Here is a 57,671-nt window from a genome sequence, read left to right on the forward strand (position 1 = left end):
ACATCCCGATCAGGGCACTGATATGCCAGATAAAGTTGATTTCTTTCTGTCCGACTTTCAGGAACATGCGCACCATTAAACGGCGATCGCCTTCCATTTGACTGACCACCATGTCGCGCATATCGACCAGTGACTCGACGTTCATGGTCAGTTCAGTCACTAATTCTTTTAATACCTGTGGCAGCTGTTTATGAGCTTGGGCATAAATACGGCGCTTGATTGAATAAGGCAAGTTTTCCCACAGCACCGCATTACGGTCCATCATGACTTCATCAATCAGATGTTCCAGTTCAAAACCGACCTGTTCCCCGATAATACGTGCCATATCATCCGGGTCCATTGCCTGCAAGAACTCTTGGATAGAACCCAATTTAGACAAGGTATTATCCGTGATAATTCCTGAGATTCTTCCAGCTTTACGCGGCACAATACCTTGCCAGCCAACAGGAACAGGCCCGACATGAAAACCCCAAAAATTAATTGGATAAAACACCATTTTTAGCGCCATCCACACGTGAGCCCATGTTACGAATGCGGTCACCGGGATAATGCTGAGCACTGCCCAAAAATCTGGGCGATTCAAGAAGGCTTGCCACAATTCATTGACGTACTCAAGCATGCATAAATTCCATATTTAATTTTTTGTTCACAGAATACAGGTATTAATAAAGTTGAATATTTTGTCTATAAACCGATACTTAAAGTATAGGAGAATTGTAGTCTGGGTTCAGTTTCGGCTACAACGCGACCATTACTGTCCTGTAATTTCTCCCCCGCCCCAATACCGATACTAAAACTGCTGATCCGTTCTGAACTAAGCAAAACATACGCCAGATCAATGCCCCCACCTAAACGGCTTTCGTATTTGCCATCAACCTGTTTGCTATCGATATGACCGGCATAAGCCCCTACATAATAACCATTTTTGTCCTTGCCGGTGAGGTGTGCAGGATAACGAAAGCCAACTTGTGCTCCAACTGTACGATCATCGTTGAGAAAAGCACCACCTTTCACATAAGCAATCCCATAAGGATTCACCCATTCAGTGTTTAGATGGATAAGTTTCTGGGTAAAACCGACCCCAACATTAAATGCTTTAGGCTCACGATCCTCAGTTCTGTTTGTCGTATTATTCACTTGATCATGTGCATATACCCCATTTGCAAAGAATGCAAATGCCAACAAAGGGTAAACTTTGTTCATTCCTTCACCATCTTCCTTAATTATAGTTTTTGGTAGAGTCCTATTTTTATTTAATTTTGACTTTATCAGAATTATTAAAACTCTTGTACACAGCACTTTACAATTTTCATGTCTGCAAAGTCAAAGTTTAAACACAGGAATTGCTATAGCCAGTTTTCCATTATCAAATCCCGTACAGTTGCGCTAGAATACTCCACTTTGATTCCTTTCCCTCTGGTCTTAAGTCGATCGCGTATGAAGCAGCACTTTCCTTTAAAAAATGCACAACAAGAAAAGCGCATCTATAGCAGTCGGGTCTGGATCTCTGTCGGTATTGTGGTTTTCTTTATGCTGCTGCTGGTCAGCCGCTATGCCTATTTGCAAATTTTTAATTTTGAAACCTTCTCTACGGCTTCTGACCAGAACCGTATTCGTCTGCAGCCTTTAGCGCCAGCACGCGGTTATATTTACGATCGTAACGGTATTTTACTTGCCGATAATTATCCTGTTTTCACAGCTACCTTAAGCCGCGCCGATGTGCAGGATATTGATGATACGCTGAAACGTCTTACACCTATTCTGGAATTAACCGAAGAAGATATTGAACGTTTTCAGGCACGAATCAAGACGGCGCGTAAAACTGAGCGTGTGTCAATCAAGCTGAATCTGAATGAAAATGATATTGCCCGTTTTAGTGAGGTGAAATATCTATTTCCGGGCGTCAATATTGAAACGCAGATGACCCGTTATTATCCGCATGGTGAACTCTTCGCGCATGTGATTGGTTATGTTGGCCGTATTAATGACAAAGAACTCAAAGAAATTGATAAGGATCTCTATGCCGGATCTAACCTGATTGGGAAAATCGGGGTAGAAAAATACTATGAAGATTTATTACATGGTGTGCCGGGTAATGAATCTGTTGAGGCTGATGCTTTCGGTAATGTTCTGCGTCACTTAGGCCGTAAAGAGCCGGTACGCGGTAATGATCTGTATTTATCACTGGATTATGGTCTACAAACCATTGCCACTGAACAACTGGCCGGTCGTCGTGGTGCTATTGTCGCGATTGACCCACGTACAGGTGAAATTCTGGCGCTGGTTTCCAGTCCAAGTTTTAACCCTAATTTATTTGTCACCGGGATTAGTAGCAAAGACTATTCAGGCCTTCGTGACAGTTTGGATCAGCCACTTTATAACCGTGCGGTTCAAGGGGCTTATCCTCCAGGTTCAACGATCAAACCGATGTTTGGTATGGGTGGTCTGCATTATGGACTGGTCGACTGGAGTACAGCGATTTCTGACCCGGGCTACTTTACCTTACCGGGCGATAGTCACCGCTTCCGTGACCATAAAAAAACAGGTCATGGTGCTGTGAACCTGCATAAGGCGCAAGTGGTATCCTGCGATACTTATTTCTATGTCATGTCCTACCGCATGGGCATTGAAAAAATGAATAGCTGGATGCGCCAGTTCGGCTTTGGCGAAAAAACCGGTGTGGATTTACCAAGTGAAAGCTCAGGGCTTTATCCAAGTCCTGAATGGAAAATGCGTACCCGTAAATCCAAATGGTCACGTGGTGAAACTATTTCGGTGAGTATTGGTCAGGGTGCCTTTACCGCCACACCATTACAGCTCGCCATGGCAACTGCTATTACAGCAAATCAAGGCTCACATGTTACGCCTCACGTACTGCGTGAAAGTAAAGGTGCCAAACCTTTTACAGTACATAATGCCCCTAATGGTAAAATCGACTTTAATGGTCAACCAGATGACTGGATCAAAATGCGTGATGCGATGATCGATGTGGTTCAGTCAGGCACAGGTCGCGGAATCCGCACGCCGATGTATCAAATCGCAGGTAAAACCGGTACAGCACAGGTGAAAAGTATTGCCCAGGGTAAGCGCTATAATGAAGCCCTGCTGACTGAACGCCAGCTGGATCATGGTCTGTTTGTTGGTTTTGCACCTGCTGAAGCCCCTGAAATTGCAGTAGTCGTTGTCTGGGAAAATGGCCGACATGGTGGTTCTGCTGCACAACTGGCTAAACCGTTATTTGACTACTGGTTACTGTCTCGCGATAAAAATCCGATCCATCCTGCCGGCCATCAAATTAGTGGTGGTCTCATGACAGCAGGTATTAAACCGGGCGAATTGCCAAGTGGACCGAATCTGTTAAGTGCTGATCCGAATGCGACCCCAACACAAGAAGGCGGTCAGGCGACCCACGCACAGCCAAACAATCCGCAACCTGCAACTTCTCGCTCTACCCCTTCAGCCAATGACGATCAGGAATAATTCATGAAAAATCAACTTAGAATTATTGGTGGTGACTGGAAACGCCGTCAATTGGCTTTTGCCAGTGTCGAAGGATTACGCCCCACACCTGATCGTGTGCGTGAAACTTTATTTAACTGGCTGATGTGGGATGTCCAGAATGCCTGTGTCTTGGATCTGTGTACCGGTTCAGGTGCTTTATCTTTTGAAGCATTATCACGTGGTGCAGCTTCAGTGGTGATGATTGAGCCGGATCGTACTCAGGCACAATTCCTCACCCAAAATCTGGAATTACTCAAAGTCACCAAAGCACGTGCGCAACTTAAAGTTGCGACAGCACAACAAGCATTAACCAGCCTGAAACAGCAGTTTGATCTGGTCTTTCTAGACCCGCCTTATAGTTTGGATCTATGGGAAACTCTGGCTACTCAGGCTGATCCACTGATTAAAGAAGATGGTTTTATTTATGTAGAAGCCGATCGTGAACTGAGTACATTGAAGTTACCAAGTTCATGGCGTTTAGTTAAAAATACCAAAGCCGGTACAGTACGCGCAGGGCTGTATCAAAAAAAAGCAGCTTAAGACCTACTTATATTAAATACTTAAATAAAAAAGGAATCCTTAAAGGAATCCTTTTTTATAAATGGAAGGTAACGGTTAACGATTACGACGCCAGTCCCGATCGCCTCTGTCACGTTTCCAGTCACGATGATCTTTATGTTTTTTCCAATCCTTATCACCACGATCCCGATCATAATGTCCATTACGATCATGATGACCGCGATAACCTTCATCCCAAGGATCAACCACACAGCCTGTTAGCGCTACTGCCAATACAGATGACAGTAATATCATTTTTTTCATGTTCATCACCTCTATACCGCACTCAATTAGTATCAAGTGATTTCATGAAGAGTACGCGGAGCCATTGTTGCACTCTTGTATGATTTTGTTCATTTTCCATACTTAATTAAAGGATTTGTCTCGGATTTAATAAAAATCATTTATGCATATTTAGACTTAGATCCGCATAAATACAGCTAAGGATCTGCTTGGTTTTTCTAGCCATATTTTGAATACTACAAACTTTTCCAATACCCTGATTTTTATGACCTGGCTACTCTTTATTCTTGGTGCAATTATCGCAGGATTTGTACAGGGACTTACCGGTTTTGCTTTTGCATTAATTGCCATGTCATTCTGGGTATGGGGATTAAGTCCTCAACTTGCTGCGCCCTTAGTAGTTTTTGCCTCGGTGTGGAGTCACCTCATTTCATTATCCAATGAACCTAGACTTCCTCATCTGCACCGAACCTTATATCTACCTTATTTAATTGCTGGTCTGATCGGTGTCCCACTCGGCACCTGGTTACTGAATATCGTTGAAGCGAGTACTTTTCGTATTTTGCTTGGTATATTTCTCGTGATCTGGTGTCCACTGATGTTGCTTAATCCACAGATTAAATTGATTCAACATTCAGGTAAAACTGCGGATGCAGGGATTGGTTTGGTTGGCGGCATCTTAGGAGGTTTAGGGGGATTCTGTGGTTCTTTACCCTCTGCCTGGTTAATGCTAAAGCAACTACCGAAAGAACAGCAGCGCTATATATTGCGTCATTTTAATTTTGCCATACAGGTGTTTACCTTGGCCGCCTATTTACTGCAAGGCACCTTAAATCAGACTCACCTCCCCTATATGGCGGTACTCATTCTGGCTGTAAGTATTCCCGCTATTTTAGGCGCACGTCTGTTTCATCAAATTTCAGAATTACGTTTTAAACAGATTGTCTTAGGCTTGCTCTTCAGCTCGGGCTGCTTTCTCCTGATCAAAGAAGGCATTGACTCATTTGCGCGATAGAGCAGCTCTAAAACCTTACATCACTTTGCTTTCAGCCCTATTGCTGTTATGTTAGCCCGGATGATTCTCTAGGCGGATATAAGCGATGCAAATTCGTGATCAAATTGTACTTGTGACTGGTGGTGCACGTGGATTGGGTCTAGCCATTACCCAGCTCCTGATACAGGAAGGTACACGTGTGGTAGTAAATTACCATAGCAGCAAAACCCAGGCTGAAGCTTTACAAAATCAGTATCCTGATCAGGTCTTTGCCTGTCAGGCAGATGTAACACAAGCTGATCAGGTACAAGCTTTATTCGCTGCCAGCAAGGCCCATTTCGGAGAGGCTATCCATTCCGTTGTTAATAATGCGCTGGTGCAGTTTGAGTTTAATGGTGATGAGCGACCTAAAGTTGAAGATCTGACCTGGGAAAGCATGGCCCGTCAGTTTAGTGGAGCAGTTCAAGCCTGTTTAAATACGACGCAAGCTGCATTAGAAGATATGAAACAGGCACATTTTGGTCGTATCGTAAATATTGGGACTAACCTGGTTCAAAACCCTGTCGTTCCTTATCATGATTATACGACTGCAAAAGCGGCGCTATTGGCCTTTACCCGAACTACTGCGCAAGACCTGGGTCAGTATGGGATTAATGTGAACATGCTTTCAGGTGGATTACTGCAAACCACGGATGCAAGTAAAGCAACACCTGACTTTGTCTTTGACCTGATTGCTCAATCCACTCCTCTGCGCCGCGTGATTACGCCTGAGGAATTTGCGTCTGCTATTTTAATGTTCCTGTCACCTTATTCACGTGCAGTGACAGGCCAAAACCTGATTGTCGATGGCGGACTGGTTAAAGGTTAAAGATCGCAAAGGAAGAATGAGATTCTAAATTTCATTCTTCTATTTTTTGACCAGTTGTTGAATAAAACTACTTTTGCATAGCACATTTACTTCTACAATAGTGCGCTCCCCATCAAAGTTCATCTATTTTCTATGAAATTCCTAACGGCATTGCTCAGTAGCATGTTACTGGCAGGTTGTATGTCCAATGATCTTAAAAAGTCAGAACAGCTTCTGCAAAACTTCAATTGTACCAAGATTGATACAGCGCAAATGCCACACAGTAGTATGACGGACTATTATCAACACATGCTATACAGCAGCAAAACCAAGGTCGAATCTTATATTGAGCAATATCATCAAGGTGAAGAGCTCTTTGACCTGCCTTTATATGAAGTGGTAGAACAGCAATACAATCTTTATAAAGATGCCTGCCAGAATCTGGGGGGAATTTTATCTGAAGAGAATCAAAATTAAATTCGGCATTTATTTACCTTACAGAAAAGCAGAGTTCATCCCTCTGCTTTTCTTTTTCCTGAAATTAAAAATAGCGTTGATCAATACTGAATTTTTCAGGAAATTTAGGTTCAATATTGGCATAGAACGCCATGATCTCAGCCATATCCTGTTCATAATTTCCTGTTGGATAAATGATTTTACCTACACCCGCTTCTTTTTTCGCATAATCCATATAAGCCAGCGCAATCGGCACACCCGCATTGATCGCCACGTGATAAAAACCGGTTTTCCATTGTTCCTGACGGGCGCGTGTGCCTTCCGGTGTAACCAGCATTACTAGTTTAGGATGCTGGTTAAATAGATCTGTCATGACCTGAACCATGCTTGGACGTGGCTCACCCGGTTGTTTAGGACGACGGTCAATACCAATTCCACCCATCGCACGTACAAAAGGCCCAAATGGAAATTTCATATAGCTGTCTTTAATGGTCAGACGCACATTTACTTTTAATGCCTTTAAGGCCAAACGTGCATATAGTGCATCCCAGTTACTGGTATGTGGCGCTGCAATCATCACACATTGATCAAGGTCTTCGGGCCATTGATCATCGGTTTTCCAGCCCATTAAATTTAAAGTTTTCTCAGCTAAATTTTCAAACACAGCTACATCACAATCATTGTCAAAATTTCGCCACAGTCTAACAATGTAACAGAATATAGATAGTGCATACTGATCAATAAAGCACCAATTAATATATATTTGTATTTTTAAATTTTAGGAAGAATTTTCAATTTATTGTTATTTGAATATTTCTTCTTTCACTTCTTATAACAAGTTCGTTCTTTTAAGCAAATAATGAGTTCAATTTATTTTACTGATTTATATATTTTTCCATCCTAATTTTAGGATATGTCGATTTTGGCTTTCTTTCTATACTTCGCTGACATAATAAATTTCAGGAAGATTTTCATCAAAAAGACTTTAATTTGTCTTGCCTTAGCGGGGTTACTTACAGCATGTGGCGGTTCAGATAATGATCGTACAGAGGGTTCATCACCTGTTCCACCTACAGCTCCGGTCGGGACCGAAACTGGTGTACTGACAGATGGAATTATCTCAGGGGTAACATATATCACCAGCAGTGGTGCTGAAGGGGTTACTAATGAAAAAGGCGAATTTAAATTTAATGACGGAGAAAAGGTTAAATTCCTGATTGGTGACGTACAACTAGGTCAAGAAATTGAAGCTAAAGAACGTGTTACTCCGTTAGATTTAGCACAAACAGAAAATGCACGTACCAACCTGATGGTGTTTTTACAGTCTTTAGATACAGATAGTAATAATGACAATGGGATTAGTATCAATACTGAAGCTGCTAATGCCCTTCTTAATAAAACTTTAGATTTTTCTAAGGCCCCTACAGCATTTGCTACAGATGTGGTATCAACAGGCGTAGTTACCACAGAAAAATTGATTACACCTGAAAAAGCTGCAGAAAACTTCCAGTCAACTTTCTATAAAGATATTGCCAGTACTTGGGAAATTGGCCGTAATGCAAACAGCGCTGTTCTAATCCATATTTTAGAAGATGGCCGTTATGCCTTAGGTCAAGCAGAAGCTGCTGATGGTGATGGAACGCCTGGCATTGAAACTGGAGAGTTAAACTGGAATGCAACTACCAGTGTAATTTCACCGCGTATTATTCAAGACAGTAATGGTGAATGGGGACTCTCACATCCTGCAGGAGGCAAACCTTATACGTTAAACTATGATGGAACGACCTTAATTCTGACAGAACCGGGGATCAATACCGAATACCGTTTAAGCCGCGTCAAACAGTCTGCTAATGGTCTGGTAGGTGCATGGAGATTTAGTGACACCCATTTATTTGCCTTCTTTGACACAAACTATTATTTCTTCCTGGACACTGAAGGCGGAGATGATTGTGGCTGGCCTGGTATTGAATATGGCAAATTTATCCTCTCAGGTAATACACTTACGACCACTGAAGTTTTATTCGATACCAATGAATGTGGCGGATTACAAGACAGTTCCGATGGCAGCAAGACCATTGCAAACATCAATGTATCGGCTGAAACTCTGATCTTGCATCCACAAGGTGAAGGTCCTGTAACATTACAGCGCGTTAGATAATGAGCACTGCCTACCTAAAGAATTATCTTTAGGTAGGTTTAATTAATATGTTCAAAATGAATCGTACATCCCATCAATAAGTGCATCAGCTCAATTTGTGAAGTGCAGTCAGTTTTTTCATAAATATTCTTAAAATAAGTGCGTACTGAACTTAAAGTGATCCCACATTTCACTGCAATTTCTTCTAATTTATAGCCATTGATTAAAAGTTCACACAAATCAAATTCACGTTTTGACAGTTGATATGCTTGCTGCAAATAAGCTCTAGATAATGAATAATGCCGGTTTTTGTCTGTCATAAATACAGCAATCTGATGCTGAGCTTCAGAAAATTGCTGCATTTTTCTCAACCTTTTAAAAGGCACAACAGTGAGCATCAATTGCTGTCCTTTAGAATCCTGCAAAGCCAAGACCCCGCCTATTTCACTCGACATCTTGGTATCTTCCAGCAAAGCACTCGATAGCAATCTTTCCAGACGTTCCTGATCACCTACCGGTGTTTTCAGCCGGTTATGCATATCCATTTCCAGACATGTTGAAGCTTCAATCATGCTTTGTGCTAGTGGATTTGAATAAGATAACTTGAGATCCTGATCCAGCAAAATAATACCGATTTTTAAACAGTCTAATACGGTATATAAGCTGATATTGTCTTGTTGTACCAAACTGATTTGCCGATGAATCTGTAAAGAGCGACGCAAATGTATGCCGATCCGTTTGAGAAAATTCAGTTCAGCTGCTTCAAAACCTTGAGTGTGTGGAGCACGATGTAGTCCCATGACTGCCCAGCGATAGTTTCCTCTGTCCAGCAATACTCCCGCCATATACCCTATCCCTGTAGGCTTAAGGCATTTTTCATAAAAAATATACTGTTCTGTTCCAGGTTGATCCGCATAATGACGGCAGTCTTGATTAAGTGCCTCCCCCATATCAATTTCATTCCATAGAGGCATGTGCAGCTTCATGTCAATGACCCGAATCCGTTCCTCCTGATAAGCAGCCAGACTTTCTTCCGGGATATTGTAAGTATAAACAAAGTCATAGGCGGGATTGAATTGATCAAGACCGGTAAAAATTGCACTATGACTCTGGGTATATTGCACAATATCCTGAATGACCTCTAGCCATAAAGCAGGCAATAAAGCAGCATCATATATTTTCGCGATGATATTATTTTCCTGTTCTGCTTTCATGACCGCTCTTATTAATAATTATTTCTATCAAATCATAACCTTAAGGTTTATAAAATAAAACTAAAGAAAACCTATCGCTTATTTTGTATTTTAATTATCTTAGTTTCTCATCTACATATATTTAATCCGTTTCACTTAACGAATCAATTTTTAACAAGATCTCTCTGTATATTGATAGCTCATACTTTTAATGTAAATCCTAATACAGAAGAACAAGAGGATGATCTTCAATGAAAAAAATATTATGGCCTGCTTTATTGGTAGTAACAGTTACTAGTTTAAGTGCATGTTCTAAACAGAATGACCGCGATATGGCCAGTGCAGATACTCAATCTAATACCACAAATGCTCCTGTTACTACAGAGACTACAAATAGTCAAAGCAATATGAGTACTGAGATGAGCAGTAATGCCACTGCCAACTCAAACTGGACAGGTGAATATGAAGGTGTTTTCCCGTGTGCTGACTGCGAAGGTATTAAAGTTGAACTAGATCTTAATCCTGACAAAACTTATGAATTGAGTGAGGAATATTTAGGTAAAACTGGAAATAATGAAACTGAAACCAAAGGTAGCTTCACTTTCGATCCTCAACAACCTTCTATTATCGTCCTAGATGGAAAAGCTGAAAACCGGAAGTTTTATGTAGGTGATAATTTCGTTGAAGCTCGTGATATAGAAACAGGTAAGGAAATACAGAGTAATCTGAATTATAAATTAGTTAAAAAATCACCTTAATCATTTTGTAACTTAATAAAAAATCCCCACAAAAGCGGGGATTTTTTATTTCAACTATGTTGAGGGTAAATTATTTACCGCCAAACACATATGAAACACCTACACGGCCACCAACTTCGTTACCGCCAGCGAAACCAAGAGCAGCACTTAGAGAAGTACGGCCATCAGCGAATACGCTTGCAACACCTAAAGCACCGGCAGTTTCACCTTCATAGTGACCTACACCACCGAATACTGCGAATTGACCAGCACCGATGTTAGGAATTTGTTGTTGAGCAGCTAAAGCAATTGCAACACCACGGTAAGCAGTTTGCTCTACGTCATCAATACGGCTGTTCAAACGAGCTGCTGTAGAATTGAATTGAGTTAAACGAGAATCAACTTCCACTAGAGCAGCATCAACTTTAGCATCAACAGCTTTAGAAGTTTCTTCTAAGTAGCCTTTCACAGAAGTTTTTGAACCAGTAGCAGCGTCAACAAAAGCGATGTCACCAGTGGTTTCAATACCAGCTGCAGTTACTGTAGTTTGCGCTGTAACTTTACCATCTGTAGTATTTGTAGCTTGTAAACCGTAAGTTTTATTACCTGCTTCATCTACTGCAATAATGCCAGTTTTTACATCCTTAGTTGATGTAGATACTGGAGCATTAGAAGTTACTGTATATTTATTACCACTTGTATCATTTGCAACTAATGGGTCTGTACTAGAAATTTTGATTTCACCAGCATTTGGGGCTTTAGAAACAGACTCACCATAGGTAACGTTTAGATTTGATACTAAACCAGTATTTACTGTAGTAGTACGATCGCCACCAGTTGTTTCATCAGCTGTACCTTTACCTACTTTAGTTAAGTTAGCATCACTAGTATCGCCAGTGTAAGCAGTCAAAGTATTATCAGTTGCTTTGAAATATTTACCATTAAATTCAACTACACGATTACCATCTTTATCATCGTAAGCATTTAGTACTGCTGTTGGTGCAGTTGTAGTAGTGCCTGTAACTGAAGTTGTAGTTACTGTACCTTTCTCAAGATCAACCACTCCACCTTTCGCCACATCCAAGACAGCTAAACCATTGCCTGTAACACCAGCTACAGCAGTATTGGCATCAGCTTCAGTTTTAATTGTTGCAAGAGTACCTTGAACATTTTTTCCAGCTAAAGTGAAATCGTATTTAGCTTTACCAGCTGTATCACGATCTTCTTCAGTAATGTTACCAATTTGAACATCTTTTTTAACTGAAACTACATCAGTTGCAGTAGTTGCTGGTGATGTTTCACCTGTAAAAGTGATTTTCTCATCAACTAGACCATTATTACCATGCCAGTCAGTATTTACTAACTGACCTTCAAGAGTATAAGTTCCGGCTGTTGTTGTTGTTGTGGTGGTGGTTGATCCACCAAAAGACCAATAATTATTTTGGTCTACATTACCATCAAAGCTTAAACCACCTGTTGTAGTACCACCTGTTGTAGATGGAGTTGATTCTGTAATTTGGACTTGACCAGCAGACACTACGATTGTGTAATCTTTTGTTTCACCTGTAAATGCTGTTAGCTTATCACCTTCAAGCTTATACCAACCATTTTGAACAACCCCATTGCTGTCATTAGCATCTTCTACTTTAACAAGAACATCACCTTCAGCATTTGCGTATTTTACTACATCTGCTTGGTTCACTGCTGCTAGCGCACCAAAACTTACTGCTGCTAATGCAGCTGCCAATAAGGTTTTTTGAAATTTCATATAAATTTCCTTCAATTTTTATAAAAAGACTGGCCTACCCTAGGATCATGTAAACCAGCAAAACTGTTACGAATGCGTGGTTAAAAGGGAATTACGCCATTCATACCCCACCGCCACCGCGGTCCTGAGGCAATAATATACAAAACATAACAAATTTATCAATCAAAATTTGATTTATTTTTTAAATATTAATTTATCTATTATGTTTAATATTAATTTATATGTATAACTTTATGTTTTTATTGCATATATAATTGGATTATAATCATCAACTAAAAGTTTATGTTGTTAGAATTATTTACTAATATTTGAATTAAGCTGAGCTAAATAAATTTGATTTAAGAAATAAAGAAAATTCATTACAAATAATTACAACAAGTTATCTTAAATAAAGTTGTTACAATTGAAATATTTTCGAAGTTTTCTTAAAATTAGGCTCTGAAACATTGTAGTATTTAAAATACTTTTTAAGGCTAGGCTTAAAAGTATAGGAATAGATAGAAGGAATTTATGAGCAGCCAAAAAGAAAAAAATCTATTTGCTGAACGGCTGAAAAGTGCTTTAACAAATGCAAGACATCCTATAAGTCCTACTTATTTATCAAAAGAATTTAATTATCGTTATGACGGTCCAGCTATTTCAGTACAGTCAGCAAATAACTGGTTGTTAGGAAAGGCAATTCCTAGCCAAGATAAATTGGCAATACTCGCAATTTGGCTTAATGTTTCCAACCAATGGTTAAGATTTGGAGACCATGATTTTAATCCTGCCCCTCAAGTTTCAGAACACGATACTGAAGATTTGGATTATTATTTAAAGTTTCGCTCTTTAAAAAATACCCAGAAAGATATTATTAAAAAGTTGATTGATGAATTTAATCAATTGTAATCTTTTGAGTGAAGTAAGCTAATAGCTTTCTATGTTCATATTCACTTTTCTTTAAACGATCTTCATACTCTCTTAATTTTCGGTATAAAGATTTTAATTCATCCTTACTAACCAGTACCAGTTCAGATTGATCATCTGAATTCTCACCCTCATTTATAACTGTATTGCTCATATTGCCATATATATCAATTATATTTTGATCAAATAATAAATCAAAACTTTACACAAACCAAGCCTAAAAACATTACAAAAGTAAACATTTTTCATTTATTTAAAAAAAATTGAATACTTCATCAATCATTTATGACTATAAGTCAACTTAAGTCTCAAATTTTACTATATTTTTCACGAAAATCTCACTTTTATTTTATTTAAAATTAAAAAAATCCCCACAAAAGCGGGGATTTTTTACATCATATGATCGAACGATGTATTACATCATGCCGCCCATACCACCCATGCCGCCCATGTCAGGCATTGCTGGTTTTTCTTCCGAGATTTCAGTGATCATGCACTCAGTTGTGAGCATTAAGCCCGCTACAGATGCAGCATGCTCAAGTGCAGAACGGGTTACTTTTGCAGGGTCAAGAATACCCATTTCCAGCATGTCGCCGTATTCACCAGTTGCCGCGTTATAACCGAAGTTACCTTCACCGTTTTTCACAGCATTGATCACAACAGATGGCTCATCACCAGCATTGGCTACGATTTGACGAAGTGGCGCTTCAATCGCACGACGAAGAATGTTGATACCTACGTTTTGGTCATCGTTAGCACCAGTCAGACCATCAAGTGCAGATGCAGCACGTACCAGTGCAACACCACCACCCGCAACAACACCTTCTTCAACCGCAGCACGAGTTGCGTGAAGCGCATCATCCACACGGTCTTTCTTCTCTTTCATTTCAACTTCAGTTGCAGCACCGATTTTAATCACTGCTACACCGCCTGCTAGTTTAGCAACGCGTTCTTGAAGTTTTTCTTTGTCATATTCAGAAGTAGATTCTTCGATTTGTGCACGGATTTGTTGTACACGTTCAGAAATCTGATTTGCATCACCAGCACCATCAACAATCACTGTATTTTCTTTAGATACAGTTACTTTGTGGGCAGTACCTAAGTGTTCTAGTGAAGTTTGATCTAACTGCATACCGATTTCTTCAGAAATTACAGTACCACCAGTCAGGATCGCGATATCTTGAAGCATTGCTTTACGACGGTCACCAAAACCAGGTGCTTTAACAGCACATACTTTGATAATGCCGCGCATGTTGTTTACTACAAGTGTAGCCAACGCTTCGCCTTCAACATCTTCAGCAATGATAAGAAGAGGCTTACCAGTTTTCGCAACAGCTTCTAGAACAGTGATCAATTCACGGATGTTGCTGATTTTCTTGTCAACCAACAAGATGTATGGGTTTTCAAGTTCAGCAGTCAACGTATCTTGTTTGTTTGCGAAGTATGGAGAGATATAACCACGGTCAAACTGCATACCTTCTACAACATCAAGCGAATCTTCGAAGCCTGAACCTTCTTCAACAGTGATTACGCCTTCTTTGCCCACTTTCTCCATTGCTTGTGCAATCAGAGAACCAACAGTGGTGTCAGAGTTTGCAGAAATCGAACCGACTTGCTCAATCGCTTTAGAATCAGAAGCTGGTTTTGCAGTTTGTTTAATATTTTCAACAACAGTTTTCACTGCAAGGTCGATACCGCGTTTCAGATCCATTGGGTTCATACCCGCAGTTACTGACTTGATCCCTTCGTTCAGGATTGCTTGAGCCAATACAGTTGCAGTTGTTGTACCGTCACCTGCGATATCATTGGTTTTTGAAGAAACTTCACGAACCAGTTGCGCACCCATGTTTTCGAATTTGTCTTTCAGGGTAATTTCTTTCGCAACAGATACACCATCTTTAGTAATGTGCGGTGCACCGAAAGAACGGTCGATTACAACGTTACGGCCTTTAGGACCTAAAGTCACTTTCACCGCATCTGCAAGGATGTTCACACCAGCGATCATTTTTGAACGAGCTGAATCACCAAATTTTACGTCTTTAGCTGACATATTTGACTCCGAATATTGTTATATCTTTACAAAATCTGAATTGGAATGAGTAAAACGATCTGGCGCAGATTAAGCTTCTAATACTGCCAGAATGTCAGACTCTTTCATGATTAAAAGTTCTTCGCCGTTTACTTTTACAGTTGTACCTGCATAAGTACCGAACAATACTTTGTCGCCAACTTTTACGTCTAACGCGCGTACGCCATTGTCAGTGATTTGACCATTACCAACTGCAATGATTTCACCTTGTGCAGGTTTTTCAGCAGCAGAACCTGGAAGTAAGATGCCCCCAGCTGTTTTTGTTTCTTCTTCAACACGACGAATAACAACGCGGTCATGTAATGGACGAATGTTGCTCATAAATAACTCCATCAGACTAAGTCTTTTTTAGATCACCGATGACGACTTATTTATTCCATTGGTCATCATCAAAATTTTTTGATGTCCTTTTTATGGAGATGGAATAAAACGCTTCAAGGGCAAAAATGAAAAAAAATTGGTTTTTTTTTAATTTTTTGGTGGATTGCGTATTTTTTGTCTATTTATTTACGGGATCAGGCTGTTGAACAAAGGTTTTTAACTGTTCATCAAAACAATATTGCGTAATTTTTCCTGTTTCATCAATTGCATTAAAGCTATTCGGCTGATTCTTATGGAGTCGATGCGACGCAGAAGTCCCAGCATGTACATCATAAACTGGATGATCTCCTCCCAATTCGAATATACGGTTCAAATCATAGACTGCGATACGATGCAAATGCCCATGCAATACAGCAAACAGACCATGTTGCGACCAAGACTCCAATGCAATTTTGGCCATCAGGGGAATATCCTTAAACCCCCGCCTATTCTGAAATGGCACATAAAAAGGTTGATGACTGACAATAATCTTAATTTTGGAAGCAGGTGCCTGCTGTAGTTTTAGGTCAATCCTTTGAATCTGCTCAAGGGATAAATGGCCTTTGGTATGATATCGACGTCTAATCGAATTTACCCCGATCAGATAAAAATGTTCAGTTTCTAAAACAGGCTCGAGTTCACCGAAAAATAATTGATAACGGGTAAATGGAGTAAATAGCCGATTCCATAAATGATAAAGCGGAATGTCATGATTCCCTGGTATCACCAGATAAGGCGTATTCAACTGATCCAGAAACCGTTTACAGGCAAAGAACTGCCCCAAACGTGCTCGCTGGGTGAGATCGCCGCTGACTACCACCGCTTCCAATGCATGATCCCGACAAAATTGTTGGATGGCTTCCAAACATTCAGGCCTTTCTGTACCAAAATGTAGATCAGAGAGATGCAGAATCATGAGGCACCATTACACTTAAACTATTTTTTAAAACTGAAATATTTAAAGGTGGTGTCATTTCTACCGTTTCTCCATCTATAGCTACCATTAATTTCTTACGTTTAGACTCAATTCGCACCTGATCTGCAGCAAAACTATAAACATTGGAGGCTTGATCAATCTTGCCCCGGATTAACTGATATACCAGCTTGAATAACGTCAGCTTGTCACTTTTGGAAACTACAACCCCAGCCACCTTCCCTTGCTCAGCTGCTTGGGCAATCCGCATTTTCATATCAGCCAATTGAAGTGGATTATTACCAAAGAAAATCAGTGGAGTTTTGACCGGATATTTCTTCTGACCTACCCAAATTTCCAGTTTTAATTCTTTACGGTCACGAATCAAAACATCGAGTGCTGAGGTATAGGCATGTAAAGGGAAACGGCCAAATATGCGATTATAGTCTTCACGTTTTTTAATAAATAAGGGATATAAGCCCAGACTAGCATTGTTCAGGTAGATTTCCTGATTGATGCGTGCCACATGGATACGTTTGGTTTGACCCGTTGCAATGACTTGTGCGGCTTCAACCAAATCTAAAGGAATATCCAGCAATCTTGCCGCATAGTTAAAAGTACCTAGAGGCAATATTCCTACTGGAATATCAGTTTCAAGCAGGTGTTTGGCGACTGAATTGAGCGTTCCATCTCCTCCAGCCGCCACGATCACACCATGATCTGGCGATTGTTGATGCCGTTGCAGCACTTCAGCAATGACTTTTTTGAACTGTTCTGGATCGTTGATTTCAAAGGCTTTAGTCTCAAAATCATGCGCTGCAAAAATATCTAGTAATTGCTCATATTTTTCTTGTTGGTCGAATAGACGGAAACCAGAATTATGATTATAAATAATGGATAAGGGTTTAGATTGATTAGACATTTTTTACACAGATTGATGCACACCTATTGGCATTTTGTCCAATTCATAAACAATTAATAGTTGCTTTATGTAAAATTCGAATGGCGACCATTTATTTAATCAATAACAAATATAACTGAACAATTTTAATTAAGTACTTGATTTAAATAAAAATAATTAAAATAAATACCGCACATAAAGTTAATAAATATATATTTAAGATTTTGAATTTATTTATATCTTATTGTTTTATATAAATTTAAACAGAAAATAGCATAATATTCCAAATAAAATCCAGCACTTCTTTAGTCTTATTTTTTTGATGATTTTATGCTTTAATACAGCCACTTTTTTTCATATTTCATCTGGCCAGTATTTTATTGACCAGATTGTACTTTGTACAAAATTTTGTACACATTTGAGATAGGCCTCACCATGACCCAAGTGAACGCACCAGAATTCGTTCGTCACCCTAAGCTTATTGCATGGGTGGAAGAAATTGCTAAATTAACAAAACCAGCAAAAATTGAATGGTGTGACGGTAGCGCAGAAGAATATCAACGTTATATCGACTTGATGATCGCTAACGGCACAATGCAAGCGCTTAACCAAGAGAAACATCCTGGTTCTTATCTTGCAAATTCTGATCCTTCTGACGTTGCTCGTGTTGAAGACCGTACTTTTATCTGTTCTGCAAATAAAGAAGACGCTGGCGCGACCAATAACTGGGAAGATCCAGCAGTTATGCGCGAAAAATTGAATGGTCTGTTTGACGGTTCAATGAAAGGTCGTACCCTGTATGTGGTTCCATTCTCTATGGGTCCTTTGGGTTCACACATTGCGCACATCGGTATCGAATTAACTGACTCTCCTTATGTGGCAGTCAGCATGTCTAAAATGGCTCGTATGGGTAAAGCTGTTTATGACGTTCTAGGTACAGATGGCGAATTTGTCCCTTGCGTACACACTGTGGGTGCACCACTTGAAGAAGGTCAAAAAGATGTTGCTTGGCCTTGCAACAAAGAAAAATACATCGTGCACTACCCAGAAACTCGTGAAATCTGGTCATTTGGTTCTGGTTACGGCGGTAACGCATTGTTAGGTAAAAAATGCCTGGCTTTACGTATTGCATCTTATATGGGTCGTCAACAAGGCTGGTTAGCTGAACACATGTTAATCCTTGGCGTGACTAGCCCTAAAGGCGAAAAACACTACATCGCAGCTGCATTCCCATCTGCTTGTGGTAAAACAAACTTCGCGATGCTGATTCCACCAGCAGGTTATGAAGGTTGGAAAATTGAAACTGTAGGTGACGATATTGCCTGGATCAAACCAGGTGAAGATGGTCGCTTATATGCAATTAACCCTGAAGCTGGTTTCTTCGGTGTAGCTCCTGGTACAAATACCAAAACGAATCCGAACTGTATGGCAACGCTTCATAAAGACGTGATCTATACAAACGTTGCTGTAACTGACAACGGTGAAGTTTGGTGGGAAGGTCTGACTAAAGAAGCACCTGCGAATCTGACTAACTGGAAAGGCCAACCACATACTGGCGAAGAAAAAGCGGCTCATCCGAATGCTCGTTTCACAGTTTCTGCTGGTCAATGCCCTTCTATCGATGCTGATTGGGAAAATCCAGCGGGTGTTCCAATTTCAGCGTTCATCTTCGGTGGTCGCCGTGCAGACACAGTGCCTCTAATTTCAGAAGCATTTGACTGGGTTGATGGTGTTTATAAAGCTGCAACCATGGGTTCTGAAACGACTGCTGCTGCTGTTGGTCAACAAGGTATCGTTCGTCGCGACCCATTTGCGATGCTTCCATTTGCTGGCTACAACATGGCTGACTACTTCACTCACTGGTTAGAAATGGGTGAGAAAGTTGGCGAAAAAGCTGCTGCTGCTGGTAACAAACTTCCTGGTATCTACAACGTGAACTGGTTCCGTCGTGATGCTGAAGGTAACTTCGTATGGCCTGGTTTCGGTCAAAACATGCGTGTTCTTGAGTGGATCATCGATCGTTGTGAAGGTCGTGCTGATGCTGTTGAAACTCCAATCGGCCGTGTACCTACTTACGAACAGCTAAACTGGACTGGTTCTGATTTCACTAAAGAACAATTTGACCTTGTAACTTCTCAAGACAAAGATCAATGGATCAAAGAACTTGAAAGCCACACTGAATTGTTCAACAAATTGGGTGATCGTCTGCCAGAAGCGTTGAAAAAACGCCAAGCTGAACTTCTTGAAGCGGTTAAATCTGCTTAATTGCTGATTTAATTTTAAAAAGGTCGCGTAAGCGGCCTTTTTTATTACCTTAAGATAAGGTTAAAGCCAATCGTTTAATCTGTTTTACATCTAAATAAAAACCACATTTACTGTTCATTAATCTCCTTAAAGAACAGCATTTAACCAGTTAATCCAATATAAAAATCAAGCAATTACTCTAAACAAATGGTAAATTTATGTTTTATAAAAATATTTGAAAACTACATTATTTATTAAGACTAAAGTCCTATAAAAAGAGAAAACTTGGAGGCGTATAAGTATATGAAATCTCCTCACTTTCTCTCTCACTAAAACATAACTTTTTAGATTTTATAGCAATGAAAATTTAAAAAAGATGTGTTTTACAGCATTCCTTTGGAGCAATGTTGTGAATCAGCCACTTCCTGAAGCTGCTACACCGCAGCTTGATCGTAAAACACGGGTTAAATCTATTCTCGGTGGTTCTGCAGGTAACCTGGTCGAATGGTACGACTGGTATGTTTATGCAGCCTTTACCTTATATTTCGCTTCACAGTTCTTCCCTGATGGCGACAATACCGTCAAACTTCTTCAGGCTGCTGCTGTATTCGCACTTGGTTTCTTGATGCGTCCGATTGGCGCATGGATTATGGGAATTTACGCTGACCGCAAAGGTCGTAAAGCAGGTTTGACCCTATCCGTTTCTCTAATGTGTGTAGGTTCCCTCATTATTGCCTGTGCACCCACCTATGATTCAGTGGGTATGCTGGCCCCTGCGCTGCTGTTATTTGCTCGCTTATTGCAAGGTCTGAGTGTGGGGGGTGAATACGGTTCAAGTGCCACTTACTTGACCGAAATGGCAGGTAAAAATCACCGTGGTTTCTACTCAAGCTTCCAGTATGTGACCCTGATTTCAGGTCAACTATTGGCACTCTGTGTCTTGATTTTCCTACAACGCACTTTGACAGAAGTACAACTCACTGAATGGGGCTGGCGTATTCCCTTCCTGATCGGTGCATTCCTGGCAATTGTAGTGTTCTGGATCCGTCGCGGTCTGGTAGAAACACAATCTTCAAAACAGGCTGTTGAACAGGCGAAAAAAGGTGGTCCTAAATCCGGTGCCTTAGCATTATTCACCAAATACCCTAAACAGGCATTTACCGTGATCATGCTAACTGCAGGTGGTACTTTAGCTTTCAATACTTTCACTACTTATTTGCAGAAATATCTGGTGAACACTTCAGGATTTGAAAAAACCACAGCGACTGAAATCACGACTCTTGCGATCTTTGTATTCATGTTATTGCAACCAGTTGTGGGTGCACTTTCTGACAAAATTGGCCGCAAGCCAATCATGATTGCTTTTGGTGTGCTTGGTGTACTATTTACCATTCCTATCTTTAATGGCTTAGGCTCAACTACCAACCCAACAACTGCATTCATGCTGTGTATGAGCGGTATGGTAATTGTAACTGGTTATACAGCGATTAATGCAGTGGTAAAAGCTGAGCTATTCCCTGCACACATTCGTGCCCTAGGTGTAGCTTTACCTTATGCAATTGCTAACACCCTGTTTGGCGGTACAGCAGAACTGGTAGCTTTAAGTTTTAAAAATGCCGGCCATGAAAACTACTTCTTCTATTACATTACTTTTATGATTGGCCTGTCACTGCTGACTTATGTCTTTATGAAAGACACTAAAAAGCACAGCATGATTACTGATGACTAAGTAACTGTATTGCTTTAGGAGCTTTCCGGATGGAAACATTCGGAAAGCTTTTTTATTGGAATTTTATGTTTACTGCCATTCCGCTATTTCATTGCTATGGCATACTTGTCTGATAAAAATACGGGAAATCATCATGATGAAAAAAACAGTTTTTTTACTCGGTTTAACTATCGGCACTTTAGGCCTGACAGCATGTCAGACGGCACCTCAACAATTTAACGGTCAGACCGGTTATGAAATTCTGGAACGTTCAGAAAATTCCGCAACCTTAAGCTATACATTAGCAGGACGACCAAGTCAGGATGAAAACAGGTTACAGGCTGCTTGCAGACAAGTTCTTGGAACCTCTAAAAGTTATAATATCCAGATTATTAATAGTCAGGAAATAGTTAACCCAACTCCTGAACAGGTTCAGTATGGCCGTCAACTCGGGGATAGCCGCACCCAAATCAGTTTGAGTAATACACCTGATTTATATAACAGTGAAAATCCGGGTGCCCGAGAGGCATTAGAAGCTCGCCCTACCACTGTACGTGTGATTCGCTATACCTGCTCATAAAACAGAGCATAAAAAAGGGCTTGATGCCCTTTTTTTCTTTTTCAATTCTTGGATGTTATTTAGTTCGATAGAAGCTGACATTACGGAATTCTGGTGATTCATCCAGATCTGGCCAGGTAGTCGCACTACGTTCATCCAGTTTGAGATATTGCGGATGACTAAAATTTTTCACCCGACTATCTGCGACCCAGACTTCTGGTGCAAATTTCAGGAATTCATCCAGGAAGAAACGGTTACACTGATCATAGAGCACATCTGCCGCTAGCAGTATATCCACCTGTTCTGCTTTATAGAGATCATCCAGATATTCCAGCTCAACATCATTTAACTCAGCATTGGCACGACAGGCATCCAGACTGACCTGATCGATATCACAACAGATCACACGTTTGGCTCCTGCCATTTTCGCTGCAATAGCAACAACACCTGATCCTGCACCAAAATCTAGTACCACTTTGTCTTTGACATGATGCGGTTCAGCCAGCAACCACTGTGCCATGGCCAATCCTGATGCCCAGCAGAAGATCCAGTACGGCGTATCATTCCAGATACGACGAATCACTTCATCATCTAGTTTGTCTGTCGGAAAGACTGGTGGAATCAGCCAGAGTGAAATCGGTGTTTCTGGTAGCTGCTGTGCCATCAGTTCACAATTAGGAATAACTTGGTGTAAGGCTTGAAGTAAATGCTCAGGGGCTTTAGGAAATTGGAAAGTACAGCTCATGATAGAAAGCCTTGATGCGAAAATATCTTTATTGGAATTTATACATTAATCGGATACATGACCACGTCATTCGCAGCTGTTCGAGGCAGACTGAAATCTAATTCGTCCTGTTTTTGCGACACATCAACCACGCAAAAGAAATATGACGAGTTCTGCGAATGACAAATGGTTTTGGTTACTTTTGCCGAAACAAAAGTAACGAATGAGCTTCTTACATCTATAGTCACAACGATACAACTCCGCCGTAACTAATTAAAATTTCAATTAACCCAAAGCCTTCTCAGCAGCTTCTACAGTTTGACGAATCAGCGTAGTGATTGTCATAGGACCTACACCACCCGGAACTGGGGTATAAGCAGAAGCGATTTCTTCGATACCGACTAATTGAATATCACCCACACCACCGCCATCACGTGGGTGGAAGCCAGCATCAACAACCACTGCACCTGGTTTAATCCAGTCTTTCTGGATCAGTTCAGCTTTACCCACCGCACCCACGATAATGTCAGCTTGTTTTACAAATTCTGGAAGGTTTTGAGTACGTGAATGGCAAATAGTCACTGTAGCATTCGCTTCAAGCAACATTGCTGCCATTGGTTTACCTAGAATCGCAGAACGACCAACCACTACCGCATGTTTACCTGCGATTTCAATATTGTTTTCTTTCAGGATGGTCATGATACCTGCAGGAGTAGCAGAACCGTAAGCTGCTTCACCCATCGCCATACGACCATAACCCAGGCAAGTCACACCATCTACATCTTTTTCAAGCGAGATTGCATCGAAACAAGCACGTTCATCAATTTGTGCAGGAACCGGATGTTGTAACAGAATACCGTGAACATCCGGATTTGCATTCAATTTTTCAATTTCAGCCAGCAATTCTTCAGTAGTCGTTTCTTTTGGAAGCTCAACTTTTAATGAATCCATACCAACACGGCGGCAAGCATTGCCTTTCATACGTACATAAGTTGCAGATGCGCCATCGTCACCCACCAAAATAGTCGCAAGAATTGGAGTACGACCTGACTTTGCTTTCAGCGCTTCTACGCGAGTTAACAAGTCAGCTTCAATTTGCTTCGCCAATGCACGACCGTCTAGAACTAATGCCACGGCACTTCTCCCAAGTGTTGATATGAATCAATTTTGCACATTCTACATGATAATTCTGAATATTTTCCGCCATATGCTGTTTTTATGCGCATACAAATGAATATCCTATTGTTTTTTTTTCAGAGCTTGATAATATACGCATCAACAAGACGCGGCGGGGTGGCAGAGTGGTCATGCAGCGGACTGCAACTCCGTGGACGCCGGTTCGATTCCGACCTCCGCCTCCAATCTTGTTAAAGCCCGAGTGGTGAAATCGGTAGACACAGGGGATTTAAAATCCCCCGCCCACAAAGCGTGCCAGTTCGAGTCTGGCCTCGGGCACCATTCTTCTACTACTGAAGATGGTGCAAATAAAGAACCCAGCGAAAGCTGGTTTTTTTATGCCTGTAATTTGCTAAATCTAATTCTCAATAGAATTCTATAAGCATTCGCCAACCTGCTCTGCTTTCAAAATATTATCCAGCAGAGCGTAAATAACCTTCCAGATCCTGTTCCAGTTTTTCCTGAAAATGAATCGGCTCAATGATCTTTACATGCGGTAGCCAGTAACGTACCAGTGGCAGCAACTGCATTTCATGACGAATCTGACAACTGATTAATAGTTCTCCAGACTCTGATTCCTGTTCGATCTGCTGTTCCGGAAATAAACGGCGCTCTTTAAAAAATACCGTGACTTCAGGTTGCACCTTCATCAAAACCTGCTGTTTTTGCTGACCAAACCAGATGCTGTCTTCATCTGCCAGCATTTTCAGAACTTCAAGATCATGCTCAAAGCTTTCATTTTCAAAAACCAGTTTGACTTCCTGCAACTGACTTAAACGATAAGTTTTGAGTTCAGCTTCAGTGACACCAGCCAGATACCAGATGCCATGATGATGAATCAACCGGTATGGCTGGATGATTCGTGCTTGATCGGAATATTGCAGCTCAACCTGCTGCCGTTTATAGATCGCCCCTGCAAGCAGCTTGAAATGCTCGGCAAACTGTTTGGCATCTTCAAAATAATAGCCTTTTGCCGAAAATACCTGATTTGCCCGCTCATCCAGCAATTCACGAATAAAAGACATATCCAGTGCCGGATACAGCTCACTGATTCCGGACAACTGTGCAAAATTCTGGATATCCTGCAACTTGAAACGCCCTAAATATGAAGGCTCAAGATAATAGCGTTTGGTATTTTGATCCTGTATGAGCGGTAAATACGCATTCAGACGAACAAAATCACGCTCAATGGTACGGGTGCTGACCTGAAATTCTCGTGCCAGCTCCTGTACACTTAACTGATGCCCTATATTAAGTTTGGTTAAAATATTTGCCAAACGGTCTGCGAGGCGCTCATGCGTTGACGCATTGCCCTTCATAAATACCCTCTTCGTGCCGCTTGTGCAGCACAATGAATCATTTGCTTAGAATTTTTAAATTATGGGAAAATTATACAGCCAAATAAAAACAAGATTAGAGTTATTCACTTCAACTTAAGGCTAATAGGCAAGATGTTTTTTAAGATTTTTTACGACGTTTGTAGTGAGGTTTTGGTGCTGAGTGGCTCAGCCGTTCCATATAGCGTTCCAGATGCAACATGGCTTGATACAGCTTGTGTAAATCGGAACGAAGTAACTGATTACGGATAATCGCTTTATGCAAACGCTTCAATGCACGAAAGCCATGTTCATGCGTATAAGGGGCCGACACTATCTTCATAATATACTTCCTTTTAATACGTGACATTTCATCAAATACCAAACAATTTAGTCAGATTATATTTAAGCGCTAATTTACTCCTCAGTTTTGACAGGTTGTGTCGAACAATCGACACTTTTTACCGTTTTTTAAAATTTATACTCCTATTTCAAGCAATTAATTTAAATTATTTATCGTTTTTTATGCAAAATAAAAGCCAACAAAAGTTGGCTTTTAGTATTTCTATCACAAGAATAATTAGATGATTTCCACCACAATCTTACCGATATGTTCACCTGTATCCATCGCTGCATGCGCATCCTGAATCTGGTCAAACTTGAAGGTTTTATAGATCATCGGTAAACATTCACCTGTTGCCCAGAATGGTGCCACATGCTCTTTCAGGCCCTGGGCAATTTCAGCTTTCTCAGCCGTATTGCGTGCACGCATGGTGGAACCGGTAATGGTCAAACGCTTCATCATGATTTGACCCAGTTTTACCTCCTTAGCCTTAGCACCGCCCAGGAAAGCGATATAGACCAGGCGGCCATCGCGACGCAGCAGATTCAGGTTTTTCTCCAGGTACGGCGCACCCACCATATCCAGAATCACATCTACACCGGCATTATCTGTAGCTTCATTGATAACCTGTTCAAAGTCCTGGGTCTTGTAATTGATTCCTGTGGTCAGATGTGAAATCGCCTGGATTTTTTCATCACTACCTGCTGTCGCAAAGGTTTTGATGCCTAGAGATTTACATAGCATTAAGGCCGTGGTCCCAATCCCACTGGTACCGCCATGAATCAGTACAGTCTCTCCTGCCTTAGCCTTACCTATCTGGAACACATTTGCCCAGACAGTGAAAAAAGTTTCAGGAATCGCTGCAGCCTGTACAAAACTCACACCTTCAGGAATGTTTAAAGTCTGGCTTTCAGGCACGACGCAATATTCTGCATAACCACCGCCATTGGTCAGACCACAGACTTTGTCACCTACTTTAAACTGGCTTACTTCACTCCCGACTGCAACCACTTCACCGGCAACTTCCAGACCCGGTACAGGAGTCACGCCCTTAGGCATTGGATACAAGCCCTGACGCTGCAAGATATCCGGACGGTTAATCCCGAAAGCATGTACCTTAACCAGCACTTCGTCTGCTTTAGGCTCAGGGATGGCAACCGTTTCATAAGCGAGTTTCTCTACACCACCCGGTTCTGTAATGATGACTTGTTGCATGCTTTGTTGCGTCATGGATTCTTTCCCTAATATTCACGTTTCATATTTTTCGAACTTATTTGAACATAGAAATGCTATGGATTGAAGCAGCATGGACTTATGTATAATCAGCTGCCTATTTAGTAAATTGATATAAGACCACTGATGACAATAATTACAAAAGCGAAAGTAGAGGATATCGACGCTATTCTTGAAATCTGGTTCCAGGCTTCTTTAAAGGCGCATGATTTTATTCCTGCTAGTTATTGGGAAAATCAGCTGCTTCCAATGCGAGATGTATATTTACCCTTAGCAGAAAACTATGTCCTTAAAGAAAATCATACAGTGCTTGGCTTTGTTTCGTTATTAAAATCGGAAAATGTATTAGCTGCACTTTTCATTGATCCTGAGCAGCAAGGTGCTGGCTATGGCCGCCGTTTAGTTAATTTCTTAAAACAGCAATGTAATCAGCTGCATTTAAATGTCTATGCTGCAAATACATCAGCAGTCAGCTTTTATCAGAAGCAAGGTTTTAAGATTATCAATCAAGGAATCGATGAGAATACCGGTCAGGCTGAACTCACTATGAGCTGGTTTAAATCTTAATTTTGAAATGATGAGAGCAAATTCATGTCAGCAGTCATCCCCTACAATGAAGATAATTACAGTGACTTCGAATGGTTTGAAGGCCTTGCTGTGATCCGGTTCTATGCTGACTGGTGCAAGCCCTGTGTACAGAATTTTCCGGTTTTTGAGGAACTGGCAGCACAATATGCTGGGCACAACCCAGAAATTAAGTTCGGTAAAATCAATGTCGATCAATCACCGATTCTGACCTTACGCTATAACGTCTATGGCTTGCCCTCTACCCTGATCTTTAAAAATGGGCAGATCATTCATCGTATTGCGGGTGTGAAAAGCTTGTCTGAAATGAAATCTATTTTGTCTCAAGTTCTGAATAAGTCATCCGATTCCGACTGATTCGAATAAGCAATTTCTTATTTAGCAGATTGATCTGACATCTGCACAAACTGCATCAGGAATTTGCGTACCAGCGGCAATACAAGCAGAATCAGTGGAAATGCCACCAGCCATGACAGCCCCCAAGCATGTAACCATAGCGAGATAAACGCATCGCTCCAACCTTTATTCAGCAGCATATTAAAGCAGGAAATCGCACCGCTCATAATGCCGGAAAGGATTAAGGGCATTAACCAGTTCAGATGTTTTGGGTGAAATTTTGGGAGATTCTTTTTCATAAATGACCTTTAGAATACTTACTGTTCTTCACTTTGGGCTTTCACTGTCTGTTTTAAGGATTTCATAAACTGGGCAAATTGCGGCATGAATTCCTTGAAGAGTGGCAACTCTTTATTTTCCAGCATGACTTCACTAAACAGTTTTAAGCCGATAACAAATGCTTTGGTACTTTCCTCATCTAGCAACTGACTGGCTTGAAGTTTTTCCAGTATTTTAAAGATGTCATCGTGATTACCCACCTGAAACTGTAGCTCCTCAGTATAGGTTGATGGATTACCTTGGGCATCAGCCAGATGTTGAACAGTCACTTCATAGAGATGTTGTTTCATGTCCTGCTCCTACAGTTGACGGATATTAATTGCAGCCTGTTCAATCTGGGCAGCAATATCACTGATCTGCTCTGGACGAAGTTCATTTTGCAGTTTGAATCGTAGTGAAGCTTTCAGGCTTTCCATTGAATTATGGATATCGATATAGCGCTCATCTTCTTGAATGCGGCGACGGGTTTCAAAACGGCTAAGAACTCTTTGTAGAGTTTCCTGATTATCTTTCAGATGCTCACGACCTTTATCAGTAATGTGATATTGCTTACGTTCATCCACACTCATGATCACTTGGGTATATTGCTGTTCTTCAAGATAGTTAATTGTTGGGCAGATCGTACCTGTACTCGGCTTATAGTTACCTCCAACCAGCGCAGCTACATCTTTAATAATGTCATAGCTAAACTTGGGCGCTTGAGCAATAAAATGCAGCACGAGCAGTTTCATTTCACCTGCTTCAAAGAGCCGTCTACGAGGTTTTGGAGAGTTTTTTCGCTCTTCTTTTAATGCAGAATCAGAAGTTCTAGACATACAAAAGATATATCTTAAATTTAATTAAGATATATCTTATCATAGATAATATTGAATTTATTTCAAGTGAAGCAATAAAAGTTAAATTTAAGAAGAAAAAATAGGCACGAAATACTTGTGAAAAAATCCTTCATTATAAAGCCATTTTCTCAGTTGAGATTACAACAATTAACTAGGAACTTTTTTTATAGTTACTGTCTTATCTAAATGTATAAAAATAGATGATTTATAATCTTAGTCCCTCAACTTAAATTTTAACTTTTATATTCTCGCACCATCCGATCACTGACATCTTCCGGATAGCAAAACGGTGCATAACCACCAGCACGGTTATAAGCACTACGCTTGCCGCAACGACTACCATTACGCGCTGTATTGTATGGACAAGGACAATTTCCCGGATAGCTTTCAATCGACTGTTGAATAATCTTCTGTTTAATTGCTTCCGTACTTTGGCTGCTCTGCTTGGCTTCAGCTCCAAAAGCTGCACATAGTCCAACTAGTAATAATAATTTTTTCATACATTCCCCCCATCTACGGAGCATTGTATAAAGCTACATATAAATTGAAAGATCACATTTTGAATAACCGAATGATTTTCAAACATTCAAAATTCAGGCAATAAAAAACCCGCCTTACAGCGGGTTTTTCTTAAAATCAGTCCAGTCTTATAGACGAACCAATTCCACAATTTTCTCAGCCAGTTCTTCAACTGCATCGGCTGTGTAAGTCACATCTGTACCTTCTGCAAGGTCAGTAATCACCACCACACCTGTTTCACGTACAAGTGCAACCTGTACATCAGTCAGACCCGCTTTCGCAATTGCAACTACACCTTGCTGAATCAACAGGCTTTCAAGTGCTTGAGCATTTTCCAGTGCTTTCGCAGTTACAGTGACCGCAGCAGGTTTTTGACCTAAACGTGCAGCACGTGCTTCGGCAGTCACAGGCTCGTTGTGTGCAGTCCATTCCACTGCAGCTTCAACCATACCCGCACCAACAGTCACGTTGCTTAGACGGTCGATGAAGATGAATGAACCTGTGTAACGGCTATCTTGATAACGGTCAAATACCACTGGCGCATCAAATTCGATGGTCACATCAGCAATTGCATTCAGATCCAGCTGCTCTACTTGTAGTTTTTCCAATGTATTGACATTGGTACGGTAGTTAATTTTCGCAACTTTCGCTGGAATAGTTTGAGTACCAAACTTCACATTATAAAGTTTGCCAACCACGAGCGGTTGATCGTTCATCCACACTACAGACGCACGTGCAGAACGTGAAATCAGTGGTTGTTCGCCAGCTTTTACCAACACGTTACCACGTGAAATATCGATCTCATCGTTCAGTGTTAACGTAACAGCTTGACCAGCTACAGCATGATCCAGATTGCCATCAAAAGTGACAATTTCTTTTACTGTTGATTTCTTGCCAGATGGCAGCGCAACAATTTCATCACCAACTTTCACTTCACCCAGTGCTATGGTACCGCAGAAACCACGGAAGTCGAGGTTAGGACGGTTGACATACTGAACTGGGAAACGGAATTCATCTTTGCTGGTATTACGTGTAATTTCAACGGTTTCCAAAGTTTCCATTAAGGTCTGACCTTGGTACCACGGCGTATTTGGTGATTTGTTTACAACGTTATCACCGTTCAACGCAGAAATTGGCGTGAACACAATATTTTCAGGTTTACGATCGCCCAACTGGTTCACGAACTCGTTGTATTCAGCCTGAATTTCATTGAAGCGTGCTTCAGAGAATTCAACCAGGTCCATTTTGTTCACTGCAACCACGATATTACGAATACCTAATAGGCTCGCAATAAATGAGTGACGACGTGTTTGAGTCTGAACACCGTAACGCGCATCGATCAGGATAATTGCAAGATCCGCAGTAGACGCACCAGTTGCCATGTTACGAGTGTACTGTTCGTGCCCTGGGGTGTCGGCAATGATGAACTTACGTTTTTCAGTAGAGAAATAACGGTAAGCTACGTCAATGGTAATACCTTGCTCACGTTCAGCTTGCAGACCATCGACAAGCAGCGCCAAGTCAGGTGCATCGCCTGTGGTACCTACTTTTTTAGAGTCACGGGTAACCGCTTGCAGCTGATCTTCATAAATCAGTTTTGAATCATAAAGCAGACGGCCGATCAGGGTTGATTTACCATCATCCACGTTACCGCAAGTCAGGAAACGCAATAAGTCTTTATTTTCGTGCTGTTTCAAATAAGCCAAAATATCTTGGCTAATAAGTTCTGATTGGTGAGACATCGCTCATAGCTCCACAAATACATTGAAATCGGTTTCTTTTAATCCCTCTAAATCTCCCTTTGTTAAGGGAGACTTTTTTCTCCCCTCTTTGAAAAAGAGGGGCCGGGGGAGATTTCTCTTAGAAGTAACCTTCCTGCTTTTTCTTTTCCATCGAACCTGCTTCGTCATGGTCGATCATACGGCCTTGACGTTCAGATGTGGTCGCTAAAAGCATTTCCTGGATAATTTCCGGTAAAGTTGTTGCAGTTGATTCAACCGCACCTGTTAATGGGTAACAACCTAAAGTACGGAAACGAACCGATTTCATTTGTGGCACTTCGCCTGGATTCAGGCGCATGCGCTCATCATCAACCATGATCAGTGTACCATTACGCTCAACGACTGGACGTTCAGCAGCTAAGTACAATGGAACAAGTTTGATATTTTCAAGGTAGATATATTGCCAGATGTCTAGCTCCGTCCAGTTAGACAATGGAAATACACGAATACTTTCGCCTTTGTTCACTTTACCGTTATAAAGATTCCAAAGTTCTGGACGCTGGTTTTTCGGATCCCAACGGTGTTTAGAGTCACGGAATGAATAAACACGTTCTTTGGCACGTGATTTTTCTTCGTCACGACGTGCACCACCGAAAGCAGCATCAAACTGATATTTATCCAGTGCCTGTTTCAGACCTTGGGTTTTCATAATGTCAGTATATTTAGAGCTACCATAGTCGAATGGGTTTACGCCCGCATCACGACCTTCTTTGTTCTGATGCACGATCAGATCAAAGCCATGTTCTTTGGCCATGTTATCACGGAACTTGATCATGTCTTTGAATTTCCAGCCGGTATCTACATGAAGTAGCGGGAATGGAAGTTTTGCAGGATAAAACGCTTTCAGTGCTAAATGCAGCATAACTGCTGAATCTTTACCGATTGAATAAAGCATAACCGGATTTTCAAACTCGGCAGCAACTTCGCGAATGATGTGAATACTCTCAGCTTCAAGCTGTTTAAGATGAGTAAGTCTTTCCTCATTTAATGACATGGACAACCTGCGTATTACACGTGTACTTATTACACTTTATAAAATTTATATTCATTATAGTGATTAACTTTTCATAACGATTGCTTGTTTTGTGATATTCATATATTAAAACGTCATATAAAAATTCACTAATATCAACTATCAGTTTTTATGAATCTGATAGCTTAGCTAAATAAAGACAATTGATTGTTTAGTCAAAGCACTCTGGAAGATTACTTTTAGCAATGAAATGATATATTAATCATCTAAACGGACAGTTCACATCGTGGTGAAAAAAAATTAGAGTAGGATTAGTTCTTCCAATTTATAAACTATGTATGCCTTATAACGAATTTGATTTAGATACTTTAAAATCCCGTCTGGAACAGGCAAAACTTGCCGGTTTTATTTACCAGCACCAGCAACATATTTTGGTTCTTCAGGAACCCTATACTGAAGATGGCAGTCCTTTAAACATTTATATCCAGCATGAATTGACCGCGGATCAGATTGGCATGCAGTTTGGCCTGCGTAAGCTGAACGGTCAATGGGAATACCTGCTCGGTATGACTTATAGCAACCAGCAGGCAGGTTACGAAATAGGTGCCGGCAATCTGAGAAGTGATCAAAAAGCTTTCAATCTGCTTTATGCTTTCTATAACTATCCTAAAGCCTTTTTCTTGGTGGCCCTTCCTTTGTCTGCAAATACTCAGGCATTGGAACAGGCTCTCGACGAACAACTATTTAATCAGCCTGAACTTAAATTTCTGGAGACTGCAGTAAAAACCAATCCAATGGGCGAACAGGTGCAATGGATGAAGAACTATATCCTGCAACAAGCCCTAGAAATGAAAGTCCGTATCCAGACCGCCATCCTTTAATTCTTTTATACATCTACCTAGGGACAGAAAAGCAAATGTACACAATTGCTTTTCTATTCTTGAGATAAAACCTCAGATTCGCCCACCTATAAAATAGTCGACATTTATTTGCAGCTAAGAAAAGCTCATCACATATTGTTAAATTTTGGATTTTATCAAGCTATCCCGATTGGGATTTTTGTTGTTTTTTGCTTACAATTTTATTAATAACTGTTATCTTTAACAGGGTCATAAAATTTCTATAAAACCATAATTAGAGACAGAAACTCATGTGGGAACTGTTCATTCATCCTTCCAACATTGTATTTAGTATCAGTTTAAGCCTGATGCTGATGTTTGCTGCCTTGGAATGTGTCTTGCTGATGCTGGGAGGTGGTTCCCAGAATATGTTCGAACAATTTCTGCCTGAAGAACCGCTTCATCCGGAAGTAGGTATTGATCAGCAGACCGGCCTGTTCAATAAAGTATTCGACTGGCTTTATCTGGGTCGCCTGCCTCTCTTTATCTGGCTCATTATTTTCCTGACCAGTTATGGTCTGAGCGGTTTATTGATCCAAGGCCTGTTCGAACGATTTACCAGTCAGCTTTTAAATGCATGGATTATTTCCCCTGCCTGTTTATTTTTATGCATGCCGATTGTACGTGGGCTGTCCGTGCTTGCTGCCAAAATTCTGCCTCAGGATGAAACCATCGCGATCTATAGCGATGAACTGATCGGACGAACCGCCACGATTATTCTGGGAGATGCCAAAGCTAACTCCCCTGCTCAGGCCAAAGTTCAGGATCAGCATGGTAAGACCCATTATGTGCTGGTCGAACCTGAACGCAATGAAATATTTAATCAAGGTCAGACAGTGGTTCTGACTCAAAAAACTAAAAATGGCTTTCAGGTTATTGAACTTTAATTAAACCAATTTCCTATAAAAATCAAGCTTGCCCAAAGAGACTTTATAACAATGCTAAATTTTGATTTATATAATGTTTTGATTATTGCAGGGATTATATTCGTTGGCCTAGTCACCTTCGGATTAATCATTGCACGTTTATACCGTCGCTCCAGTAAAGAAATTTCTTTTGTGCGTACCGGTTGGGGTGGTGAAAAAGTGATTCTAGGTGGCGGAGCTTTGGTGCTACCGGTGCTACATGAAATCATTCCCGTCAATATGAATACCCTACGGCTGGAAGTCCGTCGCGCCGATGATCAGGCGCTGATTACCCGTGATCGCATGCGTGTCGATGTCATGGCTGAATTCTATGTACGTGTGAAACCAACGGCTGATTCGATTGCTACGGCAGCACAAACTCTTGGTCAAAAGACCATGTCGCCAAATGAATTAAAGAATCTGGTTGAAGGGAAATTTGTCGACTCTTTACGCGCCGTTGCCGCTGAAATGGCCATGGAAGAATTACATGAAAAACGGGTCGACTTCGTACAAAAAGTACAGCAAGTGGTATCTGAAGATCTGCACAAAAATGGTCTGGAACTGGAAACTGTTTCTTTAACTGGCTTAGATCAAACTGGCTTTAAATATTTCAATCCACAAAATGCTTTCGATGCTGAAGGTTTGACCAAACTCACTGAAACGATTGAAGATCGTCGCCGTAAGCGTAATCATATTGAACAGGATACAGATCTGGCCATTAAAGCCAAAAATCTGGAAGCCGAGCAAGCACGTCTACAAATTATCCGTGAAGAAGAATATGCCAAGCTGCAACAGGAACGTGAAATTTCGATTCGCCGCGCTGAACAGTTAGCTGAAATTGCAGCTCAGGAAGCTGCAAAAAAACGTGAAGCGGAAGAAGCTCGTATTGCTGCTGAACGTGAAGTAGAACTGAAACGCATTTTGGCGGCTCGTGATGTTGAAAATGAAAACATTCAGAAAGCCCAGCTTATTCAAAAAGCCCAAGTTGAACAGAAGAAAACTATTGAACTGGCTGAACAGGATCGTGCAATTGCGATTGCAGAAAAATCACGTGCTGAATCTGAAGCCAAAGCTTTAGCTGATCAGGCACGTGCTCAAGCGGTTAAAGCGGAAGAAGAAGTCGTTACTGTCCGTCAGATCCAGCAAGCTGAACGTCAAAAAGCAGTTGAACTGGTTGCAGCCAAAGAACAGGCTGAGAAAGATGCAATTGCCATTACCGTTGCAGCTGAAGCTGGCAAACAGGCAGCAGCTGATGATGCAGAAGCGGTTCGTATTGCCGCTGAAGCCGAAGCTGAAAAAGTTCGCCTGAAAGCTAAAGGTGAAGCGGATGCCAAAGTATTACTTGCTCAAGCGATGGAGAAACAGTATCAAGTCGATGCTGAAGGTACCCGTGCAGTGAATGAAGCAAATAATGTACTGTCATCTGAACAGGTGGAAATGCAAATCCGCCTAGCCATGCTGAAATACCTGCCTGAAATCATTCGTGAAAGTGTTAAGCCGATGGAAAACATTGATGACATCAAGATTCTACAAGTCAATGGTTTACATGGGGCACATGCAGGTTCTTGCCAGGCAGATGCCCATCATGAAGGCGGAAATGTTGCTCTCTCCGATCAGGTGGTAAATAGTGCTTTGCGTTATCGTAGCCAGGCACCTTTGATTGATAGTCTGATGAATGAATTAGGCATTCAGGGCGGTGACATCAATGGCATGACTCAAAGCCTGAAAGCTAAAGCTGGTGTAGATAACTAAATACTCAATTTTCGAATTATCATTTAGTTAGACTTTAATTTACTTTTACAGCAATTATGAAGAAGCCCTCAATAATGAGGGCTTCTTTATCAGCTTAAGAAATTAAGCCAAACCTTTTTCTTTCAATACCTGGAGCATGGTTGAACCCAACTCTGCAGGACTACGTGTATACGCCATTCCCGCGCGTTCAAAGGCTGCAAACTTCTCTTCAGCAGTTCCTTTACCGCCAGAAATAATGGCACCTGCGTGACCCATACGCTTACCTTTCGGCGCTGTTACACCAGCGATATAACCTACCACTGGCTTGGTCACATGTGACTGAATATACTCAGCTGCTTCTTCTTCCGCAGTACCGCCAATTTCACCAATCATGATAATGGCTTCAGTTTGTGGATCTTCCTGGAACAGTTTCAAGCAATCAATCTGGTTCATGCCTGGAATCGGATCACCGCCAATCCCGATACAGGTAGACTGTCCAAGACCTAGTTTAGTGGTTTGTGCAACCGCTTCATAAGTCAAAGTACCTGAACGTGAGATAATGCCGATTTTACCTGGCTGGTGGATATGACCTGGCATAATCCCGATCTTACACTCGCCTGGCGTAATGATACCCGGACAGTTTGGACCAATCAGACGTGTGCCATTACCATTGGTTTCCAGATAACGTTTGGCTTTCAGCATATCCAGTGTTGGTACACCTTCAGTAATCACAACGATCAGCTCAATACCTGAGTCAACGGCTTCTACAATAGAATCAAGTACAAAAGGTGCTGGCACATAAATCACAGAAGCATCAGCTTGGGTTTCTTGCACCGCTTCACGCATGGTATTAAATACTGGCAGATCCAGATGTGATTGACCACCTTTGCCCGGTGTTACCCCACCAACCACTTTAGTGCCATAGGCAATAGCCTGTTCAGAGTGAAATGTACCGTTCTTGCCTGTAAAGCCTTGGACTAAAACTTTGGTGTCTTTATTAATTAATACGCTCATTGTGATACTCCTTAAGCTTTTACTGCAGCAACAATTTTTTCTGCAGCATCGGCCAAGCCATTTGCAGAAATCAATTTCAAACCCGATTCATCCAATAACTTGGCACCAAGCTCTGCATTGTTCCCTTCAAGGCGAACAACTACAGGCACAGTGACATTTACTTCCTGAACCGCTGCAATAATTGCCTCAGCAATCATGTCACAACGTACAATTCCACCAAAAATATTAATCAAGACACCTTGTACAGAAGAATCTGCCAAGATAATTTTAAACGCTTCAATTACACGCTCTTTGGTTGCACCACCGCCCACATCCAGGAAGTTGGCTGGCTGGCCACCATACAGTTTGATAATGTCCATAGTTGCCATCGCAAGACCGGCACCATTAACCATACAACCGATATTGCCTTCTAACGCTACGTAGTTCAGATCAAATTCAGATGCTTTCAGTTCACGCTCATTTTCTTGTGATTTATCACGTAAAGCAGCAACTTCAGGCAGACGGTACAGTGCATTCGAATCAATACCGACTTTGGCATCGACACAAAGAATGTCGCCATTTTCACGAACAGAGAGCGGATTAATTTCAAACAGTGCAAAATCATTTTCGACAAAGGCTCGATAAGCAGCTGTCATGACTTTAACAAATTGATTGATCTGGCTATCTTTTAACTTAAGTGCAAATGCCACTTCACGCGCCTGAAATGGCAATAATCCTACTAAAGGATCAACTTCGACTTTAATGATTTTTTCAGGATTTTCTTCTGCAACTTTTTCAATTTCAACACCACCTTCAGTGGATGCCATAAAAGTAATACGACGGCTAGAACGGTCTACCACTGCACCTAAATAGAGTTCACGCTCGACCGGATAAACATCTTCAGACACCAAAATACTATTGACTGGTTGACCATTTGCATCGGTTTGATAGGTCACTAAACGTGAACCAATAATCTGATTGGCATATTCAGCTGCTTCTTCAGCCGACTTTACCACTTTTACCCCACCCGCTTTGCCACGACCACCTGCGTGAACCTGCGCTTTTAATACCGCAAACTTCCCACCAAGCTGCTCAAAAGCATGTACTGTTTCCTCAGCATTGGTAGCAAGAATACCTTCTTGTACAGGCATCCCATATTTTTTTAATAACGCTTTTGCTTGATACTCATGTAAATTCATTGATTAACCTTTTACTACTTATTTGACTTTGTTATTACACGTATTCCCAATATTTCTTGGTTCACATCAATCAATATTGGTATTTTTGGATCTTAAATTTTACTTATCTTTATTTTTAGATGATTATTCATTCAAAAACAACCACCAAATGTAAAAAGAGCGGCCGGAGCCGCTCTTTGAAGAATTACTTACGCTTGCGTTGGATTGCGTGAATCGCACGACCATCGACTGCAAGAGCAGCTTCATGTACGACTTCAGAGAATGTTGGGTGACCAAACGTCATCAACTGTAGATCTTCAACTGAAGATACAAACTCAAGTGCAATCATACCTTGGTGAACGATGTCAGACGCAGCAGGTCCAATCACGTGCATACCAAGTAGACGGTCAGTTTTTGCATCAGCAACAAACTTCACGAAACCGGCACCTTCACCAGCAGCCAAAGCACGACCATTTACAGCAAAACCGAATTGACCAGTTTTCACTTCATGACCTTTTTCTTTGGCTTGCTCTTCTGTTAAACCTACCCAAGCCGCTTCCGGGTGAGTGTAGATGACAGAAATGATAGTATCGTAGTTCACTTGAGCAGCATGACCGTGGATACGTTCAACAGCCATTACGCCTTCTTCCATTGCTTTATGTGCAAGCATTGGACCACGTACCAAGTCACCGATTGCGTATACGCCTTCAACAGAAGTTGCACACCAGTCGTTTACCTCAACCAGACCGCGCTCAGTCAGTTTGATACCTGAGTCTTCAGCCAATAGGCCTTCAGCATAAGCACGACGGCCTACACAAACGATCAGCTTATCGAAAGTCTGTTCTTTGTCTTCGCCGCCCTGGCTGTATTTAACAGTCACTTCACGACCGTTAACTTCAGTACCAGAAACTTTTGCACCAATGCGGATATCAAGACCTTGCTTGGTCAGCAGTTTTTGGTAGTCTTTTGCCAATGCTTTGTCAGCCATTGGCAAGAATGCGTCCATTGCTTCAAATACAACAACTTCCGCACCCAGACGACGCCATACTGAACCAAGTTCAAGACCGATTACACCAGCACCAATCACACCAAGACGTTTAGGCACTTCTGGGAATTCAAGCGCACCAGTTGAGTCCACGATCAGGTCTTGATCTACAGGAGCAACTGGAATATTGACTGGTACAGAACCAGATGCAAGGATGACATATTTAGGCTCTAAAACCTGAGTTTCACCTTCATGCGGTACAAACTCAACTTTTTTACCAGCAAGTAATTTACCAGTACCTTGTAACCATTCAATGCCATTACCTTTAAGTAACTGCGCAACACCACCAGTCAATTGCTCAACGACTTTGTCTTTACGCGCCAGCATTTTAGACAAATCGAAAGCAACTTCACCCGTTGTAATACCGTGGTCATCTAAATGCTTAACAGTATCTTCATAACGGTGAGAAGAATCTAGAAGTGCTTTAGAAGGAATACAACCTACGTTTAAGCAAGTACCGCCTAAAGAAGGTTTACCTTTATGAATACGTTTTTCGATACACGCAACTTTAAAACCAAGCTGTGCAGCACGAATTGCAGCTTCGTAGCCACCTGGGCCACCACCGATTACAACTAAATCGAATTGTTGAGACATTATTCTCTCCAAAAATGGGCCTAGAGGATCACCCTAAGCCCATGGATTTATTCTTTAGAATTAAAGATCAAGGATCAGACGAGCTGGTTCTTCTAACAATTCTTTGATTGTTACAAGGAAACCTACAGCTTCTTTACCATCGATTAGACGGTGGTCATAAGAAAGCGCTAGGTACATCATTGGCAAGATTTCAACCTGACCATTCACTGCCATAGGACGTTCCTGGATTTTATGCATACCCAGAATCGCAGTTTGTGGAGTGTTCAAGATTGGAGTTGAAAGCAATGAACCGAAAGTACCACCGTTGGTAATTGTGAAAGTACCACCAGTCATGTCTTCGATTGCAAGTTTACCTTCACGCGCTTTACCAGCGTATGCACGGATACCGTTTTCAACTTCAGCATAGTTCATGCGGTCTGTATCACGAAGTACAGGAACCACCAAACCACGGTCAGAAGAAACTGCTACACCGATGTCATAGTAACCATGGTAAACGATGTCATCGCCATCGATAGACGCATTCACTGCTGGATAGCGTTTCAGTGCTTCAGTCGCAGCTTTAACGAAGAATGACATGAAGCCTAGACGTGCACCATGACGTTTTTCAAACGCTTCTTTGTACTGGTTACGCATTTCCATGATTGGTTTCATGTTTACTTCGTTGAACGTAGTCAACATTGCTGTTTCTTGAGTTGCAGCAAGCAGACGTTCAGCAACACGTTTACGCAGACGAGTCATTGGAACGCGTTTTTCAATACGTTCGCCAACCGCAACGCTTAACGGTGCAGCAGCAGGCGCTGCAGGTTTAGACTGATGGTTCGCAACATCTTCTTTAGTAATGCGACCGCCACGACCTGTACCAGATACGTCAGCAGCATTGATACCAGATTCAGTCAATGCTTTACGTACTGCTGGAGCTTGGTCTTGAACCTGTTGACGCTCAACGATCGGTGCATTACCCGCTTCAGTTTTTGCAGCAGCTTGCTCTACTGATGCTTCAGTTTCAGATTGAACTGCTTGAGTTTGAGTTGCGCCAGATACGGCACCCTCTTCAAATTGTGCAATCACTTCAGCAGAAAGCACTGTATCGCCTTCATTTTTAACGATTGATGCAATTGTACCGTCTGCAGGAGCAACAACTTCTAAAACAACTTTATCAGTTTCAATATCACAGATCACTTCATCACGTGATACTGCTTCACCTGGTTGTTTGTGCCAAGTTGCGATCGTACCGTCCGCAACTGACTCTGGAAATACCGGTGCTTTAATTTCGGTTGCCATTATTTAGAATCTCCTGGATTATTCAGCATCGATCGCTAGAGCGTCGTTAACGAGCTGAGCTTGTTGTTTTGCATGCAAGTATGGTGAACCACACGCCGGTGCAGCTGAAGCTTCACGGCCTGCGTAACTAATACGGATTTGTTTGCCCGCTTTCATCACATCGTCATATAAACGAGGCGCGATGAACAACCAAGCACCTTGGTTTTTCGGTTCTTCTTGTGCCCAAACCAGTTCTTTCACGTTTGGATACTGAGCAAGAACTTCTGCAAGACGTGCTTCTGGGTACGGATACAATTGTTCAATACGTACAATTGCAGTGTTGTTCATTTCTTTTTCACGACGTTTTTCAACCAGATCGTAGTAAACCTTACCACCACACAATACCAGACGGGTTACGTCTGCTTTGCTGATGTTGTCTACTTCGTCGATCACAGTCTGGAATGTACCGTTAGCCAGTTCTTCCAGGTTAGACACCGCCAATTTGTGACGAAGCAATGATTTAGGTGACATGATGATCATTGGTTTACGGATCGGGCGGATTGCCTGACGACGTAACGCGTGGAAGATCTGTGCAGGTGTAGTTGGAGTCATCACTTGCATATTGTCTTCAGCACATAGCTGCAAGAAACGTTCCAGACGTGCAGATGAATGCTCAGGACCTTGGCCTTCGAAGCCGTGTGGCAGAAGCATAGTCAGACCACATACACGTTCCCATTTGGTTTCACCAGATGAGATGAACTGGTCGATCACCACCTGTGCACAGTTTGCAAAGTCACCGAACTGAGCTTCCCAGATGATCAGGCTCTTAGGAAGAGTAGTCGCGTAACCGTATTCAAATGCCAGTACTGCCATTTCAGACAATAAAGAGTCATAGATCGCAACACGCGGTTGGTTCTCTTTAATATGGCAAAGTGGAATATAAGTTGAGCCATCTACCTGGTTATGCAGTTTTGCATGACGGTGTGAGAATGTACCACGACCCACGTCTTCACCAGTTAAACGGACCAGATAACCATCATCTAGCAGTGATGCATAAGCTAAAGTTTCAGCAGCACCCCAGTTCAGTGGCATTTCACCAGTTTGCATTTTCAGACGGTCGTCAATCACTTTAGAAACCTGACGCTGCATCACGAAACCTTCTGGAAGCTCACGCATTTTGCGACCAAGTTCTTTAAGACGTTCTAGATCACACGTAGTATCCCACTCGTCTGTATATTCATGACCCAGGTAGGGTGTCCAGTCTACGAACATTTTCTTGTTCGGCTCTAGAACCAGAGCATTGGCAACATGTTTACCTGCTTCAAGATCAGAGCGGTATTGTTCAACCATTTGATCTGCAGTTGCGCGATCAAGCACACCTTCTTGAACCAGTTTGTCAGCATAAAGCGTACGAGTGGTCGCTTTCTTGTTGATCACTTGGTACATCATTGGCTGAGTTGCAGCTGGTTCGTCCGCTTCGTTATGACCACGACGACGGTAACAGAACATGTCGATCACAACGTCTTTACGGAAAGTATGACGGAAATCGTGGGCAAGCTGAGCAACAAACAACACAGCTTCAGGATCATCACCATTTACATGGAAGATCGGCGCCTGAATCATTTTCGCGATATCAGTACAGTATTCTGTAGAACGCGCATCACGTGGATCAGATGTGGTGAAACCAACCTGGTTGTTCACTACGATATGAACTGTACCACCTACTGTGTAACCACGAGTCTGTGACATCTGGAAGGTTTCTTGGTTTACGCCCTGACCTGCAAATGCAGCATCACCGTGAACAATGACTGGCAATACGTCATCACCGCCAATGTCTTTACGACGGACTTGACGTGCACGTACAGAACCTTCAACTACAGGTCCAACGATTTCAAGGTGAGATGGGTTAAACGCCAATGCCAAGTGAACTTCACCACCTGGAGTCATCACGTTAGAAGAGAAACCTTGGTGATACTTAACGTCACCAGAACCTTTCTTGTGTAGTGATTTGCCTTCGAACTCACCGAACAGGTCAGCCGGGTTTTTACCCATGATGTTAACCAGAAGGTTCAGACGACCACGGTGTGGCATACCGATCACGACTTCTTTACAGCCTACAGAACCGGCACGCTGGATCAATTCATTCACCATAGGAATGAAAGATTCACCGCCTTCAACACCAAAACGTTTTGCACCCACGAATTTATTACCGAGGTATTTTTCTAGACCTTCAGCCGCAGTTAAACGTTCAAGAACATGTTTTTTCTGATCAGCACTTAGTCCATATTGACCACGTGCACTTTCAAGACGTTGCTGGATCCAGCGTTTTTCTTTGGTATCCACGATGTGCATGTATTCAGCACCGATAGAGCTACAGTAAGTCGCTTCCATCGCTTGGACCATTTCGCCCAAAGTCGCTGCTTCCTTACCAATCGCAAGGTTACCGGTATTGAATATGGTGTCCAGATCAGACTGAGTTAAACCGTGCGCAGAAAGATCAAGATCTGGCACAACTTCGCGTTTAGCCAGACCTAATGGATCCAATTTTGCTTTTTGGTGGCCACGGTTACGGTACGCAGCAATCAGCTGTAAAACGCCAATTTGACGACGTTCATGCTCTGAACTAACTGTCGATTGGATAACAGGCTGAATACGGCTTGAATTGCGACCTAAAAGTAGGAATTGCTCACGTACATTGCTGTGTGGTTGATCACCTTTTGGGAATTTATCGAAGTACGCTCTCCAGTCAGCACCCACTGAGTCTGGAGCAGTGAGGTACTGCTCATAAAGTTCTTCAATATACGCTGCACTATCAGCGGAAAGTTCAGTGTCAAGACGCAGAGCGTCAGCAACTTCTTGCATTTGTGGACCCATTTCCTATTGCAAAAACATTTTCAGGATGCTTTTTAAGCAAAACCCAGGATTAGTAATGTCAAATTGATAATTCAACATTAGTCCCCCATAAGGCATAAGCCATGAGGCGTTATCACCACACCAAGAAAATTCTTGATATGTTTAATGAACAATAACGCCCCTCAGCGGCATCATCACTCATTGAATACCCGATCGTGACCGAGCAATTTTTTGCAAATCGACTTAGAAAAAACAAAGATTTAAACTATATTTTTTCTAAAGCGACTTTGACTTACATTTATATACTATTCTCAACCTCTTCCGTGTTTAAAAAATGTACATCGGCCCACACATTTTTTAAATATAGTCTTGTGCTAAATGCTATCACGATCTCGACTAATCAATTGATTTTTTTGACGAGGAACGCATGTTTTTTAGTCAAATACTTCTATCAGAAATTACTCTAACATAGGGAGCTTTAAATGAAAAACACATTCAGCGTAGACCAAAGTCCTACATCTTTTTGATAAACAAAAAGAGAGTAAATCTTCCAATCCACTCCCTTTGCAACTTTGCGTTATATAATAACATTATTGAAAACCTTTTTCAGTCCAGAATTACATCTAAAAATCATAAATACCTCAAACAACATCATAATAGTGCATAAATCCGACCAAAATGTTCTGCAATGATTCATTACCCGATTTGATCATATGAGATACAGCACCAATAACAGCAGTTTCCACGACCACTGTTCGTTTATGGAGCCCTATAAAGCAAAAAGCACACCAAGTGGTGTGCTTTTTGAAAAACTGTTTATTGCAGTCTAAATTAGCCAGCCATATCTAGAAGCATGTTACGGATGTGACCGATTGCTTTAGTAGGGTTCAAGCCTTTAGGACATACAGATACACAGTTCATGATACCTTTACAACGGAACAGAGAGAACGGATCGTCAAGACGAGCCAGACGCTCTTGAGTACCTGTATCACGCGAATCGATGATGAAACGGTATGCATTCAATAATGCTGAAGGACCCAAGAACTTGTCTGGGTTCCACCAGAATGATGGGCATGAAGTTGAACAACATGCACAAAGAATACATTCATACAGACCATTCAAGTGTTCACGTTCTTCAGGAGACTGCAGACGCTCTTTAGGAGGTGCAGGCTGGTTGTTGATCAAGAACGGATGAATCTTGTTGTACTGGTCGTAGAACTGGTTCATGTCAACTACAAGGTCTTTGATTACTGGAAGACCAGGTAGTGGACGAATCGTGATTTCATTTGGTAAATCGTTCAGGTTCCAAAGACACGCCAAACCGTTTTTACCATTAATGTTCACACCATCAGAACCACAGATCCCTTCACGGCATGAACGACGGAATGTCAAAGATTCGTCCTGTACTTTTAATGCAAGAAGCGCATCAAGCAACATACGGTGCTTATCAGTCAGTTCAAGCTTAAAAGTTTGCATATACGGTGCTTTATCCTTATCAGGATCGTAGCGGTAGATATGAAATGTACGAGTACCTCTACTCATCTTTAATCTCCTGATTAGAATGTACGTGGTTTCGGTGGAATTGCATCAACCGAAAGTGGTTTGTAACGCACTGGCTTGTACTCAAGACGGTTATCAGCAGAGAACCACAAGGTGTGTTTCATCCACTCGTCGTCACGACGGCCATATGGATACTCTGGGTGATCTGGTGGTAATTCGAAATCTACCACAGTGTGAGCACCACGACATTCTTTACGTGCAGCAGCTGAAATCAAGGTCGCTTTAGCAACTTCATACAGGTTTTCAACTTCTAGAGCTTCAATACGTGCAGTATTGAATACTTTAGATTTGTCTTTCAAGTGAATGTTGCGAACACGCGGCTCAATTGCAAGAATTTGTTTTACACCTTCTTCAAGCAGCGCAGTTGTACGGAATACACCCGCGTGGTCTTGAACGATGTCACGGATTGCATCAGCAACTTCTTGAGCATTCTCACCAGTTGTTGATTCATCCAGCTTACGAACACGCTTAATTGTGTTTTCAAGCACAGTTGTAGGAAGCGGTTCATACTCATCACCGTGGTGTTTAGTCACGTAGTCGATGATGTGCTGGCCAGCAGCCTTACCAAATACAACCAAATCAAGCAGTGAGTTTGTACCTAAACGGTTTGCACCGTGTACAGATACACATGAACATTCACCGATCGCATAGAAGCCTTTCACTGGTTTCGTGAAGTTGCGACCTTCTTGGTTAGTAGAATAGGTATCAGTATTCTTGTCGTAGTTCGTTACTAGAGCTTCAGATTCTGGAGACTCAGGAACAACTACCTGACCATGAATATTTGTAGGAATACCACCCATTTGGTAATGGATTGTAGGTACTACAGGAATTGGCTCTTTAGTAATGTCAACGTTCGCGAATTTCTTACCAATCTCGAATACAGATGGCAGACGTTTCATGATGGTGTCAGCACCCAAGTGAGTCATATCAAGAAGGATATAATCACCTTTAGGACCACAACCACGACCTTCTTTGATTTCCTGGTCCATAGAACGTGATACGAAGTCACGAGGAGCCAAGTCTTTCAGAGTCGGTGCATAACGTTCCATGAACGGTTCGCCGTCTTTATTACGAAGGATTGCACCTTCACCACGACAACCTTCAGTCAACAGTACGCCTGCGCCCGCAACACCTGTAGGGTGGAATTGCCAGAATTCCATATCTTGTAATGGAATACCTGCACGAGCTGCCATACCAAGACCGTCACCAGTGTTGATATATGCGTTAGTAGATGCACGGTAAACACGACCAGCACCACCTGTAGCGAACAATGTAGCTTTCGCCTGGAATACGGCAATTTTACCAGTTTCCTGATCGATTGCTGTCACACCCAGTACATCACCAGCTTCGTTACGGATCAGGTCAAGCGCGATCCATTCAACGAAGAACTGAGTACCCATTTTCACATTGCTTTGATAAAGCGTATGAAGAAGAGCGTGACCTGTACGGTCGGCTGCAGCACATGCACGTGGAACTGCTTTTTCACCGTAGTTTGCAGAGTGACCACCAAATGGACGTTGGTAAATCGTACCGTCTGCGTTACGGTCAAATGGCATACCTAAATGTTCTAATTCGTATACCACTTGCGGTGCTTCGCGAGTCATGAACTCGATCGCGTCTTGGTCACCTAACCAGTCAGAACCTTTAACTGTGTCGTAGAAGTGGTAATGCCAGTTATCTTCTTGCATGTTACCAAGAGATGCACCGATACCACCCTGCGCTGCTACAGTGTGAGAACGTGTTGGGAATACTTTAGTCAGTACCGCAACTTTCAAACCTGCTTGAGCAAGTTGGTAAGAAGCGCGCATACCAGAACCACCACCACCAACGATAACTGCATCGAAAGTTTCGTGTGGAATATTTGTGTAATCTTCTTTAGGGGTTATAGCGCCCATGATTGTTTCCTATCAATTCGCCCAAAAAATCTGGATTGCCCAGATCGCATATGCAAATACAGCAATAATCACTGCTGAAGTCAGTACAAGGCGTAAACCTGATGCTGATGGACCCATTTGACGAGTAGTCACATAGTCAGTGAATACCTGCCACATACCGATCCATGCATGCGCAACAAGAGATAAGACTGCCAACAAAGACATGATCTTCATTGGAACTGTCATCATAAAGCCGTACCATTGCTCGTAGTTGAAGCCACCATTCAGTAGGATCCAACCAAACACCACAACGGTATAAACAGCTAGAACTACAGCACTGATGCGTTGGACAAACCAATCACGAGAACCTGAACCTGTTAAACCAGTAGCACTTTTCATTAGAGTACGATCCATACAAATGCTGCAACAATACCGATTGCAGACAAGATTAATGAAATAGTAGCTGCAGTACGACCGCTTTGCAGTTCTTCTGCAACGCCGATATCTGCAAGTAAGTGCTTAATACCAGTGAACAAATGATAAATTAAGCCGGCTACAAATACCCATACGATAAAGCGGACAAAGAAACCGTTAAAGATTTCCTGCACTTCAGCAAAACCTTCTGCTGAAGACAATGATTTATCCAACAGCCACAAAAGGACCGGTACGAGTAAAAATACGATGACACCTGAAAGACGGTGTAGAATTGATGCAATAGCCACGGGTGATTTTAAGTTTACTTCTAAAACTTGACCCATGGACAAATTGACAGGTCTGTTGCTTTTCACAGCGGGCATCCTGTAGTTAAAAACTCCATCCGGAGTTTGTTGGAATTAATTCGAAGGAAAGCTGGCATTATCAGGCAAATACATGCCTAAACATAAAACGACACTGAATTATAAAACGTGAACTATTAAAATACAAACAACTGTATTTGGCTTTTTGAACAAAAAACCTTTAAATAAGAATCATTAACAATAACTTTAAGTTCTCCCCCACTTACTTTATCTTCATATTCTCATTCTAGATATTTGTTTTTTAATAATTAACTTGATTAATTTAGTCTGTTATCTAGCCAAGCTTCGACTAAGTAGATTTAGACTAAAGATGAACAGCAAAAATATAATTTCGATCCTAAGTCCTTATTAATCCCAAGTAAAATCATAAGGATATATTTCACAAATAAATAATGACTATTTATATAAAGGTATCTCAATTTAGAATTTTTATACTAAAACCTACTTATCTCTTTGTAGATCATAGTTTTTTTGATGTTTTTAGACATTTTATATTCAAAAAAACACTTATTTATTTTTGTTTAAGTTGTATTAAACAAAGTGAAGCAAATTTACGAGCTATTTTTTAGCCGATTAAACAGAGCCAAAAAGAAAATTTATTGCTTTTATTTATAATTCAAGTTTGAAGTAAAAACTTAAGGAAATCGATGTAAGTTACGAGATTTATATAATTTTAAGTTGCAGTCTTAGAATATTTTCTCAATTTCTCCTTTATTTTTTGCTAGGAAAAAACGCTTACAAATACGGCAAAGACTATATTTTTTTCTGCACCTTCTGTTCAATTTGACTTATTATAGAGGTTTGGTACTGTGATTTTATTAAACTTTTTATACCAAGATAAATGACTAAACCACTGTGAGAATGTCATTTTTCATCCATAAGTATAATTGACAAAATTTCAGTAGCCACTAATCTTATAGCAAATTTTTGATCCGTCCGTTTTGTGCATTAAAAGATTGATAGGCAACTCGGATATACATTCACCAGGACAGGAGATCTATTGAATGTCTGAAGCAACTGGCAAGAAAGCCGTTTTACAGCTTGATGGCAAAGAAATTGAATTACCAATTTACAGCGGCACATTGGGCCCAGATGTAATCGACGTTAAAGATGTGTTGGCTGCAGGTCACTTTACTTTTGATCCTGGTTTTATGGCAACAGCTGCATGCGAGTCTAAAATCACTTTCATCGATGGTAATAAAGGTGTTCTTTTACACCGTGGCTACCCAATTGACCAGTTAGCAACTAAAGCTGATTACCTAGAAACTTGCTACTTACTTCTTAATGGCGAGCTTCCAACAGCTGAGCAAAAAGAAGAATTCGACGCTAAAGTTCGTAACCACACTATGGTTCACGATCAAGTAAGCCGCTTCTATAACGGTTTCCGTCGTGATGCTCACCCTATGGCAATCATGGTTGGTGTTGTTGGTGCGTTGTCTGCGTTCTATCACAACAATCTGGACATCGAAGATGTTAACCATCGTGAAATCACTGCGATTCGTTTAATCGCTAAGATTCCTACTTTGGCAGCTTGGAGCTACAAATACACTGTTGGTCAACCATTCGTTTACCCACGTAACGATTTGACTTACGCTGAAAACTTCCTGTACATGATGTTTGCAACTCCTGCAGACCGTGACTACAAAGTAGATCCAATCCTTGCGAAAGCAATGGACCGTATCTTCACGCTTCACGCTGACCACGAACAAAATGCTTCTACGTCTACAGTACGTTTAGCTGGTTCTACTGGCGCTAACCCATATGCATGTATCGCTGCTGGTATCTCTGCACTTTGGGGTCCTGCTCACGGTGGTGCGAACGAAGCTGTTCTTAAGATGCTTGATGAAATCGGCACTGTAGAAAACGTTGCTGGCTTCATGGAAAAAGTGAAAACTAAAGAAGTTAAACTCATGGGCTTCGGTCACCGTGTGTACAAAAACTTCGATCCACGTGCGAAAGTAATGAAAGAAACTTGTGACGAAGTTCTTGGTGCTCTTGGCATCAACGATCCACAGCTTGCTCTTGCTATGGAACTTGAACGTATCGCGCTTTCTGACGAATACTTCATCAAACGTAACCTTTACCCTAACGTAGACTTCTACTCAGGTATCATCCTTAAAGCGATTGGTATCCCAACAGAAATGTTTACTGTGATCTTCGCGCTTGCACGTACAGTTGGTTGGATCAGCCACTGGTTAGAAATGCACAGCGGTCCTTACAAGATCGGTCGTCCTCGTCAGCTTTACACTGGTGAAGTTCAACGCGACATCAACCGTTAATTCGGTTAGCGTTGAAAGACGTAAAAACCACCCTTCTGGGTGGTTTTTTTATGACTGACAAAAACCAACACAACCAAGATGTGAAAAACTTAAAATAGTAAACCTGAAGAATTTTCAATTTCTACAAATTTCTAGAAATTACTCTTATATCGTTAAGGATTGAGTTTTAATGCTGTTTTACCTGCTTCCCTTCATCCTGAGAATGATTCGTTTTGATCAGTTTAAAAGCCGGAACTTAACTTCAGGGGAAATCAAGCTTTGCCAGCAAGTCTTTGCTGACCGGATTGACTATTCAGCAGTCCGTGTCATGAATCACCCTTTCCTGCCTTGGCAATCCAAGCATGTGATTATGGCACCAAGTGGTTATATTCACGTCCGCAACCTGAATTATCGGGACGATTATTCTAAAGAAAGCCGTTCTTATCAGGCGCTTTTCATTCATGAAATGGCGCATATTTATCAATATCAGCAGAATATTAATGTGTTGTTTAAGGGCGCTTTTTTACAAGCCGCTTATTTTTTTAGTATGGGAAAATATAATCCTTACAAATATCAATTTAATCCCAACAAATCCTTTTTAGACTATAACATTGAACAACAGGGAGATATTGCACGCGATATTTTTCTAAAAAAAATTCCCAATATTATTTTAAAAAATCAGATAAGCAGATGATATTGAATACTTTTCACTCAAGTATTCTGTTGATTTCTATTTATGAAAAATAAACTTATTTAAATCCAATTGAGTATTTTTGTGCATTTACCAGAATAAAAAAGCACCATAATAAGTCATTTTTGACCATAACTTTGTGCATCTGTTTCAATTCTCCTGAAACAGCTCTAGCATCTGCCTCAAATTTCGATAAAATAAGCCAAGTATGATATTTTTAGCTCGCAAATCAAGATTTAATGATCATGCGGTCATGACTTTTTTAATTTTGGCCATTTGGCATTTTGTTCGTATCAAACTGCACTCAGCTGGATAATTAGAATTTTAAAAATCAGTGATTTAGTGTATTCACCTATAGGAATAGGACTTAATTGGAATGAAAAGTTTTAAAATTGCGATTGCTCAATTCTCTCCACATGTGGGCAATTTAGATGCAAATACGCAGACAATGATAGATTTGGCAAATCAAGCCAAAAAAGATAATGCTGATCTTATTATTTTCCCTGAACTTTCAACTTTAGGTTATCCGGCTGAAGATTTATTAATTCGCCCAAGTCTGGCTAAACGCACAAAACTGGCGTTTGAGAAACTAACTGAAGTAAAAGATATCGTCATGGTCTTTGGTTTTGTTAATCAAACCGAAGATGGTGAACGCTATAACTCAGCCGCTGTCATGAAGGATGGTGAAGTTTTAGGGGTTTATAATAAACAGACTTTGCCAAACTATGGTGTATTTGATGAGAAACGCTATTTTGGTGAAGGACATCAGCATCTGGTCTTCGAATATCTGGGACACAAGTTTGGTGTTCTGATCTGTGAAGATGTCTGGTCATTATCTACAGTTCAACAGCTGGCTCAATTGAATATTGATACTGCACTGGTTCTGAATGCTTCTCCATATGAAGTTGGCAAACCGCAACACCGTATCGATACCATGGCTGCGCTGGTCAAACAGTTGAATATCAATCTGGTGTACTGTAACCAGGTAGGTGGCCAAGATGATCTCATCTTTGATGGTACCAGCTTTGTACTCAATAAATCAGGCGAAGTGGCTCTGCAAGCACCTAGCTTTGAAAAAGGCCTGTATATCGCTGAATATGATGCAGAAAAATTAGAGTTCAGCAAAGGTACGATTACTCCAGCGCTGGAAACCATGGCTGAGATATATCAAAGTCTGGTGATGGCAACTCGTGACTATGTACAACGTTCAGGTTTCCCAGGTGTAATTCTGGGTCTGTCAGGCGGTATTGACTCTGCCCTGACTCTTGCCATCGCAGCAGATGCGATTGGCCCTGATAAAGTCCAAGCAGTGATGATGCCTTATACCTATACTGCTCAGATCAGTGTAGAAGATGCTACTGAACAGGCAAAAACCATGGGTGTAACTTTCGGTATTGCCGAGATTAACCCGATTGTAAGTGGCTTCTTGCAAACCCTGTATCCATTCTTTGGCAATGCCCCTGTAGATGCCACTGAAGAAAACCTGCAAGCACGTGCACGCGGTACGCTATTAATGGCGCTGTCTAACAAGTTCGGCAATCTGGTTCTGGCAACCGGTAATAAATCTGAACTTGCCGTTGGTTACTGCACACTATATGGCGATATGGTCGGTGGTTTTGCGGTATTAAAAGATGTTTATAAAACCATTGTGTTTGAACTGGCGAAATACCGTAACAGCATCGCAGAAACTCCTGTGATTCCTGAGCGTGTCATTACTCGCCCACCATCAGCAGAACTTCGTCCAGATCAGGTCGATCAGGATTCATTACCGGCTTATGAAGTACTTGATGCGATTCTTTATGCTTATATTGAAGAAGATCTGAGCCAGGATGACATCATTGCCAAAGGCTTTGAAGCTGAAGTCGTGAAAAAAGTGATTCGTCTGGTTGATATTAACGAATACAAACGTCGTCAGGGTGCGATTGGTCCACGTATCAGCTCGCGTTCTTATGGTCGTGAACGTCGCTATCCGGTCGTTAATGGTTGGAAAGCAGGTATCTAAGTTTTAACAAAACTAGATTAGCTATAATGCCCAAGTAAATGCTTGGGCATTTTTTTATCTTTAAGCAATAAATAGGGTTAAGAAATTAAAAGAAGATTCAAAAATTTAAACAGACAGATATTTAGAAGAACTTTCTCTTAATTTTTTATTGATATTTTTATGGCACAAAAAAAGAGACCAAGCTGAGAGCTTGGTCTTTAAAAATGGTGGCTATGACGGGACTTGAACCTGTGACCCCCGCATTATGAGTGCGGTGCTCTAACCAACTGAGCTACATAGCCGTAAACTGTGTGCGCATTATCGTAATTTCAGGTTGTATCGTCAAGCATTTTAAACCACAAATGTTCAGTCTTTATGCAAATTAATCATAAACTCTTAAACTTTGTACAAATCATGATTTAATTCGAAATCCCATAACAGAATCTACAAAAATTGGTACCAACTTTTAAAGCCAAATCTAAATCGAAGTCGTATCATATAATATTTAATTTTAAGAATAACTTGCTGAAGAAACAAAATAAAAAGTGAATCTAGGACCTTTTCCTATCGCTATAATACTTTTCCAAATATGGCCAATAGTATTTCTGGATTAAAGCAAAACTGAAGATGACGAAATTCAAAATATACCTAAGCCTGCTCCTATTGAGTTTTATAAGTTTAGCCAATGCAACTGTTATTCATCCAAGCAGCAGATTTTCAGGATGTGATGATGTGAAAAGTTTGGCTCAAGAAGTCATGCTCTTTAGACTGAAAGGTGCACCACAGAAATGGATGATTCAGCAAATAAAACAGCACTACGGTACAGCGAATGATCTCCATGCTCTGATTGGTATAAAACTTACTGAAAAAGCGTTTAAATATGAAATACCCCAAGATCAGTCTGGACGTTCCACCTTAATTAAAAACTTTGCAATTGATCACTATAATGAATGTGAGAAATCCATTACAGATCGTGCTTAATTTAAAAAAGAAAATAACGGTATTAACCCACCCTTGGAAAGGGAAGTTTTAGAACACTAAAATTATGCTGATAGAAGGTTACTATTAAAAATAGCAGTCTATCTTTATGCAGTTTGATAGATTTTTCATTATTAAAATCTCAATTTTAAACCTGTTCCTATAGTTTTATATAACAGGGATTTTTTGAATCTAAAATTACAGGTAATAACGCAGTATTAAAATCAGATGGCTTTTTTAAGTTAGTTCATTAATATTCTAAAATCATATTATTTTAATCTAAAAATATAAATATAAATCAAAAACTTAGAAAATATACCAACCATTAAAAATTATTGCTTTGTTAAACATAATACTGAGGAATTTACTTGGTTTTATTTTTATAAAATACGCGTTATGATCAAAGTATAAACAACAATTCGTATACGATTTTAACGCGTCATATTTTTATAAAACTTATTTCCGATAAGGAGAATTCTAATGTCATTTGAACATATTTTAGTACCCGTTGACGGTTCAGAAACTTCCTACGCTGCAGTCGATAAAGCTGTCGAAATTGCCAAAGCATTTAACAGTAAAGTGACAGTGGTTCAGGTGCTGGCACTTGATCCCTATATCGCTGCTGAATACATTACAGCAGCTCAAACCAATGACCTGGTTGAACGTGCCCGTACTGCAATTCTGAAGACACTTGATGAAGCAAAAGCGAAATTTGCTGCGGCAGGTATTGATGCAGAGACCCAGCTACTCGAAGGTCAGGTGATTTATAGTGAAATTGTCAAAGCAGCAGAATCCTTGAATACTGATCTGATTGTGATTGGCTCACATGGCCGTACTGGCTTCAAGAAACTGTTCCTGGGTAGTGTTGCGCAAAGCATCTTGGGACAGGCCAATGTTCCTGTAATGGTTATCCGTAAATAATAAAAAAATCCCCACTTCAATCAAGTGGGGATTTCTCTTTCAGACAAATCCATCCCATTGATACTGCTTTAAGCTGACCCGATTTTCAGCACATAGAATTCCTTCTGCGCCTAACTTTTGCTGTTGAATATTATGTCCATATTCATCCAGTTTATTGAGACTGATCTTACCTTGAGCGTTCAGGACACGATGCCAAGGCAAATCGGTTTCTGTATCAAGCTGACTTAAAACCTTACCTACCAGACGTGCATGTTTAGGCAAGCCAGCCAGCTTAGCGATCTGTCCATAGGTCGCTACCTTCGCATAAGGAATCTGGCTGACTACACTCAGAATCATTTGTGCCATTTCCTGGCTTGCACTTGATGTCATAGGCTTTCAATCTTGATAGAAAATTCTAATGCTTAGAAATTCTCCGGATTCTCTAAGCGTTTCACTTCTTGTACTTTGTCAGGATGATGCACGGTTGCTACACCATCGGCATCTTTCTTATCAATCAGCATCTCAGGCTGGAAGATGGTGATGGTTTCATTTCCATTCGCATCCTCCCCCACAATATACTGAAAACCGCGACGATTCATCTTGTGGCACATCCGCTGATACCAGCCCTTAAAACCTTGAGTTTCTTCATTCGGGTTGTAATAGAAAGCATTCATTACGGCTGGCAAACCTAGACCACAAACTACTCCGGAAAGAAGCACCACAATAAAAGTATATCCAATCAGAATACTGCTATATGCTTCCAGCTGTGGAATATTGGCCACTGCCAGAATCAGGGCTAAGGAAATCCCGCCACGTACACCGCCCCAAGACAGAATGGTTAAACTGCCGTTATAACTCTTCTTGCTCATTCTAGGGAATAATGCAAAAGACAGATGGTTGGCCAGGAATCGCGCCAAATGCAGAATTATGAAAGCAACAATTCCGCCTAGAACCAGACTGGTGCTTAGATCAATAATGAACAATTCCAGGCCGATCAAGGTGAACAGGAAGGAATTGATAATCCCCTCTACCGTATGCCAGAAATGGTTTACATCACCGATATCTGCATCAGCCAGAATTTCTTTCCATTTATTACCGACAATCAAGCCGCCGATTACACAGGCAATTGGTGCAGAAGCATGCGCCAGTAAAGCAACTAGATATGAACCACAAGCCAACAGTGCAGTAGTTAATATCAGTGATTCCATTTCATGCTTACCGCGCAGAATACGTAAAATCGCCAGACCAAACCCAATTCCGATCAAGACTGCCACGACAATTTCATAAAGCAATGTTTGCAGGACGGCGAGTACGGTAAAGTTTTCACCTTGCAGTACATTCAGCAAGGTCATAAATAATGCAATACACATCGCATCATTAAACAGTGATTCACCTTCCAGCTTCACGATCAAATGATGGGGTGCGCGTACCGAACTGAGTACACCTTTAATCCCAATGGGATCCGTTGCTCCGAGCGCAGCACCGAGTAATAGTAGAACCAATATATCGACGTGGTTACCAATCAGAAACTGATAACCGTACAGCGCAATACCAAAGAAAACTGCACAGAAAACCAATGCCAGACTGGCCAGAATACCAATCGGCCGCCAGTGATTGCGTAAATCTGAAACCTTAAACTTCAATGCGGATGATGTCAGAATGAAACAAATGACACCATTAATCAGGAAGTCATAAAAATCAACATGCCGAACTGCTTTCTCAATATTATCAATATTGATGCTAAAAAATGGATTACCCTGTAACAGGCTGGCGCACCATTGCAGGATAAAGACAAAAATAGCAGAAACAATCGGCACACCAATGGCTTGAGGAAAACTTAGAACACGTTTGTTGAACATGGTAGTGGCAATTGACAGAGCAAAGACCACCGTCAACAGTTGTAAAAAAAAGAAACTTCCCATTAGGTTTCCTAAGATTTGGCAATTTGCAGCCGTGAGCTGAAAGATTTACTTGAAATATAAATTTAAAAAAACAGTATATTTTAGCGGATCAAGTTTAGTCCCATTTTTTTTCGAATTAAGTTAAGTTTCTTTTCAATATTCACAACTGATGATTTAACATACAGCCTTAAAGCACTTTATTGCTCATCTCTCTTCTTTCTATTTAGAAATTTTCTCCTATGCATCAAACTGTCAAAACCATATTCCGTCTGTGCCTTGCTGCTGTCATTTTTCTGATCACACTTTCCGTGATGTTCACCTGTGTTGCCAAAGTTCAGGAAATTCTGAAAGCAGATCAACATTATCAGCAAGCCGTGAGCATTCCTTTAAAAAGCAGTGCCAAAGCGCAATATGTACTGGTGTCTAATAATCAACGTCCAGACAACGCGCTGTTTATCCTGATTGCCGGAAATGGTTATGTAGCGAAAATCAGCTGTGAGCATTATGCTGCCCTATGTACTGATGACTATAATCAGTCACATACCCGGCAGATTCAAAATGTTAATTTAGTAAAAGTGAGAAATTATTTTTATATTGAAAATATTCAGTTCCAAGATAGTCGAACTGGTCAGATCACTACACTCAGCTATTCCAAAAATGAATTGAAGCAATTTTATAATAATGACATCAGTAATTTAAAATATATTCTCTTTGCAATTTCGCTATTTGCCTTGGCTGCCTTGTTTGTCAGTATCAAAATTTTGAAAAACTTCCGTCGTTTTCTGGAAAAATAACTATTCAATCATTAGGGGAACATTTGCTCCCCTTTTTTTTGATCTTTAATTTTAGATATTTTGATTAAAAGTATCGCAAGCAGACATCTGACCTGATTTCAGACCGGTATTAAACCATTTTACCCGCTGTGCACTGGTACCATGCGTAAAGCTGTCCGGAACGACATGGCCTTGGGCCTTTTTCTGCAGATAGTCATCACCGAT

55 protein-coding genes and 3 tRNA genes (2 of these 58 cut by a window edge) are annotated in these 57,671 nt (G+C 41.1%); 24 read left to right on the plus strand and 34 right to left on the minus strand.

From position 1 onward, the window contains the following. Positions 1 to 619 carry the start of a membrane protein gene (locus FTV25_RS04335; protein WP_034170491.1) on the minus strand. It extends 698 nt beyond the left edge of the window, so the window shows 619 of its 1,317 coding nt (coding positions 1-619); it begins with the start codon at positions 617 to 619; the stop codon falls past the left edge of the window. Positions 620 to 684: 65 nt separating this feature from the next. Continuing rightward, positions 685 to 1,203, minus strand: a complete 519-nt coding sequence (locus tag FTV25_RS04340) for a hypothetical protein (RefSeq protein WP_034703685.1) — start codon at positions 1,201 to 1,203, stop codon at positions 685 to 687. A 234-nt stretch (positions 1,204 to 1,437) separates the two neighbouring features. Between FTV25_RS04340 and mrdA the strand changes: the two genes are divergently transcribed. Further along, complete coding sequence (gene mrdA / locus FTV25_RS04345) at positions 1,438 to 3,480, plus strand: penicillin-binding protein 2 (protein ID WP_180002299.1); 2,043 nt, start codon at positions 1,438 to 1,440, stop codon at positions 3,478 to 3,480. Between the two features lie 3 nt (positions 3,481 to 3,483). Further along, entirely contained in the window at positions 3,484 to 4,041 is a 558-nt protein-coding gene (gene rsmD, locus FTV25_RS04350; RefSeq protein ID WP_180002298.1) for a 16S rRNA (guanine(966)-N(2))-methyltransferase RsmD, read from the plus strand. 75 nt (positions 4,042 to 4,116) lie between these two features. Here the strand turns inward: rsmD and FTV25_RS04355 are convergent, their stop codons facing one another. Further along, positions 4,117 to 4,323 (minus strand): hypothetical protein, encoded by a 207-nt coding sequence (locus FTV25_RS04355; protein ID WP_004782913.1) that lies wholly within the window; start codon positions 4,321 to 4,323, stop codon positions 4,117 to 4,119. 244 nt (positions 4,324 to 4,567) lie between these two features. Between FTV25_RS04355 and FTV25_RS04360 the strand changes: the two genes are divergently transcribed. From FTV25_RS04360 to FTV25_RS04370, 3 genes are all read left to right on the plus strand, one after another. Next, the gene (locus tag FTV25_RS04360; RefSeq protein WP_180002297.1) at positions 4,568 to 5,317 is read left to right on the plus strand and encodes a sulfite exporter TauE/SafE family protein; all 750 of its coding nucleotides are present in this window, start codon (positions 4,568 to 4,570) and stop codon (positions 5,315 to 5,317) included. Between the two features lie 85 nt (positions 5,318 to 5,402). Further along, complete coding sequence (locus FTV25_RS04365; RefSeq protein ID WP_180002296.1) at positions 5,403 to 6,164, plus strand: 3-oxoacyl-ACP reductase; 762 nt, start codon at positions 5,403 to 5,405, stop codon at positions 6,162 to 6,164. 132 nt (positions 6,165 to 6,296) lie between these two features. Next, positions 6,297 to 6,620: a hypothetical protein gene (locus FTV25_RS04370; protein WP_180002295.1), complete on the plus strand. Its 324-nt coding sequence runs from the start codon at positions 6,297 to 6,299 to the stop codon at positions 6,618 to 6,620. A 64-nt stretch (positions 6,621 to 6,684) separates the two neighbouring features. On the opposite strand, the gene FTV25_RS04375 is transcribed toward FTV25_RS04370, so the two are convergent. Continuing rightward, a complete protein-coding gene (locus FTV25_RS04375; protein WP_180002294.1) occupies positions 6,685 to 7,263 on the minus strand; it encodes a 1-acyl-sn-glycerol-3-phosphate acyltransferase in 579 nt (192 codons plus the stop codon). Positions 7,264 to 7,572: 309 nt separating this feature from the next. Between FTV25_RS04375 and FTV25_RS04380 the strand changes: the two genes are divergently transcribed. Then, positions 7,573 to 8,757 carry a hypothetical protein gene (locus tag FTV25_RS04380; RefSeq protein WP_180002333.1) on the plus strand — a complete coding sequence of 395 codons (1,185 nt, stop codon included), beginning with the start codon at positions 7,573 to 7,575 and terminating at the stop codon, positions 8,755 to 8,757. Positions 8,758 to 8,795: 38 nt separating this feature from the next. Here FTV25_RS04380 and FTV25_RS04385 read toward each other — a convergent pair whose 3' ends face one another. Next, complete coding sequence (locus FTV25_RS04385; RefSeq protein ID WP_180002293.1) at positions 8,796 to 9,950, minus strand: helix-turn-helix transcriptional regulator; 1,155 nt, start codon at positions 9,948 to 9,950, stop codon at positions 8,796 to 8,798. A 230-nt stretch (positions 9,951 to 10,180) separates the two neighbouring features. On the opposite strand from FTV25_RS04385, the gene FTV25_RS04390 reads away from it, so the two are divergent. Beyond that, the gene (locus FTV25_RS04390; RefSeq protein ID WP_180002292.1) at positions 10,181 to 10,687 is read left to right on the plus strand and encodes a copper resistance protein NlpE; all 507 of its coding nucleotides are present in this window, start codon (positions 10,181 to 10,183) and stop codon (positions 10,685 to 10,687) included. Between the two features lie 70 nt (positions 10,688 to 10,757). Here the strand turns inward: FTV25_RS04390 and FTV25_RS04395 are convergent, their stop codons facing one another. Then, positions 10,758 to 12,434 carry a YadA-like family protein gene (locus FTV25_RS04395; protein ID WP_180002291.1) on the minus strand — a complete coding sequence of 559 codons (1,677 nt, stop codon included), beginning with the start codon at positions 12,432 to 12,434 and terminating at the stop codon, positions 10,758 to 10,760. Between the two features lie 510 nt (positions 12,435 to 12,944). Between FTV25_RS04395 and FTV25_RS04400 the strand changes: the two genes are divergently transcribed. Further along, the gene (locus tag FTV25_RS04400; RefSeq protein WP_179992096.1) at positions 12,945 to 13,322 is read left to right on the plus strand and encodes a hypothetical protein; all 378 of its coding nucleotides are present in this window, start codon (positions 12,945 to 12,947) and stop codon (positions 13,320 to 13,322) included. A gap of 433 nt (positions 13,323 to 13,755) precedes the next feature. On the opposite strand, the gene groL is transcribed toward FTV25_RS04400, so the two are convergent. The 4 genes from groL to FTV25_RS04420 form a co-directional block, all read right to left on the minus strand. After that, positions 13,756 to 15,390 (minus strand): chaperonin GroEL, encoded by a 1,635-nt coding sequence (groL, locus tag FTV25_RS04405; RefSeq protein WP_180002290.1) that lies wholly within the window; start codon positions 15,388 to 15,390, stop codon positions 13,756 to 13,758. Between the two features lie 69 nt (positions 15,391 to 15,459). Continuing rightward, complete coding sequence (groES, locus tag FTV25_RS04410; RefSeq protein ID WP_004646315.1) at positions 15,460 to 15,750, minus strand: co-chaperone GroES; 291 nt, start codon at positions 15,748 to 15,750, stop codon at positions 15,460 to 15,462. Positions 15,751 to 15,928: 178 nt separating this feature from the next. Further along, on the minus strand, positions 15,929 to 16,705 hold the full coding sequence (locus FTV25_RS04415; protein WP_180002289.1) for a metallophosphoesterase: 777 nt from the start codon (positions 16,703 to 16,705) through the stop codon (positions 15,929 to 15,931). Next, on the minus strand, positions 16,686 to 17,624 hold the full coding sequence (locus tag FTV25_RS04420) for a diacylglycerol kinase family protein (protein WP_180002288.1): 939 nt from the start codon (positions 17,622 to 17,624) through the stop codon (positions 16,686 to 16,688). Before FTV25_RS04420 ends, FTV25_RS04415 begins: the two co-directional genes overlap by 20 nt. Before the next feature lie 414 nt (positions 17,625 to 18,038). Here FTV25_RS04420 and FTV25_RS04425 point away from each other — a divergent pair, with 414 nt between their 5' ends. From FTV25_RS04425 to FTV25_RS04435, 3 genes are all read left to right on the plus strand, one after another. Further along, positions 18,039 to 19,868: a phosphoenolpyruvate carboxykinase (GTP) gene (locus tag FTV25_RS04425; protein WP_034706283.1), complete on the plus strand. Its 1,830-nt coding sequence runs from the start codon at positions 18,039 to 18,041 to the stop codon at positions 19,866 to 19,868. Positions 19,869 to 20,223: 355 nt separating this feature from the next. Beyond that, complete coding sequence (locus FTV25_RS04430; protein WP_218947794.1) at positions 20,224 to 21,576, plus strand: MFS transporter; 1,353 nt, start codon at positions 20,224 to 20,226, stop codon at positions 21,574 to 21,576. Between the two features lie 136 nt (positions 21,577 to 21,712). Continuing rightward, a complete protein-coding gene (locus FTV25_RS04435) occupies positions 21,713 to 22,135 on the plus strand; it encodes a hypothetical protein (RefSeq protein WP_034590028.1) in 423 nt (140 codons plus the stop codon). Positions 22,136 to 22,190: 55 nt separating this feature from the next. Here the strand turns inward: FTV25_RS04435 and FTV25_RS04440 are convergent, their stop codons facing one another. Together FTV25_RS04440 and folD are read right to left on the minus strand one after the other, a co-directional pair. Beyond that, entirely contained in the window at positions 22,191 to 22,859 is a 669-nt protein-coding gene (locus tag FTV25_RS04440) for a methyltransferase (protein ID WP_180002286.1), read from the minus strand. A gap of 264 nt (positions 22,860 to 23,123) precedes the next feature. Beyond that, the gene (gene folD / locus FTV25_RS04445; RefSeq protein ID WP_034704935.1) at positions 23,124 to 23,972 is read right to left on the minus strand and encodes a bifunctional methylenetetrahydrofolate dehydrogenase/methenyltetrahydrofolate cyclohydrolase FolD; all 849 of its coding nucleotides are present in this window, start codon (positions 23,970 to 23,972) and stop codon (positions 23,124 to 23,126) included. 153 nt (positions 23,973 to 24,125) lie between these two features. Between folD and FTV25_RS04450 the strand changes: the two genes are divergently transcribed. Next, positions 24,126 to 24,199 (plus strand) — tRNA-Cys (locus tag FTV25_RS04450). Positions 24,200 to 24,210: 11 nt separating this feature from the next. Further along, positions 24,211 to 24,296: transfer RNA gene (locus FTV25_RS04455), tRNA-Leu, on the plus strand. A 131-nt stretch (positions 24,297 to 24,427) separates the two neighbouring features. On the opposite strand, the gene FTV25_RS04460 is transcribed toward FTV25_RS04455, so the two are convergent. The 3 genes from FTV25_RS04460 to FTV25_RS04470 all read right to left on the minus strand — a co-directional run bounded on the left by FTV25_RS04460 (position 24,428) and on the right by FTV25_RS04470 (position 26,903). Further along, positions 24,428 to 25,333 carry a YafY family protein gene (locus tag FTV25_RS04460; protein ID WP_180002285.1) on the minus strand — a complete coding sequence of 302 codons (906 nt, stop codon included), beginning with the start codon at positions 25,331 to 25,333 and terminating at the stop codon, positions 24,428 to 24,430. 139 nt (positions 25,334 to 25,472) lie between these two features. Further along, positions 25,473 to 25,673, minus strand: a complete 201-nt coding sequence (locus FTV25_RS04465; protein WP_159123322.1) for a hypothetical protein — start codon at positions 25,671 to 25,673, stop codon at positions 25,473 to 25,475. Between the two features lie 237 nt (positions 25,674 to 25,910). Beyond that, positions 25,911 to 26,903 (minus strand): NAD(P)H-quinone oxidoreductase, encoded by a 993-nt coding sequence (locus tag FTV25_RS04470; protein WP_180002284.1) that lies wholly within the window; start codon positions 26,901 to 26,903, stop codon positions 25,911 to 25,913. Between the two features lie 129 nt (positions 26,904 to 27,032). Here FTV25_RS04470 and FTV25_RS04475 point away from each other — a divergent pair, with 129 nt between their 5' ends. Further along, entirely contained in the window at positions 27,033 to 27,473 is a 441-nt protein-coding gene (locus FTV25_RS04475; RefSeq protein ID WP_180002283.1) for an N-acetyltransferase, read from the plus strand. Between the two features lie 24 nt (positions 27,474 to 27,497). Then, positions 27,498 to 27,848, plus strand: a complete 351-nt coding sequence (locus FTV25_RS04480; RefSeq protein WP_180002282.1) for a co-chaperone YbbN — start codon at positions 27,498 to 27,500, stop codon at positions 27,846 to 27,848. Between the two features lie 17 nt (positions 27,849 to 27,865). On the opposite strand, the gene FTV25_RS04485 is transcribed toward FTV25_RS04480, so the two are convergent. The 6 genes from FTV25_RS04485 to cysD all read right to left on the minus strand — a co-directional run bounded on the left by FTV25_RS04485 (position 27,866) and on the right by cysD (position 32,296). Next, on the minus strand, positions 27,866 to 28,126 hold the full coding sequence (locus FTV25_RS04485; protein WP_034704953.1) for a DUF2798 domain-containing protein: 261 nt from the start codon (positions 28,124 to 28,126) through the stop codon (positions 27,866 to 27,868). Positions 28,127 to 28,144: 18 nt separating this feature from the next. After that, positions 28,145 to 28,456, minus strand: a complete 312-nt coding sequence (locus FTV25_RS04490; protein WP_180002281.1) for a DUF3861 domain-containing protein — start codon at positions 28,454 to 28,456, stop codon at positions 28,145 to 28,147. Between the two features lie 9 nt (positions 28,457 to 28,465). Further along, positions 28,466 to 28,981 (minus strand): PadR family transcriptional regulator, encoded by a 516-nt coding sequence (locus FTV25_RS04495; RefSeq protein ID WP_179992107.1) that lies wholly within the window; start codon positions 28,979 to 28,981, stop codon positions 28,466 to 28,468. A 254-nt stretch (positions 28,982 to 29,235) separates the two neighbouring features. Further along, on the minus strand, positions 29,236 to 29,502 hold the full coding sequence (locus FTV25_RS04500) for a hypothetical protein (protein WP_180002280.1): 267 nt from the start codon (positions 29,500 to 29,502) through the stop codon (positions 29,236 to 29,238). Positions 29,503 to 29,649: 147 nt separating this feature from the next. Next, positions 29,650 to 31,263, minus strand: a complete 1,614-nt coding sequence (cysN, locus tag FTV25_RS04505; RefSeq protein ID WP_159122809.1) for a sulfate adenylyltransferase subunit CysN — start codon at positions 31,261 to 31,263, stop codon at positions 29,650 to 29,652. 118 nt (positions 31,264 to 31,381) lie between these two features. Then, entirely contained in the window at positions 31,382 to 32,296 is a 915-nt protein-coding gene (cysD, locus tag FTV25_RS04510) for a sulfate adenylyltransferase subunit CysD (RefSeq protein WP_034170514.1), read from the minus strand. A 317-nt stretch (positions 32,297 to 32,613) separates the two neighbouring features. Here cysD and FTV25_RS04515 point away from each other — a divergent pair, with 317 nt between their 5' ends. The 3 genes from FTV25_RS04515 to FTV25_RS04525 all read left to right on the plus strand — a co-directional run bounded on the left by FTV25_RS04515 (position 32,614) and on the right by FTV25_RS04525 (position 35,831). Beyond that, positions 32,614 to 33,156 (plus strand): hypothetical protein, encoded by a 543-nt coding sequence (locus FTV25_RS04515; RefSeq protein ID WP_034704963.1) that lies wholly within the window; start codon positions 32,614 to 32,616, stop codon positions 33,154 to 33,156. Positions 33,157 to 33,425: 269 nt separating this feature from the next. Then, complete coding sequence (locus FTV25_RS04520) at positions 33,426 to 34,061, plus strand: YqiJ family protein (RefSeq protein WP_180002279.1); 636 nt, start codon at positions 33,426 to 33,428, stop codon at positions 34,059 to 34,061. A gap of 51 nt (positions 34,062 to 34,112) precedes the next feature. Continuing rightward, positions 34,113 to 35,831 (plus strand): flotillin family protein, encoded by a 1,719-nt coding sequence (locus tag FTV25_RS04525; RefSeq protein WP_180002278.1) that lies wholly within the window; start codon positions 34,113 to 34,115, stop codon positions 35,829 to 35,831. A gap of 102 nt (positions 35,832 to 35,933) precedes the next feature. Here the strand turns inward: FTV25_RS04525 and sucD are convergent, their stop codons facing one another. The 9 genes from sucD to sdhC form a co-directional block, all read right to left on the minus strand. After that, positions 35,934 to 36,824 carry a succinate--CoA ligase subunit alpha gene (gene sucD / locus FTV25_RS04530; protein ID WP_005234623.1) on the minus strand — a complete coding sequence of 297 codons (891 nt, stop codon included), beginning with the start codon at positions 36,822 to 36,824 and terminating at the stop codon, positions 35,934 to 35,936. Between the two features lie 11 nt (positions 36,825 to 36,835). Continuing rightward, positions 36,836 to 38,002 carry an ADP-forming succinate--CoA ligase subunit beta gene (gene sucC, locus FTV25_RS04535; protein WP_180002277.1) on the minus strand — a complete coding sequence of 389 codons (1,167 nt, stop codon included), beginning with the start codon at positions 38,000 to 38,002 and terminating at the stop codon, positions 36,836 to 36,838. 184 nt (positions 38,003 to 38,186) lie between these two features. Beyond that, positions 38,187 to 39,620, minus strand: a complete 1,434-nt coding sequence (gene lpdA / locus FTV25_RS04540) for a dihydrolipoyl dehydrogenase (protein WP_004782973.1) — start codon at positions 39,618 to 39,620, stop codon at positions 38,187 to 38,189. 60 nt (positions 39,621 to 39,680) lie between these two features. Next, on the minus strand, positions 39,681 to 40,901 hold the full coding sequence (gene odhB, locus FTV25_RS04545; protein WP_005234619.1) for a 2-oxoglutarate dehydrogenase complex dihydrolipoyllysine-residue succinyltransferase: 1,221 nt from the start codon (positions 40,899 to 40,901) through the stop codon (positions 39,681 to 39,683). Positions 40,902 to 40,919: 18 nt separating this feature from the next. After that, complete coding sequence (locus FTV25_RS04550; protein ID WP_180002276.1) at positions 40,920 to 43,742, minus strand: 2-oxoglutarate dehydrogenase E1 component; 2,823 nt, start codon at positions 43,740 to 43,742, stop codon at positions 40,920 to 40,922. Positions 43,743 to 44,564: 822 nt separating this feature from the next. Next, positions 44,565 to 45,275: a succinate dehydrogenase iron-sulfur subunit gene (locus FTV25_RS04555; protein ID WP_004782977.1), complete on the minus strand. Its 711-nt coding sequence runs from the start codon at positions 45,273 to 45,275 to the stop codon at positions 44,565 to 44,567. A gap of 14 nt (positions 45,276 to 45,289) precedes the next feature. Further along, entirely contained in the window at positions 45,290 to 47,188 is a 1,899-nt protein-coding gene (locus FTV25_RS04560) for an FAD-binding protein (protein ID WP_004782979.1), read from the minus strand. A gap of 12 nt (positions 47,189 to 47,200) precedes the next feature. Then, positions 47,201 to 47,566, minus strand: a complete 366-nt coding sequence (sdhD, locus tag FTV25_RS04565; protein ID WP_004782980.1) for a succinate dehydrogenase, hydrophobic membrane anchor protein — start codon at positions 47,564 to 47,566, stop codon at positions 47,201 to 47,203. Then, positions 47,566 to 47,964, minus strand: coding sequence for a succinate dehydrogenase, cytochrome b556 subunit (sdhC, locus tag FTV25_RS04570; RefSeq protein ID WP_034705238.1), 399 nt, complete (start codon positions 47,962 to 47,964; stop codon positions 47,566 to 47,568). The genes sdhD and sdhC overlap by 1 nt, the downstream gene beginning before the upstream one ends. 1,004 nt (positions 47,965 to 48,968) lie before the next feature. Here sdhC and gltA point away from each other — a divergent pair. The 3 genes from gltA (at position 48,969) to FTV25_RS04585 (ending at position 52,915) form a co-directional block, all read left to right on the plus strand. Continuing rightward, positions 48,969 to 50,243 carry a citrate synthase gene (gene gltA / locus FTV25_RS04575; RefSeq protein WP_004782984.1) on the plus strand — a complete coding sequence of 425 codons (1,275 nt, stop codon included), beginning with the start codon at positions 48,969 to 48,971 and terminating at the stop codon, positions 50,241 to 50,243. Between the two features lie 169 nt (positions 50,244 to 50,412). Further along, positions 50,413 to 50,916 carry a hypothetical protein gene (locus FTV25_RS04580; RefSeq protein WP_180002275.1) on the plus strand — a complete coding sequence of 168 codons (504 nt, stop codon included), beginning with the start codon at positions 50,413 to 50,415 and terminating at the stop codon, positions 50,914 to 50,916. A gap of 373 nt (positions 50,917 to 51,289) precedes the next feature. Continuing rightward, positions 51,290 to 52,915, plus strand: a complete 1,626-nt coding sequence (locus tag FTV25_RS04585) for an NAD+ synthase (RefSeq protein ID WP_180002274.1) — start codon at positions 51,290 to 51,292, stop codon at positions 52,913 to 52,915. A gap of 204 nt (positions 52,916 to 53,119) precedes the next feature. Here FTV25_RS04585 and FTV25_RS04590 read toward each other — a convergent pair. Next, positions 53,120 to 53,196, minus strand: a tRNA-Met gene (locus FTV25_RS04590). 325 nt (positions 53,197 to 53,521) lie between these two features. Between FTV25_RS04590 and FTV25_RS04595 the strand changes: the two genes are divergently transcribed. Both FTV25_RS04595 and FTV25_RS04600 read left to right on the plus strand, forming a co-directional pair. Further along, positions 53,522 to 53,875, plus strand: a complete 354-nt coding sequence (locus FTV25_RS04595; protein WP_218947793.1) for a hypothetical protein — start codon at positions 53,522 to 53,524, stop codon at positions 53,873 to 53,875. Between the two features lie 477 nt (positions 53,876 to 54,352). Continuing rightward, positions 54,353 to 54,793, plus strand: a complete 441-nt coding sequence (locus FTV25_RS04600) for a universal stress protein (RefSeq protein ID WP_004782991.1) — start codon at positions 54,353 to 54,355, stop codon at positions 54,791 to 54,793. 39 nt (positions 54,794 to 54,832) lie between these two features. Here the strand turns inward: FTV25_RS04600 and FTV25_RS04605 are convergent, their stop codons facing one another. Both FTV25_RS04605 and FTV25_RS04610 read right to left on the minus strand, forming a co-directional pair. After that, a complete protein-coding gene (locus FTV25_RS04605) occupies positions 54,833 to 55,129 on the minus strand; it encodes an MGMT family protein (protein ID WP_180002331.1) in 297 nt (98 codons plus the stop codon). A gap of 65 nt (positions 55,130 to 55,194) precedes the next feature. Further along, positions 55,195 to 56,694 (minus strand): sodium:proton antiporter, encoded by a 1,500-nt coding sequence (locus tag FTV25_RS04610; RefSeq protein WP_180002273.1) that lies wholly within the window; start codon positions 56,692 to 56,694, stop codon positions 55,195 to 55,197. A 218-nt stretch (positions 56,695 to 56,912) separates the two neighbouring features. Between FTV25_RS04610 and FTV25_RS04615 the strand changes: the two genes are divergently transcribed. Further along, a complete protein-coding gene (locus tag FTV25_RS04615) occupies positions 56,913 to 57,467 on the plus strand; it encodes a hypothetical protein (protein ID WP_180002272.1) in 555 nt (184 codons plus the stop codon). Positions 57,468 to 57,518: 51 nt separating this feature from the next. Here FTV25_RS04615 and FTV25_RS04620 read toward each other — a convergent pair whose 3' ends face one another. Beyond that, positions 57,519 to 57,671, minus strand: the 3' portion of a protein-coding gene (locus FTV25_RS04620; protein WP_179992117.1) for a neutral zinc metallopeptidase. 750 nt of this gene lie beyond the right edge of the window; only the last 153 of its 903 coding nucleotides appear in the window; its start codon lies off the right edge, out of view; its stop codon occupies positions 57,519 to 57,521.

The sequence above is a fragment of the Acinetobacter sp. YH12249 genome (assembly GCF_013417475.1).
Taxonomy (GTDB): domain Bacteria; phylum Pseudomonadota; class Gammaproteobacteria; order Pseudomonadales; family Moraxellaceae; genus Acinetobacter.

Bases quoted from the DNA above. Each gene is read 5' to 3' on its own strand.
- FTV25_RS04340 (WP_034703685.1), bottom strand. From the start codon at position 1,203: ATGAACAAAGTTTACCCTTTGTTGGCATTTGCATTCTTTGCAAATGGG.
- mrdA (WP_180002299.1), top strand. From the start codon at position 1,438: ATGAAGCAGCACTTTCCTTTAAAAAATGCACAACAAGAAAAGCGCATC.
- rsmD (WP_180002298.1), top strand. From the start codon at position 3,484: ATGAAAAATCAACTTAGAATTATTGGTGGTGACTGGAAACGCCGTCAA.
- FTV25_RS04355 (WP_004782913.1), bottom strand. From the start codon at position 4,323: ATGAAAAAAATGATATTACTGTCATCTGTATTGGCAGTAGCGCTAACA.
- FTV25_RS04360 (WP_180002297.1), top strand. From the start codon at position 4,568: ATGACCTGGCTACTCTTTATTCTTGGTGCAATTATCGCAGGATTTGTA.
- FTV25_RS04365 (WP_180002296.1), top strand. From the start codon at position 5,403: ATGCAAATTCGTGATCAAATTGTACTTGTGACTGGTGGTGCACGTGGA.
- FTV25_RS04370 (WP_180002295.1), top strand. From the start codon at position 6,297: ATGAAATTCCTAACGGCATTGCTCAGTAGCATGTTACTGGCAGGTTGT.
- FTV25_RS04385 (WP_180002293.1), bottom strand. From the start codon at position 9,950: ATGAAAGCAGAACAGGAAAATAATATCATCGCGAAAATATATGATGCT.
- FTV25_RS04390 (WP_180002292.1), top strand. From the start codon at position 10,181: ATGAAAAAAATATTATGGCCTGCTTTATTGGTAGTAACAGTTACTAGT.
- FTV25_RS04395 (WP_180002291.1), bottom strand. From the start codon at position 12,434: ATGAAATTTCAAAAAACCTTATTGGCAGCTGCATTAGCAGCAGTAAGT.
- FTV25_RS04400 (WP_179992096.1), top strand. From the start codon at position 12,945: ATGAGCAGCCAAAAAGAAAAAAATCTATTTGCTGAACGGCTGAAAAGT.
- groL (WP_180002290.1), bottom strand. From the start codon at position 15,390: ATGTCAGCTAAAGACGTAAAATTTGGTGATTCAGCTCGTTCAAAAATG.
- groES (WP_004646315.1), bottom strand. From the start codon at position 15,750: ATGAGCAACATTCGTCCATTACATGACCGCGTTGTTATTCGTCGTGTT.
- FTV25_RS04415 (WP_180002289.1), bottom strand. From the start codon at position 16,705: ATGATTCTGCATCTCTCTGATCTACATTTTGGTACAGAAAGGCCTGAA.
- FTV25_RS04420 (WP_180002288.1), bottom strand. From the start codon at position 17,624: ATGTCTAATCAATCTAAACCCTTATCCATTATTTATAATCATAATTCT.
- FTV25_RS04425 (WP_034706283.1), top strand. From the start codon at position 18,039: ATGACCCAAGTGAACGCACCAGAATTCGTTCGTCACCCTAAGCTTATT.
- FTV25_RS04430 (WP_218947794.1), top strand. From the start codon at position 20,224: ATGTGTTTTACAGCATTCCTTTGGAGCAATGTTGTGAATCAGCCACTT.
- FTV25_RS04435 (WP_034590028.1), top strand. From the start codon at position 21,713: ATGAAAAAAACAGTTTTTTTACTCGGTTTAACTATCGGCACTTTAGGC.
- FTV25_RS04440 (WP_180002286.1), bottom strand. From the start codon at position 22,859: ATGAGCTGTACTTTCCAATTTCCTAAAGCCCCTGAGCATTTACTTCAA.
- FTV25_RS04460 (WP_180002285.1), bottom strand. From the start codon at position 25,333: ATGAAGGGCAATGCGTCAACGCATGAGCGCCTCGCAGACCGTTTGGCA.
- FTV25_RS04465 (WP_159123322.1), bottom strand. From the start codon at position 25,673: ATGAAGATAGTGTCGGCCCCTTATACGCATGAACATGGCTTTCGTGCA.
- FTV25_RS04470 (WP_180002284.1), bottom strand. From the start codon at position 26,903: ATGACGCAACAAAGCATGCAACAAGTCATCATTACAGAACCGGGTGGT.
- FTV25_RS04475 (WP_180002283.1), top strand. From the start codon at position 27,033: ATGACAATAATTACAAAAGCGAAAGTAGAGGATATCGACGCTATTCTT.
- FTV25_RS04480 (WP_180002282.1), top strand. From the start codon at position 27,498: ATGTCAGCAGTCATCCCCTACAATGAAGATAATTACAGTGACTTCGAA.
- FTV25_RS04485 (WP_034704953.1), bottom strand. From the start codon at position 28,126: ATGAAAAAGAATCTCCCAAAATTTCACCCAAAACATCTGAACTGGTTA.
- FTV25_RS04490 (WP_180002281.1), bottom strand. From the start codon at position 28,456: ATGAAACAACATCTCTATGAAGTGACTGTTCAACATCTGGCTGATGCC.
- FTV25_RS04495 (WP_179992107.1), bottom strand. From the start codon at position 28,981: ATGTCTAGAACTTCTGATTCTGCATTAAAAGAAGAGCGAAAAAACTCT.
- FTV25_RS04500 (WP_180002280.1), bottom strand. From the start codon at position 29,502: ATGAAAAAATTATTATTACTAGTTGGACTATGTGCAGCTTTTGGAGCT.
- cysN (WP_159122809.1), bottom strand. From the start codon at position 31,263: ATGTCTCACCAATCAGAACTTATTAGCCAAGATATTTTGGCTTATTTG.
- cysD (WP_034170514.1), bottom strand. From the start codon at position 32,296: ATGTCATTAAATGAGGAAAGACTTACTCATCTTAAACAGCTTGAAGCT.
- FTV25_RS04515 (WP_034704963.1), top strand. From the start codon at position 32,614: ATGCCTTATAACGAATTTGATTTAGATACTTTAAAATCCCGTCTGGAA.
- FTV25_RS04520 (WP_180002279.1), top strand. From the start codon at position 33,426: ATGTGGGAACTGTTCATTCATCCTTCCAACATTGTATTTAGTATCAGT.
- FTV25_RS04525 (WP_180002278.1), top strand. From the start codon at position 34,113: ATGCTAAATTTTGATTTATATAATGTTTTGATTATTGCAGGGATTATA.
- sucD (WP_005234623.1), bottom strand. From the start codon at position 36,824: ATGAGCGTATTAATTAATAAAGACACCAAAGTTTTAGTCCAAGGCTTT.
- sucC (WP_180002277.1), bottom strand. From the start codon at position 38,002: ATGAATTTACATGAGTATCAAGCAAAAGCGTTATTAAAAAAATATGGG.
- lpdA (WP_004782973.1), bottom strand. From the start codon at position 39,620: ATGTCTCAACAATTCGATTTAGTTGTAATCGGTGGTGGCCCAGGTGGC.
- odhB (WP_005234619.1), bottom strand. From the start codon at position 40,901: ATGGCAACCGAAATTAAAGCACCGGTATTTCCAGAGTCAGTTGCGGAC.
- FTV25_RS04550 (WP_180002276.1), bottom strand. From the start codon at position 43,742: ATGCAAGAAGTTGCTGACGCTCTGCGTCTTGACACTGAACTTTCCGCT.
- FTV25_RS04555 (WP_004782977.1), bottom strand. From the start codon at position 45,275: ATGAGTAGAGGTACTCGTACATTTCATATCTACCGCTACGATCCTGAT.
- FTV25_RS04560 (WP_004782979.1), bottom strand. From the start codon at position 47,188: ATGGGCGCTATAACCCCTAAAGAAGATTACACAAATATTCCACACGAA.
- sdhD (WP_004782980.1), bottom strand. From the start codon at position 47,566: ATGAAAAGTGCTACTGGTTTAACAGGTTCAGGTTCTCGTGATTGGTTT.
- sdhC (WP_034705238.1), bottom strand. From the start codon at position 47,964: ATGCCCGCTGTGAAAAGCAACAGACCTGTCAATTTGTCCATGGGTCAA.
- gltA (WP_004782984.1), top strand. From the start codon at position 48,969: ATGTCTGAAGCAACTGGCAAGAAAGCCGTTTTACAGCTTGATGGCAAA.
- FTV25_RS04580 (WP_180002275.1), top strand. From the start codon at position 50,413: ATGCTGTTTTACCTGCTTCCCTTCATCCTGAGAATGATTCGTTTTGAT.
- FTV25_RS04585 (WP_180002274.1), top strand. From the start codon at position 51,290: ATGAAAAGTTTTAAAATTGCGATTGCTCAATTCTCTCCACATGTGGGC.
- FTV25_RS04595 (WP_218947793.1), top strand. From the start codon at position 53,522: ATGACGAAATTCAAAATATACCTAAGCCTGCTCCTATTGAGTTTTATA.
- FTV25_RS04600 (WP_004782991.1), top strand. From the start codon at position 54,353: ATGTCATTTGAACATATTTTAGTACCCGTTGACGGTTCAGAAACTTCC.
- FTV25_RS04605 (WP_180002331.1), bottom strand. From the start codon at position 55,129: ATGATTCTGAGTGTAGTCAGCCAGATTCCTTATGCGAAGGTAGCGACC.
- FTV25_RS04610 (WP_180002273.1), bottom strand. From the start codon at position 56,694: ATGGGAAGTTTCTTTTTTTTACAACTGTTGACGGTGGTCTTTGCTCTG.
- FTV25_RS04615 (WP_180002272.1), top strand. From the start codon at position 56,913: ATGCATCAAACTGTCAAAACCATATTCCGTCTGTGCCTTGCTGCTGTC.